The 57,023-nt window shown below is 69.1% G+C and carries 54 protein-coding genes, 1 tRNA gene and 1 pseudogene (2 of these 56 only partly in view); 26 read left to right on the forward strand and 30 right to left on the reverse strand.

Annotated features, from left to right (window positions below; translation table 11 throughout):
• Together greA and M8859_RS18875 are read right to left on the reverse strand one after the other, a co-directional pair.
• Positions 1-70, reverse strand: the start of a protein-coding gene (greA, locus tag M8859_RS18870) for a transcription elongation factor GreA (RefSeq protein ID WP_040869622.1). 425 nt of this gene lie to the left of the window's left edge; 70 of the gene's 495 nt are visible here — the first part of the coding sequence; its start codon is at positions 68-70; its stop codon lies off the left edge, out of view.
• A gap of 297 nt (positions 71-367) precedes the next feature.
• A complete protein-coding gene (locus M8859_RS18875) occupies positions 368-838 on the reverse strand; it encodes a DUF4307 domain-containing protein (RefSeq protein ID WP_159927651.1) in 471 nt (156 codons plus the stop codon).
• A gap of 102 nt (positions 839-940) precedes the next feature.
• Here M8859_RS18875 and mca point away from each other — a divergent pair, with 102 nt between their 5' ends.
• From mca to M8859_RS18890, 3 genes are all read left to right on the forward strand, one after another.
• A complete protein-coding gene (gene mca, locus M8859_RS18880; RefSeq protein ID WP_223520780.1) occupies positions 941-1,825 on the forward strand; it encodes a mycothiol conjugate amidase Mca in 885 nt (294 codons plus the stop codon).
• Positions 1,822-2,100 carry a hypothetical protein gene (locus M8859_RS18885; protein WP_159927649.1) on the forward strand — a complete coding sequence of 93 codons (279 nt, stop codon included), beginning with the start codon at positions 1,822-1,824 and terminating at the stop codon, positions 2,098-2,100. Before mca ends, M8859_RS18885 begins: the two co-directional genes overlap by 4 nt.
• A 158-nt stretch (positions 2,101-2,258) precedes the next feature.
• Positions 2,259-3,569, forward strand: coding sequence for an FAD-binding oxidoreductase (locus M8859_RS18890; RefSeq protein WP_249644615.1), 1,311 nt, complete (start codon positions 2,259-2,261; stop codon positions 3,567-3,569).
• 61 nt (positions 3,570-3,630) lie between these two features.
• On the opposite strand, the gene M8859_RS18895 is transcribed toward M8859_RS18890, so the two are convergent.
• Both M8859_RS18895 and M8859_RS18900 read right to left on the reverse strand, forming a co-directional pair.
• Positions 3,631-5,232 carry a TROVE domain-containing protein gene (locus M8859_RS18895; protein WP_195070967.1) on the reverse strand — a complete coding sequence of 534 codons (1,602 nt, stop codon included), beginning with the start codon at positions 5,230-5,232 and terminating at the stop codon, positions 3,631-3,633.
• A 666-nt stretch (positions 5,233-5,898) separates the two neighbouring features.
• Positions 5,899-5,967: transfer RNA gene (locus M8859_RS18900), tRNA-OTHER, on the reverse strand.
• Between the two features lie 175 nt (positions 5,968-6,142).
• Between M8859_RS18900 and M8859_RS18905 the strand changes: the two genes are divergently transcribed.
• Positions 6,143-6,718, forward strand: a complete 576-nt coding sequence (locus tag M8859_RS18905; RefSeq protein WP_159927643.1) for a TIGR03086 family metal-binding protein — start codon at positions 6,143-6,145, stop codon at positions 6,716-6,718.
• 318 nt (positions 6,719-7,036) lie between these two features.
• Here M8859_RS18905 and M8859_RS18910 read toward each other — a convergent pair whose 3' ends face one another.
• Positions 7,037-7,777, reverse strand: coding sequence for a hypothetical protein (locus M8859_RS18910; protein ID WP_249644616.1), 741 nt, complete (start codon positions 7,775-7,777; stop codon positions 7,037-7,039).
• 485 nt (positions 7,778-8,262) lie between these two features.
• Positions 8,263-8,565, reverse strand: coding sequence for a hypothetical protein (locus M8859_RS18915; RefSeq protein WP_159927639.1), 303 nt, complete (start codon positions 8,563-8,565; stop codon positions 8,263-8,265).
• Between the two features lie 383 nt (positions 8,566-8,948).
• On the opposite strand from M8859_RS18915, the gene M8859_RS18920 reads away from it, so the two are divergent.
• On the forward strand, positions 8,949-11,000 hold the full coding sequence (locus tag M8859_RS18920) for a thioredoxin domain-containing protein (RefSeq protein WP_249644617.1): 2,052 nt from the start codon (positions 8,949-8,951) through the stop codon (positions 10,998-11,000).
• 126 nt (positions 11,001-11,126) lie between these two features.
• Here M8859_RS18920 and M8859_RS18925 read toward each other — a convergent pair whose 3' ends face one another.
• Both M8859_RS18925 and trhA read right to left on the reverse strand, forming a co-directional pair.
• Positions 11,127-12,746 carry an adenylate/guanylate cyclase domain-containing protein gene (locus M8859_RS18925; RefSeq protein ID WP_159927635.1) on the reverse strand — a complete coding sequence of 540 codons (1,620 nt, stop codon included), beginning with the start codon at positions 12,744-12,746 and terminating at the stop codon, positions 11,127-11,129.
• 315 nt (positions 12,747-13,061) lie between these two features.
• A complete protein-coding gene (gene trhA / locus M8859_RS18930; protein WP_372492919.1) occupies positions 13,062-13,859 on the reverse strand; it encodes a PAQR family membrane homeostasis protein TrhA in 798 nt (265 codons plus the stop codon).
• Between the two features lie 112 nt (positions 13,860-13,971).
• Between trhA and M8859_RS18935 the strand changes: the two genes are divergently transcribed.
• Together M8859_RS18935 and M8859_RS18940 are read left to right on the forward strand one after the other, a co-directional pair.
• Positions 13,972-14,751: an isoprenyl transferase gene (locus M8859_RS18935; RefSeq protein WP_159927633.1), complete on the forward strand. Its 780-nt coding sequence runs from the start codon at positions 13,972-13,974 to the stop codon at positions 14,749-14,751.
• Positions 14,752-14,811: 60 nt separating this feature from the next.
• Positions 14,812-15,420: a hypothetical protein gene (locus tag M8859_RS18940; RefSeq protein ID WP_249644618.1), complete on the forward strand. Its 609-nt coding sequence runs from the start codon at positions 14,812-14,814 to the stop codon at positions 15,418-15,420.
• A 6-nt stretch (positions 15,421-15,426) separates the two neighbouring features.
• Here the strand turns inward: M8859_RS18940 and coaA are convergent, their stop codons facing one another.
• A complete protein-coding gene (gene coaA, locus M8859_RS18945; RefSeq protein WP_159927631.1) occupies positions 15,427-16,359 on the reverse strand; it encodes a type I pantothenate kinase in 933 nt (310 codons plus the stop codon).
• A gap of 181 nt (positions 16,360-16,540) precedes the next feature.
• On the opposite strand from coaA, the gene M8859_RS18950 reads away from it, so the two are divergent.
• A complete protein-coding gene (locus M8859_RS18950) occupies positions 16,541-17,740 on the forward strand; it encodes a DUF885 domain-containing protein (RefSeq protein WP_159927629.1) in 1,200 nt (399 codons plus the stop codon).
• Positions 17,741-18,242: 502 nt separating this feature from the next.
• Here M8859_RS18950 and M8859_RS18955 read toward each other — a convergent pair.
• The gene (locus M8859_RS18955) at positions 18,243-18,701 is read right to left on the reverse strand and encodes a PaaI family thioesterase (RefSeq protein ID WP_321209833.1); all 459 of its coding nucleotides are present in this window, start codon (positions 18,699-18,701) and stop codon (positions 18,243-18,245) included.
• A gap of 93 nt (positions 18,702-18,794) precedes the next feature.
• Between M8859_RS18955 and M8859_RS18960 the strand changes: the two genes are divergently transcribed.
• Positions 18,795-19,373 carry a TetR/AcrR family transcriptional regulator gene (locus tag M8859_RS18960; RefSeq protein ID WP_159927627.1) on the forward strand — a complete coding sequence of 193 codons (579 nt, stop codon included), beginning with the start codon at positions 18,795-18,797 and terminating at the stop codon, positions 19,371-19,373.
• 122 nt (positions 19,374-19,495) lie between these two features.
• Complete coding sequence (glyA, locus tag M8859_RS18965) at positions 19,496-20,791, forward strand: serine hydroxymethyltransferase (RefSeq protein WP_159927625.1); 1,296 nt, start codon at positions 19,496-19,498, stop codon at positions 20,789-20,791.
• 96 nt (positions 20,792-20,887) lie between these two features.
• On the opposite strand, the gene M8859_RS18970 is transcribed toward glyA, so the two are convergent.
• From M8859_RS18970 to M8859_RS18990, 5 genes are all read right to left on the reverse strand, one after another.
• Positions 20,888-21,628: an ESX secretion-associated protein EspG gene (locus M8859_RS18970; RefSeq protein WP_195070970.1), complete on the reverse strand. Its 741-nt coding sequence runs from the start codon at positions 21,626-21,628 to the stop codon at positions 20,888-20,890.
• A complete protein-coding gene (locus tag M8859_RS18975; RefSeq protein ID WP_195070971.1) occupies positions 21,625-22,812 on the reverse strand; it encodes a hypothetical protein in 1,188 nt (395 codons plus the stop codon). The genes M8859_RS18970 and M8859_RS18975 overlap by 4 nt, the downstream gene beginning before the upstream one ends.
• A gap of 18 nt (positions 22,813-22,830) precedes the next feature.
• A complete protein-coding gene (locus M8859_RS18980) occupies positions 22,831-23,421 on the reverse strand; it encodes a DUF3558 domain-containing protein (RefSeq protein ID WP_308221211.1) in 591 nt (196 codons plus the stop codon).
• The gene (locus M8859_RS18985) at positions 23,418-23,804 is read right to left on the reverse strand and encodes a hypothetical protein (RefSeq protein ID WP_159927619.1); all 387 of its coding nucleotides are present in this window, start codon (positions 23,802-23,804) and stop codon (positions 23,418-23,420) included. The genes M8859_RS18980 and M8859_RS18985 overlap by 4 nt, the downstream gene beginning before the upstream one ends.
• A gap of 202 nt (positions 23,805-24,006) precedes the next feature.
• A complete protein-coding gene (locus M8859_RS18990; protein ID WP_195070974.1) occupies positions 24,007-25,203 on the reverse strand; it encodes an FAD-dependent monooxygenase in 1,197 nt (398 codons plus the stop codon).
• Between the two features lie 113 nt (positions 25,204-25,316).
• Here M8859_RS18990 and M8859_RS18995 point away from each other — a divergent pair, with 113 nt between their 5' ends.
• Complete coding sequence (locus M8859_RS18995; RefSeq protein ID WP_159927615.1) at positions 25,317-26,033, forward strand: TetR/AcrR family transcriptional regulator; 717 nt, start codon at positions 25,317-25,319, stop codon at positions 26,031-26,033.
• 23 nt (positions 26,034-26,056) lie between these two features.
• On the forward strand, positions 26,057-26,479 hold the full coding sequence (locus M8859_RS19000; protein ID WP_195070975.1) for a limonene-1,2-epoxide hydrolase family protein: 423 nt from the start codon (positions 26,057-26,059) through the stop codon (positions 26,477-26,479).
• 7 nt (positions 26,480-26,486) lie between these two features.
• Here M8859_RS19000 and M8859_RS19005 read toward each other — a convergent pair whose 3' ends face one another.
• The gene (locus M8859_RS19005; RefSeq protein ID WP_159927611.1) at positions 26,487-26,759 is read right to left on the reverse strand and encodes a hypothetical protein; all 273 of its coding nucleotides are present in this window, start codon (positions 26,757-26,759) and stop codon (positions 26,487-26,489) included.
• Positions 26,760-26,909: 150 nt separating this feature from the next.
• Here M8859_RS19005 and M8859_RS37670 point away from each other — a divergent pair.
• The 4 genes and pseudogenes from M8859_RS37670 to M8859_RS19020 all read left to right on the forward strand — a co-directional run.
• Positions 26,910-27,293: pseudogene (locus M8859_RS37670) on the forward strand (DUF488 domain-containing protein); the annotation flags it as partial.
• A gap of 185 nt (positions 27,294-27,478) precedes the next feature.
• The gene (gene phoH2, locus M8859_RS19010) at positions 27,479-28,864 is read left to right on the forward strand and encodes an RNA 5'-3' helicase PhoH2 (RefSeq protein WP_249644619.1); all 1,386 of its coding nucleotides are present in this window, start codon (positions 27,479-27,481) and stop codon (positions 28,862-28,864) included.
• Positions 28,865-29,049: 185 nt separating this feature from the next.
• On the forward strand, positions 29,050-29,637 hold the full coding sequence (locus M8859_RS19015) for an LGFP repeat-containing protein (protein ID WP_159927605.1): 588 nt from the start codon (positions 29,050-29,052) through the stop codon (positions 29,635-29,637).
• 102 nt (positions 29,638-29,739) lie between these two features.
• Positions 29,740-30,597, forward strand: coding sequence for an acyl-ACP desaturase (locus M8859_RS19020; protein WP_159927603.1), 858 nt, complete (start codon positions 29,740-29,742; stop codon positions 30,595-30,597).
• 96 nt (positions 30,598-30,693) lie between these two features.
• Here M8859_RS19020 and M8859_RS19025 read toward each other — a convergent pair whose 3' ends face one another.
• Together M8859_RS19025 and glpX are read right to left on the reverse strand one after the other, a co-directional pair.
• On the reverse strand, positions 30,694-32,103 hold the full coding sequence (locus M8859_RS19025; protein ID WP_159927601.1) for a class II fumarate hydratase: 1,410 nt from the start codon (positions 32,101-32,103) through the stop codon (positions 30,694-30,696).
• Positions 32,104-32,277: 174 nt separating this feature from the next.
• Complete coding sequence (gene glpX, locus M8859_RS19030) at positions 32,278-33,321, reverse strand: class II fructose-bisphosphatase (RefSeq protein WP_195070977.1); 1,044 nt, start codon at positions 33,319-33,321, stop codon at positions 32,278-32,280.
• A 129-nt stretch (positions 33,322-33,450) separates the two neighbouring features.
• Here glpX and M8859_RS19035 point away from each other — a divergent pair, with 129 nt between their 5' ends.
• Entirely contained in the window at positions 33,451-34,017 is a 567-nt protein-coding gene (locus M8859_RS19035; RefSeq protein ID WP_159927597.1) for a DUF4245 domain-containing protein, read from the forward strand.
• Positions 34,018-34,216: 199 nt separating this feature from the next.
• Complete coding sequence (locus tag M8859_RS19040) at positions 34,217-34,720, forward strand: GNAT family N-acetyltransferase (protein WP_159927595.1); 504 nt, start codon at positions 34,217-34,219, stop codon at positions 34,718-34,720.
• 15 nt (positions 34,721-34,735) lie between these two features.
• Here the strand turns inward: M8859_RS19040 and M8859_RS19045 are convergent, their stop codons facing one another.
• From M8859_RS19045 to M8859_RS19060, 4 genes are all read right to left on the reverse strand, one after another.
• A complete protein-coding gene (locus tag M8859_RS19045; RefSeq protein WP_159927593.1) occupies positions 34,736-35,080 on the reverse strand; it encodes a VOC family protein in 345 nt (114 codons plus the stop codon).
• Positions 35,077-35,352 carry an exodeoxyribonuclease VII small subunit gene (locus M8859_RS19050; RefSeq protein WP_159927591.1) on the reverse strand — a complete coding sequence of 92 codons (276 nt, stop codon included), beginning with the start codon at positions 35,350-35,352 and terminating at the stop codon, positions 35,077-35,079. The genes M8859_RS19045 and M8859_RS19050 overlap by 4 nt, the downstream gene beginning before the upstream one ends.
• Before the next feature lie 2 nt (positions 35,353-35,354).
• The gene (gene xseA, locus M8859_RS19055) at positions 35,355-36,578 is read right to left on the reverse strand and encodes an exodeoxyribonuclease VII large subunit (protein WP_249644640.1); all 1,224 of its coding nucleotides are present in this window, start codon (positions 36,576-36,578) and stop codon (positions 35,355-35,357) included.
• Positions 36,579-36,673: 95 nt separating this feature from the next.
• A complete protein-coding gene (locus tag M8859_RS19060) occupies positions 36,674-37,333 on the reverse strand; it encodes a lipid droplet-associated protein (protein ID WP_249644620.1) in 660 nt (219 codons plus the stop codon).
• 297 nt (positions 37,334-37,630) lie between these two features.
• Here M8859_RS19060 and M8859_RS19065 point away from each other — a divergent pair, with 297 nt between their 5' ends.
• Positions 37,631-38,641, forward strand: coding sequence for a 4-hydroxy-3-methylbut-2-enyl diphosphate reductase (locus tag M8859_RS19065; protein ID WP_159927585.1), 1,011 nt, complete (start codon positions 37,631-37,633; stop codon positions 38,639-38,641).
• Between the two features lie 356 nt (positions 38,642-38,997).
• Here the strand turns inward: M8859_RS19065 and M8859_RS19070 are convergent, their stop codons facing one another.
• Positions 38,998-40,215, reverse strand: coding sequence for a DUF6542 domain-containing protein (locus M8859_RS19070; protein WP_223520829.1), 1,218 nt, complete (start codon positions 40,213-40,215; stop codon positions 38,998-39,000).
• Between the two features lie 465 nt (positions 40,216-40,680).
• Here M8859_RS19070 and M8859_RS19075 point away from each other — a divergent pair, with 465 nt between their 5' ends.
• Positions 40,681-41,856: an exonuclease SbcCD subunit D gene (locus M8859_RS19075; RefSeq protein WP_195070979.1), complete on the forward strand. Its 1,176-nt coding sequence runs from the start codon at positions 40,681-40,683 to the stop codon at positions 41,854-41,856.
• A gap of 34 nt (positions 41,857-41,890) precedes the next feature.
• Positions 41,891-45,073: an AAA family ATPase gene (locus tag M8859_RS19080; protein ID WP_249644621.1), complete on the forward strand. Its 3,183-nt coding sequence runs from the start codon at positions 41,891-41,893 to the stop codon at positions 45,071-45,073.
• Between the two features lie 151 nt (positions 45,074-45,224).
• Here the strand turns inward: M8859_RS19080 and M8859_RS19085 are convergent, their stop codons facing one another.
• The 5 genes from M8859_RS19085 to M8859_RS19105 all read right to left on the reverse strand — a co-directional run bounded on the left by M8859_RS19085 (position 45,225) and on the right by M8859_RS19105 (position 50,760).
• Entirely contained in the window at positions 45,225-45,809 is a 585-nt protein-coding gene (locus M8859_RS19085) for a short chain dehydrogenase (RefSeq protein WP_249644622.1), read from the reverse strand.
• A gap of 92 nt (positions 45,810-45,901) precedes the next feature.
• Entirely contained in the window at positions 45,902-46,453 is a 552-nt protein-coding gene (locus tag M8859_RS19090; protein ID WP_195070982.1) for a methylated-DNA--[protein]-cysteine S-methyltransferase, read from the reverse strand.
• Positions 46,450-48,081, reverse strand: a complete 1,632-nt coding sequence (locus M8859_RS19095; protein WP_195070983.1) for a DNA-3-methyladenine glycosylase 2 family protein — start codon at positions 48,079-48,081, stop codon at positions 46,450-46,452. The genes M8859_RS19090 and M8859_RS19095 overlap by 4 nt, the downstream gene beginning before the upstream one ends.
• 163 nt (positions 48,082-48,244) lie before the next feature.
• Positions 48,245-48,448: a YbdD/YjiX family protein gene (locus tag M8859_RS19100; RefSeq protein WP_249644641.1), complete on the reverse strand. Its 204-nt coding sequence runs from the start codon at positions 48,446-48,448 to the stop codon at positions 48,245-48,247.
• Positions 48,449-48,501: 53 nt separating this feature from the next.
• Positions 48,502-50,760: a carbon starvation CstA family protein gene (locus M8859_RS19105; RefSeq protein WP_249644623.1), complete on the reverse strand. Its 2,259-nt coding sequence runs from the start codon at positions 50,758-50,760 to the stop codon at positions 48,502-48,504.
• Between the two features lie 203 nt (positions 50,761-50,963).
• Here M8859_RS19105 and M8859_RS19110 point away from each other — a divergent pair, with 203 nt between their 5' ends.
• From M8859_RS19110 to M8859_RS19120, 3 genes are read left to right on the forward strand one after another with little or no spacing between them, the layout of a single operon-like run.
• A complete protein-coding gene (locus M8859_RS19110; protein WP_195070985.1) occupies positions 50,964-52,277 on the forward strand; it encodes an ABC transporter substrate-binding protein in 1,314 nt (437 codons plus the stop codon).
• A 56-nt stretch (positions 52,278-52,333) separates the two neighbouring features.
• Positions 52,334-53,209: a carbohydrate ABC transporter permease gene (locus M8859_RS19115; RefSeq protein ID WP_236565596.1), complete on the forward strand. Its 876-nt coding sequence runs from the start codon at positions 52,334-52,336 to the stop codon at positions 53,207-53,209.
• A gap of 50 nt (positions 53,210-53,259) precedes the next feature.
• Positions 53,260-54,114, forward strand: a complete 855-nt coding sequence (locus M8859_RS19120; protein WP_159927707.1) for a carbohydrate ABC transporter permease — start codon at positions 53,260-53,262, stop codon at positions 54,112-54,114.
• 61 nt (positions 54,115-54,175) lie between these two features.
• Here M8859_RS19120 and M8859_RS19125 read toward each other — a convergent pair whose 3' ends face one another.
• Positions 54,176-54,592, reverse strand: coding sequence for a VOC family protein (locus tag M8859_RS19125; RefSeq protein WP_159927565.1), 417 nt, complete (start codon positions 54,590-54,592; stop codon positions 54,176-54,178).
• Positions 54,593-54,602: 10 nt separating this feature from the next.
• Positions 54,603-55,439 (reverse strand): AraC family transcriptional regulator, encoded by an 837-nt coding sequence (locus tag M8859_RS19130; RefSeq protein ID WP_159927563.1) that lies wholly within the window; start codon positions 55,437-55,439, stop codon positions 54,603-54,605.
• Between the two features lie 171 nt (positions 55,440-55,610).
• Between M8859_RS19130 and M8859_RS19135 the strand changes: the two genes are divergently transcribed.
• Positions 55,611-56,534 carry a quinone oxidoreductase family protein gene (locus M8859_RS19135; protein WP_249644624.1) on the forward strand — a complete coding sequence of 308 codons (924 nt, stop codon included), beginning with the start codon at positions 55,611-55,613 and terminating at the stop codon, positions 56,532-56,534.
• 253 nt (positions 56,535-56,787) lie between these two features.
• Positions 56,788-57,023 carry the 5' portion of a redox-regulated ATPase YchF gene (gene ychF, locus M8859_RS19140; RefSeq protein ID WP_159927559.1) on the forward strand. The gene runs 844 nt beyond the window's last position, so 236 of the gene's 1,080 nt are visible here — the first part of the coding sequence; it begins with the start codon at positions 56,788-56,790; its stop codon lies beyond the right edge, outside the window.

Genomic DNA, 57,023 nt, shown 5'->3' on the forward strand with positions numbered 1-57,023 from the left:
GCGCGTCGAGTTCGCTCTTGAGCCTGTCGTGCGACTCCGGGGTCAGCCAGGTCACTTGCGTCTCAGTCATCTCGATCACTCCCTAGTAGTTGTTCCCGGCAGGCCGGGATTCCCTGAGCACCGGCGTGTACCCACCCGGAAGAGGGCACGCACCAGTCGACGGCTAGAGCGATCCTGGGAAGTTCATCGAACCCCGACAGGCCCTGGTCGCGGGCATGCTCACAAGCCCGAACCGTCAGCGCTGGCCGCCAATGCAGCAAACACGGCTCCGAGCCCCGGAACCGTGTATCACGCCATTTTAGCATGATTCACAAATGTGCAGGTCGGAGTTGATTTCGTGGGCACGTCGCCGGTCGACGCGCGGAAATCAGCCAGCCCGCAGATAGCCGGGCACCTGATCGCTGCACGCGTACACACTGCCCGACGCCGGTCGCGCCGACGAGCGCACCACGGTGGTCAGCTCGACGGTGCCGCTGCCCGACGGCTCGATCAGCACTTCACGGCGGCCGAGTTCGGAGCCGTCGCGCGCCATCGCGCGGACGAAACACACCACCGGCCGCTCGGGGTCGGCGCGGGTGACCTTGAGCCGGATGGTCATGGTCGAGTCGTCGACGACGACGTAGCCGAGCTGCTCGGCCTCGATGTCGTCCGGCCCGTACTTCTGATACCCGAGGTAGGCGACGCCCAGCCCGGCGAGCACCACGACCACGCCGAGCGCCAGCGCGACCCAGCGGCGCGGCTTGCGGGGCCGGATGCCGTACCGGTCGGCCGGGGGTCGGCTCGGGGACGCCGCCGCGGCCTTCGCGTCACCGCCGGTTTCCGGCGCGGGCTGGCTCATGGTGGTCGCTCCCGGGGGGTACGTCGGAACAAATGTGGGTCGAATGGAACTATAGGTAACGAAGCCCCGACAGCCGCGACCGAGAGCGACGGTGAACGAGACGTGAGTGGCCTTCGCCTCATGGCGGTGCATGCCCACCCAGACGACGAATCCAGCAAGGGTGCCGCGACGACCGCCCGCTACGCAGACGAGGGACACGACGTCCTCGTCGTGACGCTGACCGGCGGAGAGCGCGGAAGCATCCTGAACCCGGCCATGGACACCCCGGGCGTTCTGGAGCGGATCCACGAGATCCGCCGCGAGGAGATGGCCGCCGCTGCCCGCGCGCTCGGTGTTCGCCAGCACTGGCTCGGATTCGTCGACTCGGGGCTGCCGGAGGGCGACCCGTTGCCGCCGCTGCCCGAGGGCTGCTTCGCGCTGGTTTCGCTGGAGGAGGCCACCGAGGCCCTGGTGCGCGTGGTGCGCGAGTTCAAGCCGCACGTGATGACCACCTACGACGAGACCGGCGGCTACCCGCATCCCGACCACATCCGCTGCCACGAGGTGTCGATGGCGGCGTTCGAGGCGGCGGGCGACCCGGAGCGCTTCCCCGACGCGGGAGAGCCGTGGACGCCGCTCAAGCTGTACTACGACCACGGGTTCAGCATGCGGCGGATGGAGGTGTTCTCCGCGGAGTACGAGCGGCTCGGGGAACCGTTCCCGCTCCAGGAGTGGCTGGACCGGATGCGCCAGTACACCGCGGAGCGCGGTGACATGATGTCCCGGATCACCACCCAGATCGAGTGCTCCAAGTACTTCCCGCAACGCGACGACGCCTTGCGCGCGCACGCGACGCAGATCGACCCGAACGGCGCCTTCTTCGCCATTCCGCTGGAGATGCAGCAGCGGCTGTGGCCGACCGAGGAGTTCGAGCTGGCCAAGACCCGGGTGCGCACCGAGCTGCCGGAGACCGACCTGTTCGCAGGCATCGAGGACGAGCGGTCGTGACACTGGTCCTGCTCGCCCAGACACCCGGGACGCCGACCGGCCCCGAGTTCGGCAAGGCGTCACCGCTCGGTCTCGTCATCGTCCTGCTGCTGCTCGCGGGCACCTTCCTGCTGATCCGGTCGATGAACCGGCACATCAAGGGCCTGCCCGCCACGTTCGAGCCCGAGCACCCCGAACCGGACCAGGAGGCCGACGAGGGGACCGAGCACGGCATCACCCGGCGTGCCGAGGAGTCGAAAGGCGCTGACTCCGAAGGGCGCGCCGAATCGACTTGACCGGGGCCTCGCCCCGCTGACCTGCGTGTTGTTACCTTTCCGCGCTCTCTTTCGTCAATGAGGTAGTCGCGGCACGATCCACTGCCCGTCCCTGTGACGGCGACCCCGGATTCGTTGCCCGCGTCTCCTTTCGAACACTGAGAGTCGAGGACAGAGCGATGACATTCGACGAACTGCGGGCCGAGCTGCCCGGCCGTGTGCTGGTGGCCGGTGACGAGAGCTTCGAGACCGCGGCCCGGCCGTGGACGACGACGGTCGAGCAACCGGTGGCCGCCGTGGTGCGGGCAAACGATGCCGACGACGTCGCGACCGTGCTCCGGTACGCCGGCCGCGCGGGCGTGCCGGTGGTCACCCAGCCGACCGGCCACGGCGCCTCCGGTGGGGTACCGGAGGCGATTCTGCTGCGCACCGGACAGTTGGACGGCATCGAGATCGACGCCGAGCGGCGGGTGGCGCGCGTCGGCGCGGGGACGCCGTGGGGCCGGGTGCAGGCTGCCGCCGCCAGGCACGGGTTGACCGGCCTGGCGGGCAGCAACCCGGTCGTCGGCGTGACCGGCTACACCCTCGGCGGCGGCATGAGCTGGTTCGGCCGCAAACACGGCTGGGCCAGCGACGCCGTGCGCGCGTTCGAGGTCGTCGACGCCGCGGGCGCCCGGCGACGGGTCACGGCGGAGGACGATCCGGACCTGTTCTGGGCGCTGCGCGGCGGCGGAGGCGACTTCGCCGTGGTGACCGCGCTCGAGTTCGACCTGTTCCCCGCACGGGAGCTGTTCGGCGGCCGCGTGCTCTGGCCGGAAACGCGGATACGCGAGGTCTTCGACGTCTTCCGGGAGATCACCGCCGCCGCGCCGGAGGAGCTGACCGTGTGGTTCCAGCGCCTCCAGATCCCGGACGCACCGCCCATGGTCGGTGTGGACGCCGTCTACCTGGGCGACCCGGATCGAGGACGCGCCGCGCTCGCGCGGCTGGACGCCATCGGGAATCCGATCCTGGACAAGCGCGGCGTGTTCGGGGCCGCCGACATCGGTGCCGTCACCGCCGAACCCACGAACCCGAGCCCGTCGCTCTCCCGGGCAGAGCAGCTCACCGATCTCGGCGACGCCGTGGTCAAGACTCTGATCGATGAACCGGTCGCCCCGCTGGCCAACGTGCAGATCCGTCACCTGGGCGGCGCCTTCGCCGAAGGCAGGCCGGACAGTGGCGTACGCGGCCCGATCGCCGAGCCCTACCTGCTCTACTGCCTGGGGCTGGGGCTGCCGCATCTCGCCGAGGCGGTCAAGGCCCGGCGCATCGCCATCGTGGACGCGGTGAGCGGGCAGATCAGCGGCCGTAAGCCGTACACGTTCCTGACGCCGGACGAATCCGCCGCCGCCGCTTTCGATTCGGCGACGCTGGCCCGGCTGCGCGAGATCAAGCGCGCCCGGGACCCGCACGGCGTCATCCGGGCCAACTACCCGGTGCTCGATTGAACCGGCAAGGCGACCCGCGGCAACGGGGCCGAGACCGGTGTGGTCTCGGCCCCGCCGCCGTTCAGAACGGCCAGTCGGCGTCGCGGCCCGCCTCCAGCAGCGGGATCATCCGGAACGCCGCGTCGGTCAAGCCCCCGAAGGTGTGCCGGTCCGGGGTGCCGCCGGGGGCATGCCCGTACCGGTATCCCGCCAGGTTCCAGGTGTAGAGCGGCACCCGGGCGGGCAGCGCACGGCCGACGTCGCCGTCGTGCGCCTGCTCGTCGGTCAGGATGACGACCCGGTCGTGACCCGCGTAGTGCTCACGCACCGCCCCGGCCGTGTCGGTACCCCAGCCGAGGAAGTAACCCTCCTCGCGCCAGCGCCGTACCGCACCCAGCACCGGCTCGGCGCGCCGCTGCGGGAACACCCGGCTGCCGGGCTGGGTGCGGCCCTGCCACGTGCCGCCGCTCGAGTAGGACACCACGTCGGCCCGAGCGCAGCGCCGGGCCAGCGCGAGGGCGAACAGCGCGGCGGCGTCCCAGCGCGCCAGCGAGCCGTCCTTGGCGAATCCCGCCTGCATCGAGCCCGAGGTGTCCACCAGCACCAGCGTCCGCCCGGACAGCGCGGGCACGGCGGCCAGCGAATGACCGAGCGCCTGCTCGAGCGCGTGACCCCAGCGCAGCGACGGCGCGGCCCGGTACGCCGACAGGAACCGCATCGGCAGCTGCCGCGAACGGGCCACATGTCCGGGATCGGCGAGTTCGGCGGCCACGTCCGCGGCCACGGCGTCGCTCACCCCGGCCTGGTCGAAGTTGCGCAGATTGCGCAGCTTGGCCATGTAACCCATGGTCGGAACGAGTGCCTCCCACACCGTCGCGTCCATCGGGCCCTGGAGCCAGCCCGCTACCGCCTCCCAGGTCATGCCCGCCGCGCGCAGCGTGGCACGAGCCTGCTCGGGGTCGTCGAACAGCGCGCGGCGCTGCTCGACCGGGCGGGCCATCAGCTCCGCACGGGCCCGCAGCACCGCCAGGGCGGTGGGCGGTTCGGTCTCGCGGCCGTACCGCCGATCCAGTGCGTGTGCGAACAAAGCGCCCTGCCACGACTTGCCGTCCGCGGGAGCGGGATGGGTCAACTGGAGCACGTCGGCGAACCGGAAGGAGCGCGCGGCGCTGTCCCACTTGAGCAGGGCGCGCTCGTCGTACAGCCGCCGGACGGCGTCGGCGACGCCGCGCTTGACCGGCTTGGGCACGGCCCGCCCATGTGTCGCGATCCAGTAGGCGAGCAGTTCCCCCGGCTCGTCGGCGCGCTGCAACACCGAGTCGATCACCTGCCGCGACATCCCCGCCGCGTCCGTGTCCAGGCGCGCCTTGGCGAACTCGGCGGCGCCGACGATCGCGGCGCTGCGCATGTTCGCCTCGGTGCGCAACCAGCGCAGGAAGCGGGCGGTCCACTCGGGGGCGGTGATCGTCGCCTGGTGCACCAGCGCGGCGTAGCGATCGTCGCGCTCACCGGCGGACTCGTAGAAGGTGTGCTCACCGACCATGTTCGTGACGGCCAGCAGGAACAGCTCGCTCTGCGGCGTGCGGGTGTATCCCGCGCCACCCTCGAAGGTGCGGCCGGTCGGACGGGTCTCGCTGGTGACCGGTGAGGTCGCGCCGGGGCGCGCGCGGTTGAACTTGCTCATGGATTTCCCCAGATGTACGTCGGGGACAGGCGCGGTGTCCGGCCCGAGGTCGAAATCTGCCGCGGCGCTGTACCGGTCGACGCAGGCATGGTGTGGCCTGCTCGCGGAACCAGCCGTGTAGCCGCACCGGGCCGGTGCGTGCGATGCCCCCCGAGATCGATGATTTGCCTGCGGAATTCCCGAAATGGCGTGGTCGAGAAGTAGCCGCCGACTTCGCACCGGGAGGTGCGATGGAGTTGTGGCGCGCCCGGTGGTTCCCGGGTGCACCGAAACTGTAGCGAGACGAATTCGATTGCCGCACCCCATTTTTTGCGAGCACGATGTCCGAGGAAAAGCGGCGACGGCCTGCTCGCCGTATCGAGCGACCGAAATGGTTTCGGCAGGAGTTGAACCCGAAGTAGCCGTTGCCTGCGCACCGGACATGCGCCGTGCGTCACTGCGAGGAGCCGGCCCGAGGTCGAGTCGACCACGAAATATGCCCTTCGTGCTTGCCGATTACACTACTGCCTCCTGGCAGTCCGGATTCGAACCGGAACTTCCTGGCCCCGAAGTAGCCGCGGTACGCGCACCGGGCGGGCTCGCACGCGAATGAATCACGTTGCGCACCCGAGATAGAGGTCGGCGACGGAACGTACCGCTCTGCCGATTGAGCTACCGGACCGTGTGTGGTCCGGGCGGGACTCGAACCCGCAACCTGTCCATTAGAAGTGGAAGTAGCCGTTGCCTGCGCACCGGGTGCACCGCTCACTGTAGTGGCTGCGGCGAGACTCGCGCATCCGATTATTCCGCGGCGATGGCGGGAAGCACACCGCTGGCAACTATTTCGGCACAAAATGGTGTTCGCATTGTCGCGCGCCGGTCGGAGTCCTGTGTTACCAATTCAGCCAAACCGCACGACCGAAGGATGCTCATGGACAATGTGATCGGACAGATCGACCGCGCACTGGACGCGACCGGAGCGATCGTCGCCGCCGTGGAGGGTGCGGGTCTGGCCGCGCCGACGCCGTGCCGGGATTGGGACGTCCGTGCCGTCCTCAACCACACCGTGGGGGGTATGCACATCTTCGCGGCCGCTCTGAGCGGCACGAACGCAGGCGCCGAACACGCATCCGACTGGCTCGGCGGGGATCCGCAGGGCGCGTACGCCGCGGCCGCGGAAGTGGACCGCGCCGCATGGCACCGGCCGGACGCGCTGGACGGCACGGTGGGCGTCGCACTCGGGGAACTGCCCGGCCCCGCGGCGGCACTGGTGCATCTCACCGAGATTCTCGTCCACGGAGTCGACATCGCGGTGGCCATCGACCGGCCGGATCTGGCCGACGACGAGCTGTGTGGCGAACTGCTCGCCACCATGCAAGCCATGGGCGGCATCGACTCCTTCCGCGCGCCGGGCGTCTTCGGGCCCGAGGTCGTCGTCGCAGACGATGAGCCGGCACACCGCCGGTTGCTGGCGTACGTGGGGCGTGAGGTGCTTACGCGGACATAGTCCATCCGGCGAGTCGGCAAAGTATCGCGCGGAATTCGGCCGCCTCCGCACGGCATGTTGAGCGCCCGAGGTCTGGGCGGCGACGGAATACCGGCTCGAGCGAATCGAGCCCTACGGGTCTGGAGACCCTGCCTTGGACAGCTCTGCCGATTGAGCTACCGGATCGCTTGCGATCCGGACGGGATTCGAACCCGCAACCCGTCCATCGAATACGGAAGTAGCCGTTGCCTGCGCACCGGGCGCGGGTAGGACTGTAGCCGGTCGGCTCGGAAGGGCGCAGCTCATTTTCGCCGCGCCGTGTACCGGCCGGCGCGATCCCTACAGCCGAGCCAGGTCCTGCAATGCGTCGAGACCGGGCAGCTCCTGCGCGGGCACTCGGACGCCGATCACTCCCGACAGGCGATCCTCGGGCATCTGCCGGCATCGATCGAGTGCCTCGAGCCGTGCCAGCCCCTCCTCGTAGGCACGGCTGAGCCACAGATGCCACAGACCGGCAGCGATCTCGCCGGTGCGGCCGGAGGAGATCCGCGGTAGATAGTCGGCGGCGTCGTCGGCAATGGACGCCCAGAGATATCCGATGACTGCGCCGTCCTTGCTGACAGGAAAGAATCGGACGGCGGCATTCGTGTCTGTCGGATACCGCGGCAGCGGGCTACTGATCAGTGGCCCCCAGCCCTGCGAGCGGTCGGCAGGGGTGCCGTCCGGGAACATGCCGTCCTGAATCAGCGGGTTCGGCGGCGGTGGGCCACCCGGGTTCACGATTTCGTAGAGCTCGGCGAGGGTGGCGGCGTGCTGTTCGACGGAATCCGCTGAAATCGCGCCGCCTTGTGGATGTTCCGGTGCGCCGATCCACTGCCGGACGGCTGCTTGTGCTAAAACGCCTCGCTCGTAGGCGAGCGCCAGTCGCTCCGCCCACACGTCCGCGCTCCACAACGACGGATCGGCGAAAGGGGCAGAGAGCCCTTCGCCGGAACCGGGCCGCAGTTTCCGGACGAAACTCGCCGCGTTGCTCGCGGTGGACGCCCACAGGTATCCCAGTAATTCTCCGCGTAGCGTCACCGGCAGGTAGAAGACCGCCTGCCGTGTCCACCGTCGTATCGGCCCCCTCGGTGGGGCCGGAGCGAAGCCTCCGGGAGCGCCGGGCGGTGCATAGAATTCTCGGTGGCTGCCCTGAAGCGGGCTGCGGGGCTGTCGCAGTGTCGGTGCGAGGGGTGTCGATCGAATGGTAATAAGTTCGCAGCTCGCCGGGCGCGAGATCGTTCTCGGGCGTATCGGGTCCGAATCCCTCGTTGAATTTCGGATTGCTGTCGACAATTCTTTCTTCCCGTGGAAGGGCATCCCGGGCTCGCACTTCCTCGGCGACTCGCCGGTCGATCTCGTAGAGCTCTTCGAGCGAGATCCCATGCGGGCGGCGAGCTTCTTGTCGATCTCCCGCTGCTCCTCAGGATTCGGGGACTGTCAGAAAGGTGGTTTCGACATTTCCTTGCTCCGATGGTTTCCGGACGCTTCTCGGCGGTAGACGGTCACTCGAGGCGTCGAACGAATCATTCGTCACCGGCCGCCGAGCGCCGACGCGCGGTCTCCTTGGCCTCCCGAACGTAGAGATCGTCGTCCCAGGAGATGTCGTCGTGCTCCGGCGGATCTCCTTTCCAAGAGAAGAACCACTCGATCCATTCCTCGCTCGGCAGCTCACTGGCCGCCGCGCCGGCTACCGCCAGACGGCGCGAGAACTCCTCGGCCGCCGCGCGATCCACCACTTCGAAACGGTCCCAGGTCTGATGATCCGCCGTGAATCGCACAACCCGGCCGGGATCGTACTGCCATGCCTGGAGCGCCTGATTCCACACGAGCGCATCGTCGGACTCGTCGGTGGTGACGAAGATGGTGAACGGCCAGACCTATCTGCCGCTCCTGGTCGATCGCCTCCTGGGTGGATTCGGACGGCACACCCATCCGTGTTCGGACGGGATCGTCTCGAACCGCTGGCCCGGGGAAATCTGAATCGGTGAGCCTCGAACGCCGCGCGGGTCGCCATCTCGGCCGTGACCAACTCCGGCGTACGGATCAGCATTCCACCGCCACTGTTCCCGCGGCGGCGGTGTGCGTCGGGCTCGACCGGCCCTCAGCGTCGGCGCGACGAAGTCCTCTCCCGCGGCCTCGGCGGCTTTCGGAGTCGAGACCCCGGCCCGTGCTGCCCGCGTGGCGCGAGGAAGGGCCGTACGGTGGAGCCATGAACAGGCTCGGAAAGGCGACGTCTCCGTACCTGCGCCAGCATGCGGGCAATCCGGTGCACTGGCGGGAGTGGGATGCCGAGGCACTGGCCGAAGCGCGTGAACGGGACGTGCCCATCCTGCTCTCGGTCGGATACGCGTCCTGTCACTGGTGCCACGTGATGGCGCACGAGTCGTTCGAGGACGCGGCCACCGCCGAGCAGATGAACGCGCACTTCGTCTGCGTGAAGGTCGACCGGGAGGAGCGGCCCGACCTGGACGCGGTCTACATGAACGCCACGGTGGCGATGACGGGTCAGGGCGGCTGGCCGATGACCTGCTTCCTGACCCCGGACGGCGAACCGTTCTACTGCGGCACCTACTACCCGAAGCTTCCGCGCGGCGGTATGCCGTCGTTCACACAGTTGCTCACCGCGATCACCGAGACCTGGCGCACCCGGCGTGACGAGGTGAACCAGGCGTCCGCGCAAGTGTCGGCGGCGCTGCGCGAGCAGACGGCGGGCCTGCCCGACACGGATCTGACGATCACGCCGGAGCTGCTCGCCCATGCCGTCGCCGCGGTGCTGCGCGATGAGGACCACGAGCACGGCGGGTTCGGCGGCGCCCCCAAATTCCCGCCGTCGGCGCTGCTGGAGGGCCTGTTGCGGCACTGGGAGCGGACCGGTGACCCGGCGGTGTTCGACGTGGTCTCCCGAACCGCGGAGGCGATGGCGCGCGGCGGCATCTACGACCAGCTGCGCGGGGGCTTCGCGCGGTATTCGGTCGACGCCGCGTGGGTGGTGCCGCATTTCGAGAAGATGTTGTACGACAACGCGCAGCTGCTGCGGGCCTACGCGCACTTGGCCCGGCGCACCACATCGGTGCTCCCGGAATCGTTGTCGGAGCGGGTCACCCGGGAAACCGTACGATTCCTGCTCGACGACCTGGGGACCGCACAGGGCGGCTTCGCATCGGCTTTGGACGCCGACACTCATCTGGAACCCGGCAAACCCGGTGTAGAAGGCGCGACGTACGTCTGGACGCCCGCGGAACTGGCCGGCGCGCTCGGTTCGATCGACGGGGGCTGGGCGGCCGAATTCTTCGGCGTCAGCACCGCCGGGAACTTCGAGCAGGGCACCTCGGTGCTGACCAGGTACACCGAGCCCACCACTGCCGAGGAAGGTGCGCGCCTGGAACGCGTGCGAGCGGCGTTGATCGCCGCCCGCGACCGCCGACCGCAGCCGGACCGGGACGACAAAGTGGTGTCCGCCTGGAACGGCATGGCGATCACCGCGCTGGCCGAGGCCGCGGCCGCGCTGGACGAGCCGGAGTGGACCGCCGCGGCCATTCGGTGCGCCCGCTTCCTGCTGGCCGAACACGTGGTGGACGGACGGCTGCGCCGCGCCTCGCTCGGCGGCGTCGCCGGCGCCGCGCCCGCGATACTGGAGGATCACGCCTGGCTGGTCACCGGACTGCTCGCGCTGCACCAGGTCACCGGTGAACTCGGCTGGCTGGAAGACGCCCAGCGCCTGCTGGACACCGGGATCGAGCACTTCGCCGATCCGGACCGGCCGGGCAGCTGGTTCGACACCGCCGACGACGCCGAAACCCTCGTCACCCGTCCGCGCGACCCGATCGACGGCGCGACCCCCGCGGGCACCTCCGCGCTCGCCGAAGCCCTGCTCACCGCGGCGGCTACGAGCGACCCCGAACGGGCCGCCCGCTACCGGGAACTCGCCGACCTGACCCTCGAACGCGGCGCGATCGTGCTGGCACGCGCGCCCCGATCGGCGGGACAGTGGCTCGCGGTCGCCGAGGCGGCCTTGCGCGGTCCGCTCCAGGTCGCCATCGCCACCGAGTCGGTCTCCCGCCCGACCGAATTGCTCGCCACGGCACGGCAGGCTGCCCCCGGCGGCGCGGTCGTCCTCGCCGCCGCCCCGAACGCCGTCCCCCTTCTGGCGGACCGGCCTTTGGTCGGCAATGCCGCCGCGGCCTACGTCTGCCGCGGCTCCGTCTGCGACCTTCCGGTCTCCACCGCGGACCAGCTCCGCACGGCTCTGCAGCGGAACTAGCGGAGACGGGCGGGTCTGTCGCGGTCGGGCTTCCCGTCGACCGCGGTCGACCGGCCGGACGCCTACCGGTCGCGCGATGACCGCCGCGTCGTCGCAGCAGCCGTGCGGCTACCGCTGTCGGAGCCGTCAGCGCCGAGGTCGGGCATCGATCTCGGTGTCGGGCGCCGGTGCGGCAGTGTGAATTTCGATCACCGGGTTGGTGTCGGGCGGCAGGTCGCCGCTGTCGAGCTGATCGGTGCCGTTCGCGGCGGGGTCGGGGTGGGCGTCGGAGGTGTCGATGTCGGTCCAGCAGGTCGTCGGCTCTTTCATGCCGCGCAGCACGATGGTGTCGTAGAAGGTCCATTGCGCGCGTTCGTGTTCGGCGGCCGCGTCGATCACCGCTTGGCTCACCAGCACGCGCCGCGGCACTTCCTTGGCCGCCGTGGTGAGCCGAGCCGCCTCGTTGACGGCGTCGCCGATGACCGTGAACTCGAGCCGGGTGTCGGAACCGACGTCGCCCGCGAAGACCGGTCCGCGCGCCACGCCGATCCCGATGTCGAGCTCGCCCGTGGCGATGACCTCGTCCCGGATGCGGCGCGCCGCCCGCAGGGCCGGGGTCGCGTTGTCGCGCAAAGCGATCGGCGCTCCGAAGACGCACAGCGCCGCGTCGCCCTCGAACTTGTTGACCAGGCCGTTGTTCTCCTCGGTCGCGGCGACGACGATCGCGAGCAATCGGTTGAGCTTGTCCACGAACTCCTGCGGCGGCAGCCCGGTGGACAACTCCACCGAGCCGGTCACGTCGACGAACAGCGCCGCCACCTCACGCACGTCACCGGTGAGGTCCGCTCCGCGGGCGAGCGCGCGCTCGGCGACCTCCGTCCCGACATGCCTGCCGAACACTTCCCGCATCCGCTCCCGCTCGCGCAGGTTCGCGGCCAGCTCGTTGACCGAATGCTCCAGCCTGCCGATCTCGCTGGTGCTGCCGATCGGCACCCGGGCGCCGAGGTCGCCTTGGGCGATGCGATCCAGCGCGCGGCGCAGTGTGCGCATCGGCGCGGCGACGGAGCGGGCGAGGAAGGCGGTGGCCAGTGCGCCGACGCCGATGCCGACCGCGGAGAGGTAGATCCCGGTGCGAACCCGGTCGGGTGCGGCCGCGGCCGGGTCGGCCAGTACGACGATCAGCATGAGCAGCGGAAGCGCCGCCGCCACCGCCCAGGTCAGCACGACCCGCACCAGCACCGAGGAACTCCAGTGCATCGTCCAGCCGAGCACCCTGGCCACCACCGGAATGGTGGGCCGGATCAACCGGTCCACGATCAAGAAGGTGACCGCCGCCGACTCGAAGGCGCCGATCGTGAACAGCGCCGCTGTCACGCCGGGGTCGTTGTCCGGGCTCAGATGCGCGAAGACGGCGGTCGCCACGATCACGCCGGGGATCCACAGCGCGAGCGCGCGCACGCTGATCACGACGGGCAGGTGCAGCAGGCGTCGCGCCTCCGCCTCGGTCGGCTTGCGCGCGTCATCGAGCCAGCCGAAGTACACCTTCCGGTCGCGCACCGCGAGCACGATGCCGGCCAGGAACCCCACCGCCGGGTAGATGCCGACGAAGGCGAGCGCCCGCGGCCAATCCGTGCCCAACCTGCCCAGAAAGCCGTTGAGCGCGAGCTGGGTGACGATCACCGCGAGGCCACAGAGATTCGCCGTGGTGACCAACACGGCCAGACCTGCCCGTGCTTTGAGCGCCCAGACGACGAGCTTGGAGATCATGAGGTTCGCGACCCCGATGGACGACGCGCGCCGACGCCGAGCGCAGGCACCGAGCGCGGCAGACTCCGCGCGGCTGCCGGACGTGGCAGGGCGATGCCGCGCAAGGCGGCGACGAAGAACACGAACGAGCAGCATAGAACCAGGACACTCGGCACAGGCGGTTTCCCGGTGGTCTCGCCCGGCTGGTCGGGTGACCGATCCGCACCGCCGTCCACAGGCGCCCTCGGCGGCTCACTATCCGGCCCCGATCCGAGCGCATGCCATCCCATCGCGCGCGCCGCCCCTCTCGTCCGACCTCCCCTCGACTCTATGCGCTCAGCGCAAGACGACGAGCCAGACCGCCGCGTAGTGGGTCAGTGCCGCGAGCACCGTGGCCGCGTGGAAGAACTCGTGGTGGCCGAAGACGGCCGGCCACGGGTTCGGCCATTTGGTGGCGTAGAGGATCGCTCCGCCGCTGTAGATCAGACCTCCGATCAGCAGCAGGATCAGCGGCGCGATGCCGATCTGGTTGTTCAGCTGCCCGGCCACCGGCACGATGGCCCAGCCCAGCAGCAGATACAACGGAACGCCGACCCAGCGGGGCGCGGTCGGCCACAGCAGTTTCAGCGCCACACCGGCCAACGCCCCCGCCCACACAACGGCCAGCAGCGTCTGCCCCGTACTTCCGGGCAGGCCGAGCAGGGCGAAGGGGGTATAGCTGCCCGCGATGAACAGGAAGATCATCGAGTGGTCCGCTCGCTTCATCCGGATGCGGGCGCGAACGGTCGGCCAGGTCACCCGGTGGTAGATCGCGCTGATGCCGAACAGCCCGCACACGGTGAGCCCGTAGACCAGCGTCGACCAACCCGCGGTCGCCGACACCGTGGCGGAGTGGGCGATCAGCACGACGGCCGCGATCGCGGCGACGGCCACCGCCCAGGTGTGGATCCAGCCCCGCATACGCGGTTTGACCAGCGCCTCGGCGAGCGCTTCGCCCGCGGAACCTGGGGCCGGTGTGACCGGTGCCGTGTCGGCGGAGCCGACGGATTCGGACACGAGTACCTCCTGATGGGTGCGACCGGACGACGTCGGTGCGTGGCCCCGCGCCGGGCCGGGTGACGATGAGGCGGCCACCCACTGAACCTGCCAGTAACCTACGCAACCGTAACTTGCGAGCTTATGGCCACTGTACCGGCGTATCGCGGTCGATGCCGGGATCGTGTCACCGAGGCGTAGGGTTGCCCGCGTGGAACTTCCGAGTCAGGTGCGGGGTCTGCCGTATCGCATCTACGAGGCCCGGCTGTCCAGGCAGCTGGCCGGCAAAGAGCATCCCCGGCACGTCGCGGTGATGTGTGACGGCAATCGCCGGTGGGCCCGGGAGAACGGTTTCACCGATGTCAGCCACGGCCATCGGGTCGGCGCGCTGAAGATCGCCGAGCTGGTCGGCTGGTGCGCGGCCGCGGGCATCGAGATGGTGACCGTCTACCTGCTGTCCACCGAGAACCTGCAGCGCGATCCGGACGAACTGGAGACGCTGTTCGAGGTGATCACCGACGTGGTCGAGGAGCTGTCGGCGCCGGAACAGGACTGGAGTGTGCGCATCGTCGGCTCGCTCGAGGGCTTCCCCGAGTTGATCGCCAAGCGGCTGCGCACCGCGGCCGAGCGCACCGACGGCCGCAACGGTGTGCACGTCAACGTCGCGGTCGGCTACGGCGGCAGACAGGAGATCACCGACGCGGTGCGCTCGCTGGTCCGCCAAGAGATCGCCGCGGGCGAAACGGGCGAGGACCTGGTCCAGTCGATCACGGTGAACGCGATCGGCCAGCACCTCTACACCTCCGGTCAGCCGGACCCCGACCTGGTTATTCGCACCTCCGGCGAGCAGCGGCTGTCCGGGTTCCTGCTGTGGCAGAGCGCATACTCGGAGATCTGGTTCACCGAGGCGTACTGGCCGGAGTTCCGTCGGGTGGATTTCCTGCGGGCGCTGCGCGACTATGCCGCGCGCCATCGCCGTTTCGGCGTCTGATTCGATCTTGGAGGGTGAATCGGGCTAAACGGTCGCCCTTCTCGCGTACCGTGCGGTCTCATGAGCTCCTTCGACCACCGGACCGCCGGAGCCGCCGGAGCCGTGCAGCACGGGCCGGGCGACTCGATCAGCTATGCGGAGTTCGGTAGGCGCTTCCTGGAGTACGCCGCCTCCGAGGAGCGCATCGCCGGCGGTTTCGACCAGTTGACCGGCACCGCCTTCGATCTGGGGCCGATCGGGGTCGGGCCGGCCCGGCTGGCCAAGGTGACCGCCCGGGTCCACCTCGGCCAGGCACGGCTGCGCCGCCACGACGACGAGACGATCAGTTTCGAGATGATCATCCCGCTGGACATCGACCTGCTGCTGGACCTGGCGCTCGACCGGCACCGATTCCACGTCGAGGGAACCGTGCACCTGCACCTGACGGTGCGTACGGCCGCGCCCCTGCGCGTGGTGATCGATATCGCCGAGCCGCTGCCGGGTGACGTGCGCGTCGATGTCGCCGCCGCCACCAAGCGCGCGCAGCTGCTGCGCACCCTCGCCGGCGTCGATCACGAGATCAGGCGTTTCGTCGCCCGCTATATCTCCACCGAAATCCGTAAACCGCACATAGCCGCGGTTCGTGATATCGATGTGGCCCGGCGGCTCGATGAGGCGTGGAAATTGTAAGCGGAATCACAATTTCCGCAGCCGCAACCGGTTGATGGTGTGATCGGCGTCCTTGCGAAGCACCAGGGTCGCCCGCGGCCGGGTGGGCAGAATGTTCTCCACCAGATTCGGGCGGTTGGTGTTGTTCCAGATCTCCTGCGCGGTGGCGGTCGCCTGCTCGTCGGTGAATCGGGAGTAGTGGTGGAAATGCGCGTTCGGATCGGCGAAGGCGGTGTTGCGCAGCGTGAGAAACCGTTGTACGTACCACTTCTCGATGTCCTCGATGCGCGCGTCGACATAGATCGAGAAGTCGAACAGGTCCGACACCATCAGCCGTGGACCGGTCTGCAGCACGTTCAAGCCCTCCACGATCAGAATGTCGGGCTGGCGCACGCAATGCAGCTTGCCCGGCACGATGTCGTAGGAGATGTGCGAATACACCGGGGCGCAGACTTCGGCCGATCCGGATTTCACCTCGGTGACGAATCGCAGCAGCTTGCGGCGGTCGTAACTCTCCGGGAAACCCTTGCGGTGCATGATGCCGCGCCGGGTGAGTTCCGCGGTGGGATAGAGAAATCCGTCGGTGGTGACGAGGTCGACCCGAGGGTGATGATCCCAGCGGGCCAGCAGCGCCTGGAGTACGCGCGCGGTGGTGGACTTGCCGACCGCGACGCTGCCCGCGACGCCGATCACGAATGGTACCTGCTGGTCGGGGTGGGTTTCGCCGAGAAAGGTAGCGGTCGCGGCGAACAGTCGCTGGCGCGCGGCGACTTGCAGATGGATGAGACGAGCGAGCGGAAGATAGACCTCCGCGACTTCCTCGAGATCGATCTGTTCCCCGAGGCCGCGCAGCCCGATCAGTTCTTCCTCGGTGAGCACCAAAGGAGTCGACTTACGCAGGGTTCGCCACTGTTTCCGGTCGAATTCCACGTATGGACTCGGCTCGCTCATTCGTGCCACTTACCCGACACTCCGTTTCGGCAAACACGCACAGTTACCGTGCGGATCCGGTGAGATTCGGTCTAGCTGTCGCCGCATAGCCGAATTCTGCTCCGCGTCAACATCGTGGGATGACCGGGGTGCCGGTACCGGTCGGTAACCGACTCGATGACGCAGGTGTGAGCCGCTAATGTCGGCTGGCATGGAAGCGCATCCGCTCGTGACCGAATACCTGCGGCTCGGCCTCGCCTTCGATCGGCTGGAGGAGGGGTTCGTCGACGCCTACACCGGCGATCCGGCCCTGCGCCGGGAAGTTGAGAACGCGCCCGCGCCGCAGCCGCGTGAGCTGGCTCGTCGGGCCGCGGAGTTGCGCGCCGCGGTGCCGGAGGCCGGGTTGGCGTCGCAGCGCGCGGAATTCCTCGACGTGCACCTGCGAGCACTGGAGTGTTCCGGACGGAAGTTCGCCGGAGACGACATCGGCTTCGTCGAGGAGGTCCGCGCCTATTTCGACGTCGACATCGCGCCCGGCGACGTGGACGACTACCGCGACGCGCACCGGCAGATGGACGAGGTGCTCGCCGGGGACGGTCCGCTGGCCGAACGGATGGCCGCGCATCGCAAGGCCGACGAGATCCCGCCGGAGCGCCTGCCGGTCTGCGTGGAGGCGTTCTCCAGCGCGCTGCGCGAGCTGGTGCGCGCCCGCTACCCGCTGCCCGACCACGAACACGTCACCTATGAGGTCGTCGGGGACAAGCCCTGGTCCGGCTTCAACTATTACCTGGGCAACTACCACTCCAGGGTCGCGATCAACTCCGACCTGAAGCAGCACATGGCGCACCTGCCGCAGCTGATCGCGCACGAGTCCTATCCGGGCCATCACACCGAGCACTGCCGTAAGGAGGCCGGGCTGGTCGCCGCCGGGCAGGCCGAGCAGACGCTGTTCCTGGTGAACACGCCGCAGTGCCTGATGGCCGAGGGGCTCGCCGATCTGGCGCTGCGTTCGATCGTCGGGCCGGGATGGGGCAAGTGGGCGCAGGAGATCTACGCGGATCTCGGATTGCGCTTCGACGGCGAACGAGCCGAACGGCTTTCGAACGCCTCGGCCAAGTTGCTGGGCGTGCGGCAGGACGCCGCGCTGCTGCTGCACGACCGAGGGCGCACCCACGACGAGGTGGCGGAGTTCTTGCAGACCTGGAGCCTCACGACGCCGGAGCGGGCGCGCCAGTCGCTGCGATTCCTGTCCTCGCCGCTGTGGCGGGCGTACATCTCGACCTATGTCGAGGGGTATCGACTGCTGGGCGGATGGCTCGATCGCGCGGCCGACGCCGACGATCGGGCGGATCGATTCCGCAGGCTGCTCGACGAGCCGCTGACGCCGGGCGCGGTGCGCGCCGCGGCGTGAGCGCGACGGCAGCCGGGTGCGGCACGCCCTACTGGATCACCGCGCACCCCTGCCCGCCCGCGGAGATGCTGCACAGCAGCAGTGAGAGGGTGCGCAGCAGCGCCTCGACCGGGGAGTTGGGTACCGAGACCAAGCCGACCATGTTCGTTCCTTCGTCAGGTGATCGTGAACTGTCACCAGGGAAACCGGTCGGCGGGCCACTTCTCGTTACCGCTTGTAGAGCCCCATGAATCAGGGTCACGCCGTCCGGGCGCACTTCCGGAGGGCGCGGTCGGGCCTCGTGCGCGGGCTCAGGTCCGCGAAGGTGAAGGACGCCGTGATCGGGTCGCTCCCTGTGGCTTTTTCATTCGTTTGGTGACAGTGGCGGCAACGCGCCCTGTCGCGAAGGTGCGCGAGCGGGCCATCGCGTCGTCCTCGGGCACGAACGCGGCCGCCCCGGTGCGCCAAGGGCTGCCCTGCCGCGGCCGCACGTGTGGGTCGGCGGCGACAGTACTTCCTCAATTCACTGCTGCGCGCGGAAGATGACGCACGTGGTGGTGGCGTGCGCGACCAACCGGCCCTTCTCGTCGACCACCCGTCCCTCGGCGGTCGCGGTGGTGCGCCCGACGTGGATCGTGGTGCCGGTGGCGGTGAGGCGTTGCCCATCGGTGGGCACCGCCCGGATGTAGTTGATCTTCAGCTCCAGCGTCGTGTACCCGACGCCCGGCTCCAGCGTGGTGTGCACCGCGCAGCCCATCACCGAGTCGAGCAAGGTGGCGCAGATGCCGCCGTGCGTGGTGCCGAGCGGGTTGGCGAAGTCGGGCCGGGTGCGCAGCGCGAAAACCACCTTGCCGTGCTCGAGTTCATCGACCTCCATGCCGAGCATGTCCCCGATGAAGGGCGGGCGATCCGCCCTGGTCATGGCGGTGCGCAGCAGTTCGAGACCGGACAGCTGAGCCAGGTCGACCGTGGCTTCGGACATCAATCCCATCCTTTCGATGAACCGATCGGTCCACATCTGAGATGATTGGAGCATGGACCGATCGGTTCACGCAACCGTGGGCAAGGAGCTCGCATGACCGCAGGGCCGCGCACCAGGCTGATCGAAAGCACCATCGAACTGGTGCGGGAGCAGGGCGTGCACGCCGCCGGACTGGCCACTCTGCTCGAACGCGGGAACGTTTCGCGCAACTCGCTCTACCAGCACTTCCCGGCGGGCAAGAGCGAGTTGGTCGAGACCGCCACCCGGGTGGCGGGCGCCCGGATCGGTGAGGTGATCGACAAGGTCACCGCCGCGCCGCCCCGGGGCTGGTTCGATGCGCTGCTCGGCTGGTGGGTCACCGCGCTGGAGAAGACCGGCTATCGCGCCGGGTGCCCGGTCCTCGGGGCGGCGCTGGCCGAGTCCGAGCCCCGGGTGCAGGCCGCCGCGGGCGAGGTCTTCGGCGCCTGGCACGACCGGCTCGGCGCGGCGCTCGTCGCCGCGGGGATGTCGGCCGAGGAAGCGCGCTCGTTCGGCAGCTTCGCGTTGAGCGCGATGGAGGGCGCCATCGTCCAGGCGCGCGCCATGAAGTCCACTCGGCCCCTGGAAGACGCGCAGCGACATCTCACGGTGCTGTTGGAGAGCTACCTCCCCGAGGACGGCGCGTCCCGCTGAGCGTCCGACCGTGCCTCGCGGGCGTGTCGCGCGTCACGACGGGCGGCACGAAGCGCCCATGGTGACCGAGCGGGATGAACCCCCTGCTCGAGGGCGGGCCTCCCGGCCCATAGACTGAGGCCGTGACGCAGACGACCGCCTCTGTCAATTCCCAGTCTCTCGGTGAGCTCGATCCGGAGCTCGCTGCCGCGATGGCAGGCGAGCTCGCCCGCGAACGCGACACGCTCGAGATGATCGCCTCCGAGAACTTCGTGCCGCGCGCGGTGCTGCAGGCGCAGGGCAGCGTGCTCACCAACAAATACGCCGAGGGCTACCCGGGGCGGCGCTACTACGGCGGCTGCGAGCACGTCGACGTGGTGGAGACCTTGGCGCGCGACCGTGCCAAGGAGCTGTTCGGCGCGGAGTTCGCCAACGTGCAGCCGCATTCCGGCGCGCAGGCGAACGCCGCGGTGCTGATGTCGTTGATGAACCCGGGCGACAAGCTGCTCGGCCTCGACCTCGCGCACGGCGGTCACCTCACCCACGGCATGCGCCTGAACTTCTCCGGCAAGCTCTACGAAGTGCACTCCTACGGCGTGAGCAAGGAAGACCACCGCGTCGACATGGACGAGGTGCGCGAGATCGCCTTGCAGGCGCGTCCGAAGGTGATCGTGGCGGGCTGGTCGGCCTACCCGCGCCATCAGGACTTCGCGGCCTTCCGCTCGATCGCCGACGAGGTCGGCGCCTACCTGTGGGTGGACATGGCCCACTTCGCCGGTCTGGTCGCCGCCGGTCTGCACCCCTCGCCGGTGCCGTACGCCGACGTGGTGTCCTCGACCGTGCACAAGACCCTCGGCGGTCCGCGCTCCGGCCTGATCCTGGCCAAGCAGGAGTACGCCAAGAAGCTGAACAGCGCGGTCTTCCCCGGCCAGCAGGGCGGGCCGCTCATGCACGCCATCGCCGCCAAGGCCGTCGCCTTCAAGATCGCCGCGGGCGAGGAGTTCAAGAACCGCCAGGAGCGCACCCTGTCCGGCGCGAAGATCCTGGCCGAGCGGCTCACCGCCGCCGACGTCAAGGACAAGGGCGTCAGTGTGCTCACCGGCGGCACCGACGTGCACTTGGTGCTGGTCGACCTGCGCAACTCCGAACTCGACGGCCAGCAGGGCGAGGACCTGCTGCACGAGATCGGCATCACGGTCAACCGCAACGCCGTCCCGTTCGACCCGCGTCCCCCGATGGTCACCTCCGGCCTGCGCATCGGTACCGCCGCCCTGGCCACCCGCGGCTTCGGCGACACCGAATTCACCGAGGTCGCCGACATCATCGCCGGCGCGTTGGCCGGTAACGCCGACCTGGACTCGCTGCGCGCCCGGGTGAGCAAGCTGGCCAGGGACATTCCGCTGTACGACGGCCTGGAGGACTGGCGTCTGCTCGGCTGACCACGCGACCTGCTTCGCGCCTCCGAGCTGCTCGTCGAAGGTGCGAAGCAGGAACCGCAATTGCCTCAACCTACGAGCAGACGCGGCGATCCGGAACTACCGGTCCATGCGCGCTTTGGCCCGCACGATCGATTCGTCCAAGTAGCGAGCGATATCGGCGCTGGTACCGGGGCGGATCATCAGAGCGCGGTTGGCGGGCACCTCGCAGTAACGGCCGTCGGGCGTGTCGATCCAGCGTAGGCGGCCGGTGCGCATCGGTTCGGCGTTGCGCGGACCGAGCAGCACGGCAGCGGTACCGCGGGTGGTGCACTTCTGCCGCCAGAAACGCCGATAGCGTTCTTTGGCCTGGCTGGCGGGCGCGTTGCCGAACAAGTCGGTGCGATCGTCGTTGAGATCATCGAGCAGGAAGCTCTTCTCACCGACCGTTCCGGCCGGGGTGTCCGGCAGCAGTCGCACCAGTTCGGTGGCGAGCTGGTCGATTCGGCAGCGGCGCAACTTGATCCGCCCGCCGTCCGGCGCAGGCGATTGCACGGCGAGCACACCCGAGCCGGTGCGCGTGCCGCAGGCGACGGCGCGCAGTTCGACGCCTTCGCGCGTGTTGTCGTAGCCGAACAGTTCGATACGCCAGTCGGGGCCGGCCAGCGTGGTGATCGCGCTGCGCAGCGGCAGCCGTTCGTCACGTCCCAGCTCGGCACGGAACTGCCGCTGATACGCCTGGTACTCGCGCAGGCCGGGGAACCGGCTGGTGAACCGGAACGGGAAGGGCATCCGGTCGAGGCCGGTCCCGAACCATGCCGCGGCGAACTGCTCGGCCGACAGTGACCACTGCGCCGTCATTTCTCCCCCAGCGCGGGCGGCACGGTCGGTTTCACCTCGCCGAGCAACTCTTTCGCGTGCTCTTCGGTGCGCAGATACTTCGGCGACTTGTGCTCGTCGTCGTCCGTGCGCCTACCGCGCAGCCCCGGCGGGATCATCCCCGAATAGCCCGGGGCGCCCGGCGTGCCAGGGCGTCCCGGCGTGGTGGAGGGCGCGTTCGCCGCCGCCAGGGCGGTGGGTTGGGCGGGCCGTGACGTGCCCGATCCCGCTTCACTGCCCGCGGCGCTCGGAGTTCCGGCCGCACCGGGCATGCCGGGCCTGGTCGGTGTGCCGTTCGGCCTGCCATCGAACGACGTCGCCGTGACGGCGGCGGGTGCGGTCGGCAGCGGCGTGGTGGACGCGAACGGCGCGACCGGGGTCGATGTCGGCGTCCTCGTGGTGGATGCCGGAGTGGTGGTGGTCGCGTCCTGGGACTGCGAGACAGCCTGCGCCGTCGTCGTTTCCGGAGTGGCCTCCGTCGACGCCGTCCGATCGTCGGGCACGCCGTCCTCCTCCACGCCGCTGGGGGAGGGGGTGTCCGCGGAAGCGGGCTCGCCGCCGGAGGAGGACGTGTCGGTGGGCCGGGTGTCGCCCACCGGCTGCGAACCGACGTTCGTGCCCACCGCCGTGCCGGTGCCGGTCTCGACATCCGTCGGTGTGGTGGCGGCGGGGCTGACCGGAGGCGGCAGCGTGGGGATGGCGGGCGCCGTGGCCCCGTACGGCTGGATGTACTGGGTGTTCATCTCGTCGCGGGCCTGCTCTTCCCGCGTGTTGCGTTGTTCCGGATCGGCCGGGCCACCCGACGAATCCACCAGATCGGGCACCGACACCTTGAACTTGGCCGCCGCGTCCGCCGCCGACGACAGCGGCACACTCTGCGCGCTCAACGCCTCGCCGAATTCACCGACCCGCGCCGCGTACTCCCGCATGCCGCGGACCGCACTGTCGGCAGCCGCGCCCTCCCAGTGGTGTTCCACCGCCTTCTTGATCGCGTTCTCGAACTGCTGCCCCGCGTTCGTGACCGCCGCGGCGATGGCCGACCACGCGGCGAACGCACTGTCGAGCGCGGCCGGATTCATCGTGTCGGCCGCCTGCTTGATCTCCGCGTGCGAGAAACTCTGCGCGTTCTCCGGATCGGTGATCGCGCGGCCGTCGGTCTGTCTCATGCTCGCTTCCCCCGGTGTTCAGCTGCCCGCGGGCAGCAGCGGTGCGACTGCTCGGGCGATATCGGTGGCGTTGTCACACGGCGATAGTTTGCGTGGGTGCTTGCCGCTCGGATCATCGACGAGGATGTACAGCGAGCCGTTGTACAACTCCACATTGACCGTGCAGCCACCCGGAACGTCGGGACGAGCTTCGTACCGCAGCGCATCCCGACTGCCGACCGGGATACCCGTGGCCGCAGGGAATTTCTCTTTCACCTGATCGAGCGTCCCGTTGGTCGTCTGGATCGTGAAGCTGTATCCAGCGCGCGCGACATACCGGCAGCCCTTCCAACTGATTCCGCCCGTGCTGTTCTGCTTCGGTGCGGGTGGCAGCGCGTCCCACTGGTGTTCGGCCAAAAACTGTGCTGTGAGGGCATTACAGGGATCGAATGTCGTCGCTGGTCCCGCAGCCGAGTTCGGTCCGGAGCCGGTGGCATCCGGTCGTGCCGTAGCTGTCGCGGATCGTGTCGGTGCAGTCTCGGCACCGCATCCGGTGACCAGTACCGCCAGCATCGCGACGGCTACGAGACTCGCTTTCAGCCAACCGCTTACGTGCGCACTGCCGGTCATACGCGGAGTTCCCGCATCTTGGCCGCGAACTCGGCGTCGGTGCGCTGGTAGGTGTCGCTGATGGCCTTGAACATGGCTCGTATTTCCTCGGCGACGGTGATGTAGTCGCTCAACGTGTCGTAGGCGTTGTTCGGGCCGCCGAAGGCTTTCTCCCGGAACAACCGGACCAGTTCTACCGCCGACGAAAGGCGTGGATTGTCCTCGCCCAACCCCCACTGCGTCTTCTCGCCGAGATCGCGAGCGTCCGCGCGGGCGCCGGTGAGCTGGTCGATCAACTCCTGGCACGCCTGGTCGATCTCCACGAACCCCTGCGGGTCCATCCGCACCTGCAATGCCCCGGTCTTCGCAGCCTCGATGTGCCCGGGAAACGGGCTGTCCGCCATCGTCGCCCCTTCCGTCAGTGCCGTCTGACCTTATAGACGCGCCACATCTCGCTCCGGTTCCATCGAAACACAGCCGACCTCGCGGGTGCGCCCCGTCGCGCCACTCGTCGCCGCCGGCATAACCGTCGCGAGCTGGGCTGTTGTGCCGAAACGCGCGTGGGTGCGACGAATCCGATTCCCTGTCAAGGCTGCTGACGGACGGTCAGCGCGCGCCCGCCGCCCCGAGCAGGGCGGGGTAGTCCTTCAAATCGATGTCGTTCGCTGCGTTGTCACCGTATTTCATCATCAGCGTGAACAGCCGGGAACCGAGGAACCGGTTCCGCATCCTGATGCCACGCGCGGTTTTCGGCGCCAGGAAACGACCGGCGTTGCTGTTGCCCGCGATCTTCGCGTAGCGCTTCATGATCTCGTCGTAGCGGGCGAAGGCCACGGTGTGATCGCCGTCGGCGCAGGCCAATTCCCCCGCGATGACGTACGCGCCGACCACGGCGAGTCCGGTGCCGAATCCGCCGAGCGTGTTGCCGTACGCGGAGTCGCCGACCAAGGCGACCCGCCCCTTGGTGTAACCGTCGGCCATGCGGACCTGACCGAGCGAATCCAGGTAGACATCATCGAATTCGGTCATGTCGGCGAGCATCCGCGGCACTTCCCACCCGATCCCGACGTAGGTCCGCGCGAGGATACGTCGCTGGGCCGCGCTGTCGTCCCTGGCGTAGTCGAGCACGGGGGAGGCGAACATGTACATCTGCTGTGCCTTCGGGCCGCCGCTGATCGCGAGTCGTCCGGGAGCGTTGTGGGCGTGGGCGACCGCCCGTTCGCGAGGGCCTGTCGCCTCGCCGCTCCACGGGCTCGCACCCGCGACGGCGTAGTAGTAGCCCAGGTGTTTCACGAAGTCCCGCTCGGGCCCGAAAGCCAGCCTGCGTACCCGCGAATGGATGCCGTCGGCGCCGAAGACGAGGTCGAAGGTGCGGGCGGGCGCGCGCTCGAATTCGACGTGCACGCCGGTGGCGGTCTCGGTGAGGGCGGTGATCGAATCGCCGAACAGGTATTCGCAGCGGTCGGCGGTGCGGCGGTAGATGATCTCGGAGAGGTCTCCGCGCAGGATCTCGACGTCGCCGCCGGTGAAGTCTCCCGACAGGACCGCCAGTCGTGAGCCCTGCTCGTCGACGAAGACCATGTCGGTGGTGCCGGTCCTGCGCCGCTCGACGTCGTCGAGGATGCCCATCCGCGTCAGCACGGTGCGGTGTGTACTGCCCTTGAAATCGACGGCCTGACCGCCGGGCCGCAGCGCCGGGGCGCGCTCGACCACCGTGACCGCGAAGCCGTAACGGTACAGCCAGTAGGCCAGCGACGGTCCGGCGATGCTCGCGCCGGAGACGAGAACGGTGGTGTTGCGCATGGGGTCTCCTGTCCCGAAATCTGCGTCCATCGGAAACTGTATCCGATGGACGCAGATTAGCGTATGGTAGACACAGTTACGCGGCAAGACGTTTTTCCGGAAGGATCTCGGGCATGCCGACACCAACCGCACTCGAACTGCTCTGGGGGACCGGTCAGCGCCCTAAGCGCGGTCCGAAACCCGCGCTGTCGCTGGAGCGGATCGTCGGGGAGGCCATAGCGCTGGCCGACGCCGAAGGGCTGGCGAGCCTGTCCATGCAGCGGCTGGCCGAGCGTCTGGGCTTCACGAAGATGTCGCTGTACCGCTACGTGCCGGGCAAGGCCGAACTGGTCGCGCTGATGCTGGACACGGCGCTCGGCGCGCCCCCGGAGATGAGCGCGGGCGCGGAGGCGCCGCAGGACGCGTGGCGCGACCTGCTCGGCGAGTGGTGCGAGACGATCTACGAACGTCTCCGTGCCCACCCCTGGTCGCTGGAGGTGTCGGTGGGCGCGCGGCCGGTCGGCCCGAACGAAATGGCCTGGATGGAATCCGCGCTCGCCGCGCTCGCCGGAACCGGGCTCACCACCGCGGAACGCCTGGACACCATCGTCCTGCTCATCGGCCACGCCCGCAGCCTCGCGCAGCAGCAGCGAGTGATGGACGCCGACGCGTTCGAGAAACAGATCGCAGGGCAGTTCGCCGAGATGATGGCCGCCGCGGCCGATCGTTACCCGGCCGCCGCCGCCGCGTTCGCCGAGCAGGGCGTGGTCGCGGGCGGGGAGGGCGCGCTGCGATTCGGCATCGGGCGAATTCTCGACGGACTGGCCGTGCTCATCGCGAGCCGCCGGTGACCGGCGCGGCCTACGCTCGGACCATGAGCGACGAACTCGACCTGAAACAGGACTCGATCACCACCGTGCGGGAGTTCTTCGCCGCGCTGGAGCTGGGCGCCGCCGAGGAGGCGATCGACCTGCTGCACCCGGACATCGTCTGGAAGAACACCTCGCTGCCCGATGTCACGGGCGTCCGCCGGGTGGGTGGCGTGCTGCGCGGCCTGCGCCGTGACTGGCTCGGCTTCGGGGTGGATCTGCACCACATCGCCGCCGACGGCGACATCGTGCTCACCGACCGCACCGACTACCTGCGCTTCGGGCCGGTGCGCGTCGGCTTCTGGGTGACGGGCACGTTCGAACTGCGCGACGGCCGAATCATCCTGTGGCACGACCACTTCAGCTGGGAGAACTTCCTGCGCGGCACGGCCGTCGGCCTCTGGCGCGCCGCACTGACCCGCGGCTGACCCGGTGTCAGGAGTGCTGGACCAAGTAGTCGAGGTAGACCGGCCGCAACACCTCGGCGACCGCGCCGTCGCCGGCGTGGACGTAGTCGTCGAGCATGGGCAGCACGTACTTGATGTCCGCCTCGCTCTCGCCGACATTGCCCGCGGCGGCTTCCGCGGCCGGGATCGACGTGAGCAGCCGCCACAGGAACTTCACGTCACCGCGTCGCACGGCCAGCTTCATCGCCCGGTCGTGCAACTCCTTCGACGACAGCTTCTCCAAATCCTCGTTACCGGACATACCAGCGACTCTATCCGTCGAATCGGGCCACAGCGACCGTGTGGCGAAACCCGGAGCCGCTCGAAGGCCGTGCTGCGACAACTGCCATGCCATCGCAACCACCGCCCGGCCTCCGGGGTGAAACGTATCTGACGATCCGACCCGGACGACGGCACCCGGATGCCGGTCGATCGGCTCGGGCCGAAGGATGTCACCGAAGCCGTGCCGCGGGTCGATCGCTGGCCCGAGGCGCTCGCCCCGTCGACCGAGTTGCGGCGCTGGTTCCACGCCGACCGGGACGCGCGCGGCCCGCAATTCGCCCATCGATACCGCGCCGAACTGGCAGCGCTGGAGGTTCAGCAAGATTTGCGGGAATTACGCGCTCTGGCCGCCGAAGGTCCGGTCACATTGCTGACAGCCGTACAGGATCCGGTGCACAGCCATGTTCCGGGGTTGCTCGACCTGCTGGGTCGAGTGCCCGCGACGTGCTGGTTTACGACAAATTCACGGACACGCCTTTCAGTCCCTGAGCGCGGACATGGGGATCGGAGGTAGCGTCGGGTGTGCGGGCCGCGGCGGTGTGGCTCGTACGGGAGGTCCTGGCCGTGACTGAGCTACTCAGTACGAGGGGGCCGGTACCCGGCCCTCGTGGCACCTGACGGCAACGTCGGGTCCATCAGGACGGACCGGTCCAGCGAGATCGTTCGTGCGACTGCCGCACGGACACAGAGGAGCCCACCGTGACTGCTGCACGCTCCGTTTCCGCTCCCTCGGCGAACTCCAGCTCCGCGAAAGGCGGAGCCGCCGCGAAGGGGGCCCGCCCCTCGCAATTACTCGGCAAAACCTTCGTCATCGACACGTCCGTCCTGCTGTCGGATCCCTGGTCCTTCACGCGGTTCGGCGAACATGACGTGGTGTTACCCCTGGTGGTCATCAGTGAACTCGAAGCCAAAAGGCACCATCACGAGCTGGGCTGGTTCGCGCGAGAAGCGCTGCGCAACCTGGACGATCTGCGCCTGCAGTACGGCAGGCTGGATCAGCAGGTGCCGATCGGCGCCGAGGGCGGAACGTTGCAGGTGGAACTGAACCACACCGATCCCGCGGTCCTTCCGGTCGGCTTCCGCACCGACACCAACGACTCCCGAATCCTGGCATGTGCGCTCAACCTCGCGGCCGAGGGCCGCGACGTGGTGTTGGTGTCCAAGGACATTCCGCTGCGGGTCAAGGCCAGTGCGGTGGGCTTGCAAGCCGACGAGTACCACGCCCAGGACGTGGTGACCTCCGGCTGGTCCGGCATGGTGGAGCTCGATGTCAGCATCGCGCACATCGATCGGCTCTACGCGGAGTCGGTGATCGATCTGGACGAGGCGCGAGAGCTGCCCTGCCATACCGGTATTCGGTTGCTCGGAGTCAGCTCCAGCGCACTCGGCCGGGTGACCCCGGACAAGCGGGTGCAACTGGTCCGTGAACGCGAGGCATTCGGGCTGCACGGCCGTTCCGCCGAGCAGCGCATCGCGCTCGATCTGCTGCTGGACGAGAGCGTCGGCATCGTCTCCCTCGGTGGCAGGGCGGGTACCGGCAAGTCGGCGCTGGCGTTGACCGCGGGCCTGGAGGCGGTGCTGGAACGGCGGACGCAGCGCAAGGTGGTGGTCTTCCGTCCGCTGTACGCGGTCGGCGGTCAGGATCTCGGCTACCTGCCCGGCACCGAGAGCGAGAAGATGGGTCCCTGGGCGCAGGCGGTCTTCGACACCCTCGACGGGCTGGCCAGCCGGGAGGTGATGGAGGAGGTGCTCAGCCGCGACATGCTGGAGGTGTTGCCGCTGACCCACATTCGCGGGCGGTCGCTGCACGACTCCTTCGTGATCGTGGACGAAGCCCAGTCGCTGGAGCGCAATGTGCTGCTCACGGTGCTCAGCAGGCTGGGAACCGGCTCACGGGTGGTGCTCACCCACGACGTGGCCCAGCGGGACAATCTGCGCGTCGGAAGGCACGACGGTGTCGCGGCGGTGGTCGAGAAACTCAAAGGCCACCCGTTGTTCGCGCACATCACGCTGACCCGTAGCGAGCGCTCGCCGATCGCGGCGTTGGTCACCGAGATGCTGGAGGAATACGGCCCCAACGCCTGATCCCCCAGCGCCGTTCGGCGGTGTGTTTCACAGCACATCCGGCGGGTATCATCCGCCGCGATAGCTGTTCGGTATGACCCGGTGACCCTCGTCGATCACCGGGTCATTGCCTGACAATCGGCCGAGGCTACGCGCGATGTCACGGAGTCCGTGGTGTGCCGGTAGCCCACAGCGAGAGGATGGACATGCACCACTTCGCTCGACGAACGGCTGGATTCACCGCAGTGCTCGCCGCCGCTGGGCTGGCCTTGGCCGGGTGCGGCGACGATGACGACTCCGACCCCGGCGCCACCATGACCGGCATGATGACGAGCATCATGACCACGATCGCGAGCCCGACCACCACCGCGGCCGACGACGACACCACCACCACCGAGGGCGGCGCCACGGGCACGACGGCCCCGGCGGCCGGGGGGACCAGGATCCCCACGCCGGGCGGCGAGATCGCCGTCGACGGCGACATCTACGAGAAATACATGGAACTCGGCGGCCCGACCGGCACGCTCGGCCTCCCGAGGGAAGCGGAGGAGAAAGGCCCCGACGACGGCGAGTACCAGGACTTCGCCGGCGGCACGATCTACGAGGCAAAAGACGGCGAACCGCACGTCGTCTGGGGCGAGATCCGCAAGGCGTGGGAAGAGAACGGCGGCGCGCAGGGGCCCCTCGGCTACCCGGTCAGCGACGAGAAGGACATCCCCGGTGGCAAGCAGAGCGATTTCACCGGCGGCACCATCACCTGGGTGAACGGTACTATCACCGTCACGCCGAAGTAACGACCAGGTATTCGGCGTCCGGGGCCGCCCGCGTGGCCCCGGTAGCCTGCCCATTCCACCCATCCGCCCCCGCTTCGCGGGCCAAGCCGCTAGGTTATCTCGGTGCAAACTCTCCTGACCGATCGCGAACTGCTCGAATCGCTCGCGGTGGACGTAGAACTGCTGCTGCGCAAGCACGTCGATGTCGCCGACGGGTGGCAGCCACACGACCTCGTGCCGTGGGACGACGGGCGCAACTTCGCCTTCCTCGGCGGTACCGACTGGACGCCGGACCAGTCCGAACTCGGTGAAACCGCCAAACTGGCGTTGACCGTCTCGGTGCTGATCGCCGACAACCTGCCCTCGTATCACCGCGAGATCGGCAAGTACCTGCGCACCGGCGCGTGGTGGCGCTGGGTCGGCCGCTGGACGGCCGAGGAGAACCGCCACGAGATCACGATCCGCAACTACCTCATGGTCACCAGGGCCGTCGACCCGGTGGAACTGGAGCGGTTGCGGATGGAGCACATGACCAAGGGCTTCCGCCGCCCGGCGATGCACCTGCTCGATGTGCTGGCCAACTGCGCGTTCGAGGAGTCCGCCAGCGCCGTGCGGCACCGCAACATCGCGGCGCTCGGCGAGAACCCCCTGGTCACCGCCATCGCCGAGCGCATCGCGCTGGACGACGAACTGCAGTCGGTGTTCTTCGCCGACCTGATCTCCGCCGCTCTCGATCTGGTGCCGGACCAGGCCGTGCGGGCCATCGCCGACCGGATCGCCGGTTTCGAGGTCCCGACAGTGACGCTTTCCGACGGCCGCGACAGCGACGAGGTGCTGGCCGAGGCGGGCGTCTACGACCGCGCCAAGGAGGGAGAGCTGGTCTTCGCTCCGTTGCTGCGTCGTTGGAACATCTTCACGCGCACGGATTTCGGTCCGGATGGCGAACTGGCGCGCGACGAGCTCTCGCACCTGCGGGACTGAACCGCCGCCTCCGGATCACGGTCCGGCGAACGCCACCTCGGTAGCCCGACGGCTACGGAGGTGGCGTTCGTTCTGTCGCGGCTCGGTCGGCCCTCGTCAGTCCTGTTCCTTCACCTTCGCCATGGCGAGCACGTCGAGGCGGCGGTCGAGCTCCTCCTCGGTCAGTTTCTCGTTCAGCAGACCGCGATCGATGACGGTCTGGCGAATGGTCTTCTTCTCCTTCAACGCTTCCTTCGCGACCGCGGCCGCCTCCTCGTAGCCGATGGCCGAATTCAGCGGTGTCACGATCGAGGGGGAGGACTCGGCAAGTGTGCGCAGGTGCTCGACGTTGGCGACCAGGCCGCGCACGCACTTGTCGGCGAACAGACGAGAGACGTTGGCCAGCAGGCGGATCGACTCCAGCAAGTTGCGCGCCATCACCGGGATGTAAACGTTCAATTCGAAAGCGCCGTTCGCGCCGGCGAAGGCCACCGCGGCGTCGTTGCCGAGCACCTGCGCGCCGACCTGGGTGACCGCTTCGGGCAGTACCGGATTCACCTTGCCGGGCATGATCGAGCTGCCCGGCTGCAGATCCGGCAGCTGGATCTCGGCCAGACCTGTCAGCGGGCCCGAGCCCATCCAGCGAATGTCGTTGGCGATCTTGGTCAGGCTCACCGCGATCGTGCGGAGCGCGCCGGAGGCCTCCACCAGACCGTCGCGCGCGGCCTGCGCCTCGAAGTGGTCCTCGGCCTCACGCAACGCGTCGATGCCGGTCGCGCGCACCAGCTCGGCGACGACCTTCGCGCCGAAACCCTCCGGCGCGTTCAGCCCGGTGCCGACCGCCGTTCCGCCGATCGGCAGTTCGCCGAGCCGCGGCAGTGTCGCCATGATGCGGTCGATGCCCGCCGCGACCTGACGGGTGTAGCCGCCGAACTCCTGGCCGAGGGTCACCGGGACGGCGTCCATGAGATGGGTGCGGCCGGACTTCACTACCGTGCGCCATTCGGTCGACTTGTCCAGCAGCGCCAGCCGCAGATGCTCCAGCGCGGGAACCAGATCGGTGATGACCGCTTCGGTCGCGGCGAGATGCGTTGCCGTGGGAAAGGTGTCGTTTGACGACTGCGACATGTTCACGTCGTCGTTCGGATGGACCGTGACGCCCTTCGCTTCGGCCAGCGAGGCGATCACCTCGTTGGCGTTCATGTTCGAGCTGGTGCCGGAACCGGTTTGGAAGACGTCGATCGGGAACTGATCGTCGTGCTTGCCTTCCGCGATCTCGTTCGCCGCGGCGACGATGGCATCGGCCTTCTCCGGATCGAGCAGACCCAGGTCGCGGTTCACCGTGGCACACGCGGCCTTCAGCAGGCCGAGCGCGCGAATCTGCGCGCGCTCCAAGCCGCGTCCGCTGATCGGGAAGTTCTCCACGGCCCGCTGGGTCTGCGCCCGCCACAGAGCGTCCACCGGAACCCGGACCTCGCCCATGGTGTCGTGCTCGATGCGGTACTGCGTCTCCGTCTCCTCGGTCATGCTTTCGACCCTATGCCGCGGCCGCTTCCCGTGGGGCTGCCACGCCTGAGGTCATTCGCACACGCCGACACGCCGCACCCGGGAATACGAAACGACAAGACGGGTGCCCTCGCCCCTGCCCTGAGAAGTACCTCATGTGCCGCGAACACGCCGCGACGAAGTCGCGGCCAGAAGTCACGGCAGCGGCGGGACCGCGTGTTCGTCGCCGATGAAGTCGACCGAGGAGTATTCGCGCAGCTTGGTCAGGCGGTGGTAGGCGTCGATCATGCGGACCGTGCCGGACTTCGAGCGCATGACGATCGAGTGGGTCGACGCGCCGCCGCCGTAGTAGCGCACGCCGCGCAGCAGGTCGCCGTCGGTGACGCCGGTGGCGCAGAAGAAGACGTTGTCACCGGAGACCAGGTCTTCGGTGGTCAGGACGCGGTCGAGGTCATGGCCCGCGTCGATCGCCTTCTGCCGTTCCTCGTTGTCCTTCGGCGCGAGCATGCCCTGTAGTTCGCCGCCCATACAGCGCATCGCGGCGGCGGCGATGATGCCCTCGGGGGTGCCGCCGATGCCGACCAGGATGTCGGTGCCGGAGTCGGGGCGGGCCGCGGCGATCGCGCCCGCGACGTCGCCGTCGGAGATCAGGCGGATGCGGGCGCCCGCGTCGCGCACCTGCTGGATCAGTTCGGCGTGCCGGGGACGGTCCAGGATGCAGACGGTCAGGTCGGACTTCGACAAGTTCTTGGCCTTGGCGACCCGGCTGATGTTCTCGCCGATGGGGGCCGAGATATCGATCACGTCGGCGGCGTCGGGGCCGACGGCGATCTTGTGCATGTAGAACACCGCGGAGGGGTCGAACATGGCGCCGCGCTCGGCGACGGCCAGCACCGAGATCGCGCCGGGCACGCCCTTGGACATCAGCGTGGTGCCGTCGATCGGGTCGACCGCGAAGTCCACTTCAGGACCGGTGCCGTCGCCCACGGCCTCGCCGTTGTACAGCATGGGCGCTTCGTCCTTCTCGCCCTCGCCGATGACGACGATGCCGCGCATGGACACCGAGCTGACCAGCTGCCGCATGGCGTCGACGGCGGCTCCGTCGCCCCCCTCCTTGTCGCCGCGTCCGACCCACCGGCCCGCGGCCATCGCCCCGGCCTCGGTCACGCGGACCAGCTCGAGTGCGAGGTTGCGGTCGGGCGCCTCGCGGCGGCTAGGTGTGGGAGAAGTTGCCGTCATTGCGGGGTGCCTCCTGTGCGTCGGTACGTACCGGTCGATTGTCTCATTCGGTCTGGCACGGGCGTACACCCCTGCTGCGCGGGTCGGGGTGGGCGGGGCGGCATCGCCGCGCGAGTGGATACTGGGAGCGTGTCGTACCAAAAGCCGCGCATCTTGAACGACTACCGGGATCTGTTCTGGTCGTTGATCCCGTTGGTGCTGATCGCGCTGGTGTTCGCGGGCCTGGCCAGCCAGTGCAGTTTCGCCGCGAACGGTCCGACGCAGGGGCAGATCCCCCATTTCGACGTCGAAGCGGCGCTCACCGCCGACGCTCGTTCCTTGCCGTTCCCGATCCGGAACCCCGCTCTGCCCGCTGATTGGACGCCCAATTCCGGCAGCCGTGAATCCATCGGCGGCACCGGCGGCGGATCGGTCAGCACGGTCGGCTACATCACGCCGCAGGGCACCTACATGCGATTCACCCAGAGCAACGCGACCGAGGAGGCGCTGGCCCGGTTCGTGCTCGGGTCCCGGTATGCCAGCGGCGCCGAGCAGGTGGGGGCGCAGAAGTGGATCGTCTACGCCGAGCAGGGGTCGGAGACGGCGTGGATCACCGACCTCGGCCAGTCCCGCGTACTGATCACCGGTGCGGGCGACCAGGCGGCGTTCACCACGCTCGCCCAGGCGATCACGGCGGCGCAGCCGCTGCAACGCTGACCCGCCCCTTGCTGTCGGCCGCGCGCGACCGCTAGGGTTTGCCGCGGTACGAGGCACGTGCCGAACCGGATCTCGGAGGTCGATGAATATGGCTGTCAACAGCCGTTCTTCGCATGCCCTTCGCCGGTTCGCGCGCCACTGATTCTCCGCATACACCTCGACGCGGACCGGTCTTTTCTTCGATGACCAGGAGTGTCACGTGTCTGCTCTCATTTCCCCCGACCTGCGCACCGAACGCCTGATCCTGCGGTCGTGGACCGCCGACGAGGCCGCCGCCGTGCTCGACGACCGGCGTCGGCCCGCGTGGTCGGCGGACTTTCCCGCCGAAGGAGATCGCGTCATCGCGGAGTTGTTCGCCGCGAACCCGGACTGGCTCGGCCCGTTCGGCCACCGCCTGATCGTCGAGCGATCGAGTGGACTCGTCGTCGGATCGATCGGGCTTTTCTGGCCGCCCTCCGACGGAGAGCTGGAGATCGGGTACGGCGTCGTCGCCTCGCGTCGCGCTCGTGGCTACGCCACCGAGGCCACTGTCGCCTTGACGGCGCACGCGTTCACCGCGCCCGGCGTCCGCGTGGTGCGCGCCGATGCGGAACTGTCCAATCCGTCGTCGGTGCGTGTGCTGGAGAAGGCCGGATTCCAGCGGCTGAGCAGCGCGGGCGGCGTCGCGCGATTCCGCGCCGTGGCCGCGCCGCGCCAGGAATGACCGAGCGGGCTGTCGTCAGCGGTGGCTCACCACGTTGACGACGGTTCCGCTCGGGTCACGGACGAAGAAGCGGCGCACGCCCCAGGGCTCGTCGCGCAAGGGATAGACGACGTCGGCGCCCGCGGCGGTCACCGCCGCGTGTACGGCGTCGACGTCGTCTACCTCCACACTCATGTCGGGCTGGAGCTGTCCGGCTTCCGGGCCGACGAGCAGCACCTGGGCGGTCGGGTTGGACGGGGAGGCCATAGTCACGACCCAGCCGAGGTCCATCGCCTCGCGGAAGCCGAGCAGCCGGTAGAACTCGCGACTGGCGGCCAGGTCGGTGGTGCGGACGTCCGGCGTGGCGCGGCGGATGGTCATTCCCGCTGTTCCAGGTCGGTGCGGTGCAGTGCGTCCTCGACGCGCTTGCGCGCCCCTGCCAGATGTTCTTCGCAGCGGTTGGCCAGCGCCTCACCGCGTTCCCACAGTGCGAGGGACTCGTCGAGGTCGAGGCCGCCTTGTTCGAGGATCTTGACGACGTTGACCAGTTCGTCGCGCGCGCGTTCGTAGCCGAAACCGGCGATCTCGGCCGAATCGTCGGCCGGGTCGGCTCCCGCCCCGTTCTTCCCCGCGGACTTGCCGGATTCGGCCAAGGTCAGTTCCTCCCGGTGTCGGTGTGCTTCGCGCCGAGCGCCTGAGTGCCGAGCGCGGCGGCCGTGACGGCGCCGTCGGCGACCCGGATGCGCAGCTGGCTGCCGGCCGGCGCGTCCTCGATCGAGCGCACCACCTCCCGTTCCCGGCCGGTGACGCGCTGTACGACAGCGTAACCACGGGCCAGTGTGGCGGCCGGGCCCACGGCGGTGAGTTTCTCGCGCAGATGCCGGGTGGCCGTGGATTCGGTTCGGAGGACTTGCTCGATGAAGCGGCGCGCGGCGGCGCGCAGGCGTTCGACCTCTTCCTGGCGGCGATCGATCTCGCGCAGCGGGTCGGCCAGCACGGGCCGCGACCGCAGCTGGGCCAGCGCCCTGGTCTCCCGGTCGACCCAGCCGCGCAGCGCGGCGGCGCTGCGTTCCCGCAGCTCACGGATGCAGGCCAGTTCGGCGGCGGCGTCGGGGACGATCCGCTTGGCGGCATCGGTGGGGGTCGCCGCGCGCAGGTCCGCGACCAGGTCGCTGAGGGGGTTGTCCGGTTCGTGGCCGATCGCGCTGACGATCGGCGTGGTCGCGGCCACGATCGCGCGGCACAGCGCCTCGTCGGAGAAGGGCAGCAGGTCTTCCACGCTGCCGCCGCCGCGCGCGAGGACGATCACCTCGACAGCCGGGTGACGATCGAGCTCGGCCAGCGCCGTGAGCATCTGCGGCACCGCCGTCGGCCCCTGCACGGCTGTGTTGCGGATTTCGAAACGCACCGCGGGCCAGCGATTGCGGGCGACGCTCAGCACGTCGCGCTCCGCGGCGCTGGCGCGGCCGGTGATCAAGCCGATCGTTCCGGGCAGGAAGGGGATCGGGCGTTTGAGCCGGGGATCGAACAGGCCCTCGGCCGCCAGCAGCGCCTTCAACCGTTCGATGCGGGCCAGGAGTTCGCCGATGCCGACCGGCCGGATCTCCAGCACGCGCAACGAGATCGTGCCGCGCCCGGTGAAGAACGAGAGCTTGCCGTAGACGACCACCCGGCTGCCCTCTTGCAAGGGAACGGGGGAGCTGCGGATGAGGTCCGGGTCGCAGGTCACCGACAGCGACATGTCGGCCGATGGGTCGCGCAGCACCAGGAACGCGGTGCGGGTGCCCGGACGGAGATTGATCTGGGTGATCTGACCCTCTACCCAGATGCTGCCGAGCCGGTCGATCCACTGGGCGACCTTCATGGACACCGAGCGCACCGGCCAGGGGTGCGCGGCGGAATTGGCCGGCGCGGCGGCGGAGTGGCCGGAGGTTTCCCGGCCGGCCGTCGGCGACGAAGGTGTCCGGGGTTCGGTCACTGGGCCTGCACGGTGGCGATCCGGTTCGTCAGCATGGTCACGAACGGCGCCCTGGCCCGGGTGTGCTGCTCGTACTCCAGCAGCGCGGTGAGGTCTTCGACTGTCAGCAGGCGCAGCCGGGCACGCAGCTGGGCCAGGGTCATGGTGGCGTAGTCGTAGCGGATGGCGGCTTCCGGTTCGGTGATCCGGGGCGCTTCCGCGACCGGGTCGAGCTCCGATTCCGGATCGGTCGGCTCCGGTTCTTCGGCCGGTTGTTCGGCGATCGTCGGCGCGGCGGCGTGGCCGTTGGTCTCGCCCGCGCGGGCGTCGTCCGCTGGGAAGGATTCGGGCGAGCGGAACGGCTCCGGATCGTCGGCGGTGTAGAGATCGAATCGACTGCTGCGAAGCGGAGCGGGGCTCGGCTCGTCGGCGAGGTCCTCCTCGAAGGTGGCCCACTCCGGCTGCTCGACCGGGCGGTTGGCCAAACGGTCGAATACCGCGTCGCCTTTCAGGGCCAGACTGGTCACGAACTGCTGGACGTGCATAGTCGTCTGCAGCATCTGACTTATGGCCGTGATCGGGAGATTCATTGCCGCCGTGGGTAACCGGCGGGATTCCTCGAGGGCGTATACGGCGGCCCCGGCGGCGACCCGGGCCAGAAAGGGTGGTCGAAACATGGTCCTAGCCTGCCCGAAATGGTGTGCTATGCAAAGGAGGGGTGGGCGCGGTTCGGATATTCGCCCGCAACGGCGCGCGGCCGATCGGCGGGAATTGCGCGACGCTGTGCTCATAAAGCGGAGAATAAACCCAGGTCTCGGCGGGAGTGTCCGCCGAGAGTCACCGCGGCTTGTCGCCGGCTCCGCTGTGACGGCCTTGCGCCGCAGTTCGCGACCCGTCCTCCGCGGATCCCGGCGGGAATGTGACGGACAACTCCCGGACGTGGCAGGGTCCCGGGCCGCACGTATCCTGTGGGCATGTCTTCGGCCATTCCCTTGAACGTCGGAATCGCCCGCTCGGCAGGCGCCGCAAACGCCGTTGCCGACGGCGGGAAACGCGTGCTGCTCGCGGAACCGCGGGGGTACTGCGCCGGCGTGGACCGCGCGGTCGAAACCGTCGAGAAAGCGCTGGACAAACACGGCGCGCCCATCTACGTGCGCAAGGAGATCGTGCACAACCGGCACGTCGTGGAGACGCTGCGCGAACGCGGCGTGGTCTTCGTCGACGAGACCGACGAGGTCCCCGAGGGCGCGGTCGTCGTGTTCTCCGCGCACGGCGTGTCGCCCGCGGTGCACGCCTCGGCCGCCGAGCGCAATCTGCACACCATCGACGCCACCTGCCCGCTGGTGACCAAGGTCCACCAGGAGGCCAAGCGGTTCGCCCGCGACGACTACGACATCCTCCTGATCGGTCACGAGGGTCACGAGGAGGTCGAGGGCACCGCCGGTGAGGCGCCCGAGCACGTCCAGCTGGTCGACGGTCCCGACGCGGTGGACAACGTCAGCGTGCGCGACGAGTCGAAGGTGATCTGGCTCTCGCAGACCACGCTGAGCGTGGACGAGACGATGGAGACGGTGCAGCGGCTGCGCAAGCGCTTCCCCGGCCTGCAGGACCCGCCGAGCGACGACATCTGCTACGCCACGCAGAACCGCCAGGTGGCGGTGAAGGCGATGGCGCCGGAATGCGACCTGGTGATCGTGGTCGGCTCGCGCAACTCGTCGAACTCGGTGCGATTGGTCGAGGTGGCCCTCGGCGCGGGCGCCAAAGCGGCGTATCTGGTGGACTTCGCTCGCGAGGTCGACCCGGCCTGGCTCGAAGGTGTCCGCACGATCGGCATCACCTCGGGTGCCTCGGTCCCCGACATCCTGGTCCGCGGCGTCCTGGACATGCTGGCCGAGCACGGCTACGGCGACGTCCAGCCGGTCACCACGGCCAACGAAACCCTCGTCTTCGCGCTGCCCCGGGAACTGCGCGACGCCCGTCGCTGACGGACGCCGAGCCCGCTCAGATCGCGAGAATGTACGGGATGGGCGTCCCACTCGACGCGCGAGTCGCGTGGTCACCACAACGCTGATCGCCCTCGCGGACCGCGAGGGAAAACCTTCGCGGGAATCGCTCGAATCGTCCGCTGACCACGGCACAGCGTTATGCGCGCCATTTCCGGGTGGTTGCCGACATTCCCGTGCGGCTCGGTACACCGGCGAAGGCTGAGCCTTCGCGCCGAATCGCATCGCCGTATCTCAGTGCGGTGGCCACCGATCCGGTCGGCATGTTGCTGGCATCCGGCACTCGGAGTTCGCCGCGGAGACCGACTTCGGGAAACCGGCTGAGCGGCGAACTCGTTCTACAGATTCTCCGGCCTGCGCCGTTCCGTGCGGCCCGAGTCGCGGTAGCGCACATTGGGCTGAGGATGCGGCGGCACTTCGCGACGGCGGCCCGCACCGCGCGGTGGTTCGCCTTCCGGACGGGGCATTGCCGCGGTGGGGCGGGTGGCGCCCCGGGCAGGAGCCCGGCCTTCGCGCGGACGAGACGGTGCGACGCGCGGCGGGGTGTCGGCGACCTGCGCCGCAGGCCGGCGCGCCGGCCGCGGGGCGGGCTCGTCCGACTCGTCCACCTCGAGTTCGTCGGGCTCCTTTTTCGGGCGGCGGGCTTTGCGGCGCGCCGGGTCCGAGACGCCGCCGGAGGAACGGGCGGGTCTGCTCTTCTTCGCCGACGACTTGCCCCAGCTCTCGCCGCGGCGGGCCGAGAGCGGCCGTGCGTCCTGCTCCTCGCGGCGATGCAAGTAGATCCGGGCGCCGCCGATCAGCAGGACGACGACCGTGGCGAGCATCATCGTCGGAAAACGGTTCACCAGCGGGATCGCCAAATTGAGCAGGATGTCCTTCAAAGAGGTCGATCCACGGCCGGTGAGATGCTGATAGGCCAGCGGGACGGCGACGAAGAGCAGCAGTGGCGGCAGCACCATCGTGCTGAACAAGCCGCGGTAGCGCACGGCGGCGACGGCCGCCACACACCCCAGCACGTACAGCGCGGCGAACGTGCCGGTCAGCTCGGCGCTGCCGCCGCTGGCATCGATCAGAAACCCCAGAAACGTGCAGGCAACCGCGATCAGGATCGCCGCGCCGACCGGGATTCCCGGCACCGACGGCAGGATCGAGCGTTGCGGCGCGGGCACCCGGGATCGCACACGTTCGGAAGCAGCCACGATATGCACACTAGTTGCCGCCGCGCTCGGCGGCGTGGCGGCACGGCCATTGTCCCGGTTACTCGACCGCCTCGGCGAAGCCCACGCGCGCGGCCGGGAATCCACGCGCGCGATCGCGTGCACGCCCTGGTCGGCTATTTCCAGATCGTCCAGGGGTTGGTCGGCATGCGCGCAGGTGTTCGGCGTACCTGGTGAGCTGCTCGGCTCGTACGTCGGGGTCCACGGCGCCGCAGGCGTCCAGGTAGGAGGCGAACGGCGCCCGAGCTGGATCTCGCCCCACCGCCCCGGTCCTGGGGCGCACGCAGCCCGGACCAGCTGACCGATCTGCTCGGTGAGCAGGTGGGAGATGCGCTGCATGCTCGCGACTGTCGCAGCAACCGTTCGTTGTCCGCGGCCGCCGCGAGCTGTGTATCCGCCACCGCGGCGCGATGCCCGGCCCGCGCGGCACGGCTCATCCGGCCGAGGCCGCAACCCGCGGCGAACACCGGCGTCGGTGCGACGAGCATCGGGGCGGTCATGGCGCAGATAGTGCCGTAGGTCACCGACAAGAACGAGCACGGAGCGACTATTCGGCATCGCGTCGGCAACAGGCTTGCCGGCGCGCCGCCGTCCGGTCCGCACACCGTGCGGGATGCCGACAGCCGGAAGCTCCCGCGTCGGAATGCACGGGAGGCAAAGGCATGTGCGGCGATCGGCCTCGTGGCGCATTCCGCCCCTGATCCGAAGCCGGTGGCGGACACGCCGGGCCTCGGCTGGGCAAAACCGGACACAGCGGGCGTGGCGATTGGAGTCTGTCGGTGCCTTGGCCTACGGTTTCGCGGCATGCGGATGCTGCACACCTCGGACTGGCACATCGGGCGCACGTTCCACGGGGTCGATCTGCTTGCCGACCAGGCTCGTTCACTGACCGCCATCGCGGAATTGGTGGCCGAGGAGTCGGTCGAGGTGGTGGTCCTGCCCGGCGACGTGTACGACCGGTCGATTCCGAGCGCCGACGCGATCGCGGTGTGCAACCAGGGATTCGAGGCCATTCGGGCGGCGGGTGCGCAGATCGTGGCCACCTCGGGCAACCACGATTCCCCCGCCCGGCTGGGGGCGGGCGCGAGTTTCGCCGCGGCGGGCGGGTTGCATCTGCGTACCACGGTCGCGGACGCCGATCGCCCCGTCCTGCTGGAGGACGAGCACGGGCCGGTGGCGTTCTATGGCATCCCGTACCTGGAACCGGAGATCACCCGCGCCGAACTCGATGTGCCGCAAGCTCGCTCGCACGCCGAGATCCTGGACGCGGCGATGGCCCGGGTGCGTGCCGACATCGAACGGCGACCTGGTGCGCGAACGGTCGTGCTCGCGCACGCCTTCGTGGTCGGCGGGGAGGCCACCGGCTCGGAGCGCTCGATCTCGGTCGGCGGCGTGGAGACGGTGCCGCTGGCCGCCTTCGACGGCATCGACTACGTGGCCCTCGGCCACCTGCATTCGCCGCAGACGCTGGCGGAGTCGGTCCGCTACTCCGGCTCGCCGTTGCCGTACTCGTTCGGCGAGAACGCGCATCGCAAAGCGGTGTGGATCGTCGAGCTGGACGCGGCCGGCCTCCAGGCGGTGCGCCGCCGGGACCTGCCGACGGTCCGCGGCCTGAGCAAGCTGACCGGCACCCTGGACGAGTTGCTGTTCGGCGCGCAGCACACCGCGGCCGAACAGCATTACGTGTCCGCCGTGCTCACCGACGCCGCCCGCCCGGTCGACGCCATGCGCAAGCTGCGCGAACGGTTCCCTTACGCGGTGCACGTCGAATGGGCTCGGCCCGAGGGGAACCCGGAACTGCGCTACCGTGAGCGGGTGCACGGCCGACGCGACATCGAAGTAGCCCGGAGCTTCCTCTCCGACGTCCGCGGTACGCCCAGCTCGGGCGAGATGACCTGGCTGGAGCGGGCGTTGTCGGCCGCCGTCGCGGAGCCGGAGCAGGCGGCGACGGTGCGCGCCGCCGAGGAACTGTCCGCATGAGCGCGCTGCCGAGGCCGGGCGCGGGCGCGGCGGCATGAGACTGCACAAGCTCCAGATGACCGCGTTCGGCCCGTTCGCCGACACCACGGTCGTCGACTTCGACGCGCTCGGCGCCGACGGATTGTTCTTGCTGCACGGCCAGACCGGAGCGGGCAAGACCACGGTGCTGGACGCGATCGCGTTCGCGCTCTACGGCAGAGTTCCCGGCGCGCGCGGGGAGAGCAAGCGCCTGCACTCCGATCACGCCCCGGAGCAGACGCCACCGCAGGTGGTGCTGGAGGCGACCCTGGGCGGGCGGCGGCTACGTCTCACCCGCAGCCCCGAGTTCCAGCGTCCCAAGCGAGACGGCACCGGCCTGCGCACCATCAACGCGAAGGCGACACTGACCTGGCTGGACGGCACTGGGGAAAACCTCTCTCGGATACCCGATATCGGCGACGAGGTATTGCGCCTGCTCGGTATGAGTGCCGACCAGTTCTTCCAAGTGGTGCTGTTGCCACAAGGCGATTTCGCCCGCTTCTTGCGGGCGGACAACGAAGATCGGGAGAAACTGCTCGAAAAGCTCTTCGACACCAAGCGTTTCGGCACTGCGGAGCAGTGGCTCGCCGAGAAACGCCGTGCCGCCGAGGCGGATCTGGATGCTCGTACCGACGGTGTCAAGCGACTGATCACCCAGGTCGGCATGGCCGCCGGGGTGCTGGATTCGGTCGGTCCGGCGGAGTGCGTCGGTTGGTCGCAGGATCTGCTGTCGGCCGCACGCGCCGATCTGGCTGCTGCCGTCACGGAACTCGAACGTTGCCAGCAGGACGCGACGAGAGCGCGGGCGCAGGCCGAACAGCATCGTAGGCTGCACGAGTTGCGCCGCCGCACGGCCGCGGCGCGGGCACAGCTGGACGACTACGCCGCGGGCGCCGAGCGGCGGGCCGCGTTGCACGCCGAACTCGAAGCGGCCCGCCGCGCCGAGCCGGTCGCCGTCGCGATCGACGAAGCGCGTTCGGCGGTGCGCGTCCAGCGGCAGCGCGAGAGCGAAGAGCGCGAATCGGCCCGACGACTGGCGGCCCGGCTCCTGGAACCGGCGGGCGTCGACCTCGGTGGCGCCGAACTGGTCGATTCCGACGGCGAGCAGGTGCGCGAGGACGCCGACATCGACGCGGCGATCCAGCGTTGGAGCGGGCAGATCGGCGCACTGGACGAAGTGCGGGCCGACGCCGAGGCCGCCACGCGGCTCGGCGGCGAACTCGACGCTCTGCGCGCCGAGGACGCGACGCTGGCCCGGCGCGTCGCCGAACTCGCCGCGCGGCGCGAGCTGTTGCCGGCCGCGCTCACCGCGGCCGAGACAAGGCTGCGCGAAGCCACCGAAGCGGTCGCGGCGCTGCCCGGGATCACCACGGAAACCGAGCGGCTGCAGGCCGCCGCCACGGCCGCGGTGGATCTGGCCGCTCGCCGCACCGCGCTCGATCACGCCCGCGTCGAGTTCGACGCCGCCCGCACCGCGCACCTCGATGCGAAGGAATTCGTACTGGATCTGCGCGAGCGCAGGCTGAGCGGGATGGCCGCCGAACTGGCGGGCGCGCTGGTCGACGGAAGTCCGTGCGCGGTTTGCGGTTCCGCGGAGCATCCGGCACCCGCCCGGCCCACTGATGCCGCGGTGTCCAAAGACGAGGAGGAGGCCGCCGTGGCGGCCGAGCGCGCCGCGGAGGACACCCGCGACCGCGCGCTGGCCCGCATCGCCGGGCTCGAGCGTGAGATCGAAGCGCTCGTCGCTCGCGGCGGCGACACCGACCGCGTCGAACTCGCCGCGGCTCTGCGCGCCGCGACCGACCGCTACGAGGACACGTCCGAACTGGCCGCCAACGCCGACGGACTGGAAGCCGAACTCGCCCGGTTGCGCGAAGACTTGGCCCGCCTGCACGACGAGCTGAGCGCATCCGAAGCCCGTCGCAGCGCGGTGGCCGCCACCGTCGTCTCCGCCGAGGCACGGCTCGCCGAGTTCTCCGAACGGCTGCGCACCGCGGCCGGCGCCGACGAGACGATCGAGCGTCGCCGGTCCCGCCTCGCCGCCCTCGTCGCCGAGGCGACCGCCCTGCGCGCTGCCCGGTCCGAAGCGGTCGCCGCGCGTGAGCAGGTGTCGCTGATCACCGACCGGGTCGAAAACCTCGCTCGCGCCGCTGGATTCATTTCAGAAGGAGGGTTCGGCGACGCGTCGTCCGCCGCGACCGAAGTTGCGACCCCACCCAGCGCCGATTCGGTTCCGTCCTCGGAAGCCACTGCTTCCGTATCCGCTGGTGCGGTCGAACCGGTGCGTCGCGGCGCCGACGGTCATCTCACCGCCCGAGACGACGTCGCGCTCTTGACCGCCTACGCGAAGGTCGTCGCCGCCGCGTCCCGCGGCCCGCAGCGGCAGGCCGAGATCGAAGCCGAACTCGTGGCGGCCGACCGCGCCCGCGCCGCGGCGGAAGCCGTCTTGGCCGAACCGGAGATCCAGGCGGCGGCCGAGCAAGAGCCCGGCGACTTGGCCGAGCTCGACGCACTGGTGACCGCCGCGCAGACCGCTCTCAACGCGGCGGTGGCCGCCCACGCGGAAGCGAGCAGGCGGGCAAGCCAGCTGGAGGACCTCGGTGGACAGCTCTGGGCCGCTGTGGATCGGATCGCCCCGGCGCAACGAGCGTTCGAGGAGCTGGACGGGCTCGCCGACGTCGTCGCCGGGCGCGGTGCGAACAACCGCCGCATGTCCCTGCACTCGTATGTCCTGGCCGCCCGCCTGGAAGAGGTGGCACAGGCCGGTTCGCTGCGATTGCGCAGAATGTCCGGCGGCCGGTACGAATTCGTCCACTCGGACAAGGCCGGGCCGCGCGGTCGCCGAGGCGGGCTCGGCCTCGACATCCGGGACGACTACACCGGAGCCATCCGCCCGGCCAAGACGCTCTCCGGCGGCGAGACCTTCATGGCCTCACTGTCGTTGGCGCTAGGGCTGGCCGACACCGTGGCGGCCGAATCCGGCGGCCTGGTGCTGGACACACTCTTCATCGATGAGGGCTTCGGCGGCTTGGACGCCGACACCCTGGACGCTGTGATGGGTGTGCTGGACGAACTCCGCACAGGCGGCCGGGTGGTGGGCGTGGTCAGCCACGTGGACGAGATGCGCCAACGCATTCCCAGCCGCCTGCATGTCCTGCGTGGCCGCACCGGATCCCACCTCCAGGCAACCATCGCCTGATCGCGCCGCGCGGTGACCGCACCCGCATCGCCGGCTTGTTCATGCTGATGGCGGGCCGGAGCACACCCGGACCTGCTCGACAAGGTTCCTCTGCCTCGCACCGACGCCGACGGCTCGGTATCGTCCCGGCCGAAAATGCCCGGCTGCTCGATCATCTGTGCGGGCGGAACGTCTTGCCCTGAGCGCTTCCTTCGACAGCTTGCACATACGAGCGGGCCACCACATTGACCGGAGTTCCGGCGGCGGGATCGAGACCCATGGACTCGAGTGTCTCCGCCACCCAGCCCGGCCCGACCGCGTTGACCCGCAGACCGCGCGGCATCTCGATCACGGCATGTTCGACGAATGCCTCCAACCCGGCATTGACCAGCGCACCGAACGAACCGCCCACCATCGGACGTGCGAACACGCCACTGGTCAAGGTGATCGAACCTCCATCCCGAAGGTGTTGGATCGCGCGCCGGACCAGGTGCAGTTGCCCGAACAGCTTGCCTTGCAGGCCGCGGATGAAATCGTCGTCGGAGTCCAACGCGGTCAGTTTGCCGCTGGCGGCGGTGACCACTACGGCATCGACATCACGGACCGTCTCGAAGAGCGCGTCGATCGAGGCGGGGTCGTCCAGGTCGACCTGAACCGGGCCGCGCCGAGATGCCCGCACCACCTCGTGATTCGGCTCCAACGCCGCGACGACCGCCGAGCCGATGGTGCCACTCGCGCCGACAACAATGATCTTCAACGCAGTCTCCTCGAGCTTCCACGGCGGAACCGACAGGGTCTCCAACCGACGCTTCGAGCCGATGATTCCCAGGAGCAAGCCGCGCTGTGGATTCAGCGGATGCACCCCTCATGGTCGAGCAACCAACGCTTGATCGGCAATCCCCACCGGAAGCCGCCGAGTGCGCCGCCGATGCGGAGGATCCGGTGGCAGGGCACGAAGAGGGCGGCGGCATTTCGGGCGCACGCGTTGGCCGCGGCGCGGGTGGCGTCGGGGCGGCCGGAGCGGGCGGCGAATTCGGTGTAGGTGAGGGGGCTGCCCGCCGGGACGGTGCGAAGCACCTCCCACGCGTGTAGCAGGAACTCCCCGGACCGCTGGCGAACGGGAACCGGGTCGATCGCCCGGAGGTCGCCCTCGTGGTAGGCGGTGACGGCGCCGGTCACCTCGCCCAGCGAATCTCGTTGCCGCAGTCGGTCAGGGCGCAGGGCGGGGTGGATGAGGCCGCGCAGGTTCTCCGCGTCGGACGTCCAGCCGGAGGCCAAGACCGCGCCGTCGGAGCCGACGAGGGTGGTGAACGGGCCCAGCGGGGTCTGCGTGACCGCGAAATCCGCGGTGGTGGTGCGGGTACCAACGATCTCGGTGCGGAGGGCGATGCTGGCGTTCATGGTTCGACACTGCCTTTCGTGGTGGCGAGCGCTGGGGCTTGGGCGGGTGTGGCGCGGCTGGTCAGCGCCGCTTTCCACAAGTGCATGGACAGGTACGACCGCCATGGCGCCCAGCGCGCGGTGTCGGTCAGGTCGATGCCGAGCAGGGTCGCGCCGCGGCGGACCACCAGGTCGGTGCCGAGCAGGACATCCGGGTCGGCGAGCAGACGCATGGTCACGTAGTCGGCCGTCCACGGCCCCACGCCGTCCAGCGCGAGCAGGTCACGGCGCAGATCGGCCGCGGTGCGTCCCTGGTGCAGCAGCAGTTCACCCGAGGCCACTGCTTCGGCGGCCGCGATGATGGAACGGATCCGCCGCGCCGGTCCGGTCAAGATCTCGGCTCCGCGTTCGGCGATCACCTCCGGCGTCGGGAACAGCAGCGGGATCGGCCCGTCGACCCGCTCGCCGAGCGCCTCGACCAACCGGGCGGTGTGCGTCGCGGCGGCGGACACCGAGATCTGCTGCCCGATCATGGTGCGCAGCAGCAGTTCGGTTCCGTCCAGGCAGCCGGGCACCCGGATACCCGCGCTGAACGAGGGCCGTCCCGCGCCGAGCGGGTCCACCTCGGTCAGCGCATCGCCTTCGGGCGGCGACCCCGCCCCCGCGTCCGGCAGGTACTCGGTGCCGTTCTCCGGCAGTCGTTCGGAGGAAGGGCCGCCTGCCGCGGGTCCGGCGCCGAGCGCTTCATCGATCCCGACCGGATCGGCGTCCAGATCCAGCAGGTGCCGCAGCCGGGTCACCGTCGGCGCGAGGTCGCGCATGTCGTGCAGGGACAGCTCCGCCCGCACGTGGTCGCGCTGGAAGCTCAGCCGCGCGGTGGCGTGCCCGTGTGGCGTGCGCAGGTTCCTGGTGTAGGTGCGGTTGTCCCACAGTTCCATGCCCGGTACGACGTGGGCGGACAGGAACCACTCCAGCCATGCCCGGTCGAGCGGCTCCCGGTAGGGCAGCCGCAATGTGAGCGAGCCGCTGCCGGTCGGCGCCGGACGCGCGGGGACGCCGGTTTTCGCGCGTTGCGCCTCCAGCCGCATGGTGGTGGGACTGACCGCGAACACCTCGCGGACCGTGTCGTTGAACTGGCGGATGGAGGTGAAGCCCGCCGCGAACGCGATGTCGGACATGGGCATCGCGGTGGTCTGGATCAGCAGCCGCGCGGTGTGCGCCCGGTGCGCCCTGGCCAGCGCCAACGGCCCCGCGCCCAGCTCGGTGGTCAGCACCCGGGTGAGCTGGCGCTGGGAATAGCCGAGCGTGGCGGCCAGCCCGGGCACTCCGGCCCGCTCGACCACGCCGTCACCGATCAGCCGCATCGCGCGCGCGGCCAGATCCGCCCTCGTGTTCCACAGCGGCGAGCCCGGCGCGGCGTCCGGCAGGCAGCGGCGGCAGGCGCGAAAACCCGCCTGCTGCGCCGCGGCGGCGGTCGGCAGGAACGACACGTTCGCCCGCTTCGGCGTGATCGCCGGACACGAAGGGCGGCAATAGATTCCGGTGGTTCGCACCGCCGTGAAGAATTGCCCGTCGAATCGCGAGTCCCGGGTCGACACCGCCCGGTAGCAACGTTCGAAATCCAATGCCGTGATCGTCACGCACACCACAATGGCAGCTGCGACGAACCCGTGCTAGCGGAAATCGGCCAGCACCACCCGGGGTCGTCGCTACCTCGCACAACGGGTCATGACATCGCACAACGCTTGCCTGGTCGCCGGTTGGGGCAACTACCGAATCGACGTGTGGCGGCGCGCACCGAAATTCTGCCGCTCAGCAGCAGCGATTGGCCGGATTGTGATCCGCTTCCGCATGCCGCTGCCGCCAGTACTCCCGCTCGGTCGGGATCGCGCAGCCCGGATGCCTGCGCCGCAGGTGCGCGACGTAGCGCTGGTAGTCCTGCCCGCCGAGGATCGAGTTCCACCACCAGACGGCCGCTCGAACGCCGTGGCGGCAGGCGTGGGCCGCGGCGCGCAGCCGGGTGCCGACCGGTCGCACGGACCGGTCGGCACCCGAGGTCGCGGAGTCGCTCATTGCGCGTGGACGTGGGCCGCGCCGGGGGCGCGCACCTGTCCGGTCGCGATCAACTCGTCCCACTGCTTCTGGACTTCCTTCTCCGCCGCGGTGGCGACGAATCCGCTGGGCGCGAAGATCTTCGACGGCTCCTCCGGCGTCTCGGTGGTCGTCGTCTCGCCGGAGTGCCATGCGCGGTAGGCCACCACCGCTCCGACGATCGCCACGATCAACACCAGCACCGCGAACACGATCGACAACGTGCCCTGGATGAAGGTATTGCGCACGATCGCGTCCATATCGTCCTGGGTCTTCGCCGTCAGGCAGAGTTTGCCTGCCTCCTGGGCGGTCTCGCAGATGCTGTGCTGCTTCCAGTATCCGAGCTTCGGATCGTCGGAGAAGATCTTCTGCCACGACGCCGTCATGGTCACCACCAGATCCCAGGCCAGCGGAATGCACGGAATCCAGGCCCATTTGGCGAGGCCCTTCTTCACCACGATCACCAGCACCACGGTCAACGCCATGGCAGCGAGCAACTGGTTGGCGATGCCGAACAGCGGGAACAGCGTATTGATGCCGCCCAGCGGGTCGGTGACGCCCATCAGAAGGATCGAACCCCACGCGCCGACCACGATCGCCGAGCACAGCCACGCGCCCACCCGCCAGGACGGGTCACGGAATTTCTTCGCGGGCCCGCCGAAGTTGCCCAGCGCGTCGGAGAGCATGAACCGCGCCACGCGGGTGCCCGCGTCGATCGTGGTGAGGATGAACAGCGCCTCGAACATGATCGCGAAGTGATACCAGAACGACTTCATGCTCGCGCCGCCGAGGAACTGGTGGAACACCTCGGAGATGCCGACCGCCAGCGTCGGCGCGCCGCCGGTGCGGGAGATGATCGTCGATTCGCCGACGTCACTGGCCGCCTGGTTCAGTTCCTCCGGTGTCACCGGGGGACCGCTGAGCCCGAGACCGTTGGTGTAGGCCGCGGCCTTCTCCGCGGTTCCGCCGGTGAGGCCCAGCGGCGCGTTCATCGCGAAGTACAGGTGCTGGTCGATGATGGAGGCGGTGATGATGGCCATGACCGCGACGAACGACTCCATCAGCATGCCGCCGTAGCCGATCATCCGCGCGTGCGATTCCTTCTCCAGCAGCTTCGGCGTGGTGCCGGAGGAGACCAGCGCGTGGAAACCGCTCAGCGCGCCGCAGGCGATGGTGATGAACAGGAACGGGAACAGCGAGCCCGCGAAGGCCGGGCCGGTGCCGGTGGAGGCGAAACTCGACACCGCGGGCGCCTGCAGCACCGGCAGCGTGACCAGGATGCCGACCGCGAGCAGCACGATGGTGCCGACCTTCATGAACGTCGACAGGTAGTCGCGCGGCGCCAGCAGCAGCCACACCGGCAGCACCGAGGCGAAGAAGCCGTAGGCGATCAGCAGCCAGGAAATGGTCACCGGTGAGAGCGTGAACCAGTCCGCGCCCCAATCGGTTTCCGACACCCAGCCGCCGCTCACGATGGCCAGCAGCAGCAGGCCGAACCCGATCGCGGAGACCTCGCCGACCTTGCCGGGCCGCAGGAACCGCAGGTACACACCCATGAACAGCGCTATCGGAATGGTCATGCCGATCGAGAAGACGCCCCATGGGCTGTGCGCGAGCGCGTTGACGACCACCAGCGCGAGCACGGCCAGAAGGATCATCATGATCACCAGGACGCCGACGATGGCCGCCCAACCGCCGATCACGCCGAGTTCGTCCCGGGCCATCTGTCCGAGACTGCGACCGCGTCGCTTCATCGAGACCCACAGCACCAAGTAGTCCTGCACCGCACCGGCCAGCACCACGCCGACCACGATCCAGATGGTCCCGGGCAGGTAGCCCATCTGCGCGGCCAGCACCGGGCCGACCAGGGGACCAGCGCCCGCGATGGCGGCGAAATGGTGCCCGTAGAGCACCCGCCGGTCCATCGGCATGTAGTCCTTGCCGTTCTCCAGGATCTCGGCGGGCGTGGCCAGGTCGTCGCGCGGTTCGACGATCTTTCGTTCGATGAACCTGGCGTAGAACCGGTAGGCGATGACGTAGGTGGACACCGCTGCGATCACGATCCACACCGCGTTCACCGATTCGCCCCGCGATATGGCGAGCACCGCCCAGGCTATGGCGCCGAGTACGGCGATCCCGGCGAAGATCAATTTCTTGGCCGGGGTGATCGGGGACTTGTCGACCACGCCGACGGGCGGCAGATCGGGATCGGTCCGCAGATATTCGATTGTCGCCATCGGCCTACTCTCCTGTAAAACGCGCAGGATCTTGCTGAAACACGTGACAACGTATCCGATCGGTGCGCGCCGCCGTGCCGATTCCGGACGCCGGACGGGCACCGTGAAATATTGTTCATGTGTCGGCCGTCACCACGTGATTGCCGAACGTATGCTGCCATGCGGTTCGAGGAGTTCCACATCCGCCCCGGAGGAGGGCTGTGTTGCGTGCGAATCCCGTCGCCCGGGTCCGTCGCCGGACGGTGCTCGGGTCGGCGCTGGCCGCCGGGCTGCTGGCGAGTGGCGGTTGCGGTTCCGATGACGACGCGCTGACCTTCTTCTTCCAGGCCAGGCCGGAGGAGGCTCGGGTCCGGCTGAAGATCATCGACGAGTTCCGGAAACGGCACCCCGGCATCAGGATTCGCACCATCATGTCGGGACCGGACCCGCTGCAGCAGATGCTCACCTACTGCGCGGGCGGTAAGTGCCCGGACGTACTGATGGCCTGGGAACTGCTGTATTCCGGCCTGGCCCAGCGCGGCGTGCTGCTGGACCTGAACACGCTGCTCGACCGCGATCCGCGCTACGCCGCCCAGCTCCGCGCCGACAGCTACCCGGCGCTGTACGACACCTTCGCCTACGCCGGTGGGCAATACGCGCTGCCCGAGCAGTGGTCCGGGGTGTTCCTGTACTACAACCGGGAATTGTTCGAGCAGGCTGGGCTCACCGCGCCCGCGCGCTGGCGTGACGCCTGGTCGTTCGAGGAGTTCCTGGCCGCGGCCAAGGCGTTGACCGGGACGGATTCTTCCGGGCGGACCCGATGGGGCTTCGTCGACGCCTGGGTGCCGTACTTCTCGGCGGCTTGCTTCGGCATGAACAACGGCGCCGAATGGTTCTCCCCCCCGGTGAACCCCACCAGGACGAACCTCGGCGATCCACGCTTCGCCGAAGGATTCCAGTTCTACGCCGACCTCGCCGTACGCCACCGCGTGGCCCCGAAAGCCGCCGACACGCTCTCGGTTTCGGCCCCCGACCTGTTTCGTCGCGGACGGGCGGCGATGGCGCTGGGCGGGCACTGGCTGTATTCCGAATTCGCGGGGCACGACGATCTCGCCGTCGATGTCACGGTGCTGCCGGTCGGCCCGCACGGCGGACCCGGCGCGATCACCGACGTCGGCAGTACGGGCCTGGCCATCGCCGCGGACAGCCCGCGCATCGAACAAGCCTGGGAGTTCGTGAAATTCGCGACCGGGCCGGTCGGGCAGGCGATCATCGCCTCCTCCGGCCTGTTCGTCCCGGTCCTGGAATCTGCGATGCGCTCGCCGGGTTTCGCTGCCGCGCATCGGGAGATCCGCAATCTCGAAGTGTTCACCGACGGCCCGTCCAGCTCTCGTCCCCTGCCGGTGACTCCTGCCTGGGGCAAGGTCTCCGCCTTGCTCGAGCGCGGCTCCAATCGGGTGCTGCGCGGCGCCGCCACGGCCGCGTCCCTGGACGGACGCTTCGCCTCCGATGTCGACGCGCTGCTGGACACGCCATGAACCGGGCACGGCGGTCGCGAACCGCGAGCAAAGACCTGCGCGGCGTCGCTTCGCGCTTGGCGCGACAGCGGGAACGAGCGGGTTGGGCATTCGTCGCGCCCAATGTGGCGGCGGTCGCGATTTTCCTGTTGTTCCCGTTGGTATTTTCGCTCTATCTGAGTTTCCATTCGTGGGACTTGTTCGGCCCCATGCGTTTTGTCGGTCCGGACAACTACCGGCGGCTGTTCGCATCCGACCCGTTGTTTCTCATCGCGCTGCGCAATACGGCCGTTTTCACGGTGCTGACCTTGGCGCCCACGATAGCGATCGGACTAGCCGTCGCCGCCGCGTTGAATCGAAAGCTAGCCGGTATCGGTATATTTCGCACCATCGCGTTTCTGCCGCTGGTCGCGTCGGCGGTCGCCATGGCGGTGGTGTGGCGGTTCCTGTTCACCGACGACGGATTGCTCAATGTCGCGCTCGGCTGGATCGGCATCGACGCGGTGCCCTGGCTCACTCACCCCGACTGGGCGCTGGTCTCGCTCAGCATCGTCACAGTGTGGAAGAGCGTGCCGTTCGCGACGGTCATCCTGCTCGCCGCCATGCAGGGGGTGCCCGAGACGCTCTACGAGGCGGCGAAGATCGACGGGGCGGGCGCGCTGCGGCGGTTCTCCGCGATCACCCTGCCGCTGATCCGGGGGCCGCTGTCGTTCGTCTTCATCATCACGATCATCAACTCGGTGCAGGCCTTCGACCAGGCCTACGCGCTGACCGGCGGCAACGGCGGACCGGAGACGGGGACCTACCTGCTGGGGATCATGCTGTTCCAGAACGCGTTCGGCTTCTACGAGGTCGGGTACGCCTCCGCGCTGGCCTGGGTGATCTTCGCGCTGCTGTTCCTGCTGACGCTCGTGCAACTGCGGATGGCCCGGCGGGCGGAGGTGCAGCAGTGAACACCTACGAGGTCGTGCGACGCGCGCTGCCGGTCCGGCGCGATCGCGTGATCGTCGCGGCCGGCCGGGCCGACCGGGCGATCGTGCGGCGGGTGCTGCGCGGGACCGCGGCGTATGCGGTGCTGGTCGGCATCGCGTGGTGTGCGCTCCTGCCGATCCTGTGGGCGGTGTCCGGCTCGCTGAAACGCGACGGCGAGATCGCCGACGCCGCCTTCCTTCCGCAACGGCCGCAGTGGTCGAACTACGGAAAGGTCTTCGACCTGCTTCCGATGGGGCGGATGCTGCTCAACACCACGATCTACGCGCTGTGTGTCACGGCGGGGCAGGTCTTCTTCTGCTCGCTGGCCGGTTACGCCTTCGCGCGCTTGCGGTTTCGTGGGCGTGACATGTTGTTCCTCGCCTACTTGGCGACGCTGATGGTGCCGTTGACCGTGACCGTGATCCCACAGTTCCTGTTGATGCGGGCGTTCGGCTGGGTCGACACCCCCTGGGCGATGATCGTGCCCGGCCTATTCGGCAGCGCGTTCGGCACCTATCTGATGCGGCAGTTCTTCCGCACGCTGCCCGAGGAACTGGAGGAGGCCGCCATCCTCGACGGCTGCTCTACGTGGCAGGTCTACTGGCGGGTCCTGCTGCCGCACACCCGCCCCGCCTTGATGGTGCTGGCCGTGCTCACCTGGATCACCGTGTGGAACGACTTCCTCTGGCCGCTGGTCATGATCCAGCGCGAGGATGTCGCCACCGCGACACTGGGTCTGGTCCGGCTGCAAGGCCAGTACCACACCCAGTGGCCCATTCTGATGGCCGCCGCGGTAGTCATCCTGCTTCCGCTGCTGGTGATCTACGCGATCGCCCAGCGCGCGTTCATCCGCGGCATCGCGATGTCGGGGCTCGGCGGGCGCTGAGGGGTGCCGCGGGGCTCGGGCCAGCCCAGCGGCAGGTGACGGACGGGCGTTGCCGGTCGCGTCAGGCGCCCCAGTAGGTGCCGAAGCTCCACAGGTTGCCCTCTGGGTCGCGGACCGTGAAGCCGCGCGAGCCGTAGTCCTCGTCGCGCAGGCCACGGACCACCTCGGCGCCCGCGGCGGTGGCCCGGGCGAACAGGACGTCCGGTTCCTCGCAGACCAGGTACACCGAGTCGGTGCCGGTCGGGCGGCTGCCGAACGGTCCATCGTCCTTGCCCGCCGAGCCGAACATGATGCCGCCGCCCAGCGGCCAGCGCAGTTCGGCGTGCTCGACGATCGACGGGTCGTCGTCGCGGGCGTAGAGCGCGGCTTCCCGGAAGCCGAACGCCTCGACGAGGAAGGTGGCCATGGCGCGGGCATCGCGGAAGGTCAGCGTGGGCCAGACGGCGGTGCGGGTGCTGGTTTCTGTCGGATTCGTCATGCGCCCATCGTCATCCGGCGAACTCGTCGGTGGCTTGTACGGATGGAACCTCCTCGGCCAGCCAGCTCGTCGGGCTCGTGCCCGCCAGGTCGGCGAAGTCACGATCCAGATGGGCCTGGTCGTAGTACCCGCAGGCGGCGGCCACCTGGGCGATGGTGATGTACGAGGGTGTGTGCGCGAGAATCCGGCGCGCTCGTTCGAACCGGGTGATCCGCGCGGCGAGCTTCGGACTCAAGCCGAACTCGCGGTTGAACCGGCGCGTCAGGTGCTGCCTGCTCCATCCGATCTCCTCGGCCAGCGGACCGACCGCGACGCCTCCGCCCGAATCGACCACGGTGCGCCACGCCCAGGCCAGTTCGGGACCGACCGCGCGATCCGGGTCGGCGAGCGCCGAGAGCACCCGATCACAGGCGGAGAAGCGTTCCGGCCAGGTCGGCGCGTATTGCAACCGCTCCCACAGCTCCAAGCCGACGGGACCGACCACGTCGGAGAATTCGACCGTCGTATCCCACAGCGCCGCCGCGGGCAGCCCGAAAAGGGTGCGGCATCCCAGGGGCGTCAGCTCCACGGCCACACCTTCCTGGTGACCGTTGTGCGCGATCAGCGCCGTGCTCGCCTGCAAGCCGCTCAGCACACAGCGGTAGTCCTGCGGAGATTGTCGCGGATCGGTCTGCTCGACGACATCGATCGTCGGGCCGATCGCGACGATGAAAGTCATGTGCCGAGAGGGCAACCCGCGATGGATCGACGCGGTGAACCCGGACATGCGATACCCGATGTAGCGGTCGATGAACGCCGCGAGCACCGGTGCCGGACGCGCCGTCACCACCTCCGTGGTCGGCTCCATACGGGCCACGCTACGCCGGGGGACCGACATCGCAAGGTGAGCAGGGCTGACACGACATCTCTCCACCGATACCGGGCCACGGTGAGATGTACCACTACAGCGCGTAGTGGACTGTGGTAACCCGCTGCGCGCCGGTTACCGTTGCGCCTCCTAACGATTTCTGGAGGTGCGATGCGGCGGGTGCAGTACGAGCGCAGCGGTGGTCCCGAGGTGCTCGAGCTCGTCTCGGTCGAGGTCCCGACGCCAGGGCCGGGTGAGCTGCTGGTCCGCGTCGAGGCGGTCGGGGTGACCCTGCCGGTGGTGCGGAAGGTGCGTGAGCGGCGCGAACCCGTCGCGCTGGGCGGTGAGATCGCCGGTGAGGTGGTCGCGGTAGGCGAGGGCGTCGACCGGTACACGCCCGGCTATCGAGTGACCGGCCTGGTGTTCGGGCACGGCTATGCCGACTACGCCCTGCTTTCGGCGGCCATGGCCTCGCCGATTCCCGACGGAGCGTCGGCGGTCGACGCGGTCGCGCTGGTGCGCAGCGGTCTGGTCGCCCTCGGCGCGCTGGACGCCGCGTCTCCGCGGGAGGGCGAGTCCGCCCTGCTCACCGCCGCCGCGAGCGGCGTCGGCCACCTCGCGGTCCAACTCGCCCGGGTGCGCGGCGCGGTGCGGGTGGTCGGCGCGGTGTCGGATCTGGCGAAGGCGGAGTTCGTGCAGAAACTCGGAGCCGACGACGTCGTCGAGTACCGCCAGGAGTCCTGGGGCGCTCCGGCCGACTATGTGCTCGACGCGGTCGGCGGTGACCTGCTCCCGCCCGCCCTCGCCGCCCTGGCCTCGGGTGGACGGTTGGTCGCCTACAGCTCCGGCGGCGGCACCGTCCAGGCATACGACCTGCTCACCGGCGCGAAATCGGTGATCGGCTTCCAAATGGCCCGGATCGCCCAGGGACAACCCGAGCTGTACGAGCACTGGCGGCAGGAACTGTGGCAGTACTTCGCCTCCGGCCAACTACGCCCCGCCGTGCACGCCGAGTTCCCCCTCGAGCAAGCCGCAGCCGCCCACATCGTCATCGAGCAGCGCGCCAACCTCGGCAAAGTCGTCCTCATCCCGTGAGGCGCGACCGCGAGTGGCGCAACCGCGGCGAGCTTCGCTGTGCTGTGCCACTCGCGCTACCGGGGGCCGGTTGATCGCCGGTGGCGCGGGTCTGCTCGTCGGATCACCGTGTGTCGCGGGGTGCGTGATGAGGCGGTTTCGGTTCGAGTATTGCGGGTGTCCTATCCGCGAAGACGTCCGCGCTGGTGACGATGCCTGACTTCGGGCGGGCGCGGGGGAGCGGGGTCGGTGCGCCGCGTAGACTCTCTTCCTCGTGAGTCTCACCCTCGGAATCGTCGGCCTGCCCAACGTCGGAAAGTCGACGCTGTTCAACGCGTTGACCAAGAACGACGTGCTCGCCGCGAACTACCCGTTCGCGACCATCGAGCCCAACGTCGGCGTCGTCGCGCTGCCCGATCCGCGGCTGAACAAGCTGGCCGAGATCTTCTCCTCCGAGCGGATCGTGCCCGCCACCGTGTCGTTCGTCGACATCGCCGGCATCGTGAAGGG

Source organism: Nocardia sputi (assembly GCF_023501985.1).

Coding starts and splice junctions, on each gene's coding strand:
- M8859_RS18875 (WP_159927651.1), bottom strand. CDS start 838: ATGAGCCAGCCCGCGCCGGAAACCGGCGGTGACGCGAAGGCCGCGGCG.
- M8859_RS18890 (WP_249644615.1), top strand. CDS start 2,259: ATGACATTCGACGAACTGCGGGCCGAGCTGCCCGGCCGTGTGCTGGTG.
- M8859_RS18895 (WP_195070967.1), bottom strand. CDS start 5,232: ATGAGCAAGTTCAACCGCGCGCGCCCCGGCGCGACCTCACCGGTCACC.
- M8859_RS18905 (WP_159927643.1), top strand. CDS start 6,143: ATGGACAATGTGATCGGACAGATCGACCGCGCACTGGACGCGACCGGA.
- M8859_RS18920 (WP_249644617.1), top strand. CDS start 8,949: ATGAACAGGCTCGGAAAGGCGACGTCTCCGTACCTGCGCCAGCATGCG.
- M8859_RS18925 (WP_159927635.1), bottom strand. CDS start 12,746: ATGATCTCCAAGCTCGTCGTCTGGGCGCTCAAAGCACGGGCAGGTCTG.
- M8859_RS18940 (WP_249644618.1), top strand. CDS start 14,812: ATGAGCTCCTTCGACCACCGGACCGCCGGAGCCGCCGGAGCCGTGCAG.
- M8859_RS18950 (WP_159927629.1), top strand. CDS start 16,541: ATGGAAGCGCATCCGCTCGTGACCGAATACCTGCGGCTCGGCCTCGCC.
- M8859_RS18955 (WP_321209833.1), bottom strand. CDS start 18,701: ATGTCCGAAGCCACGGTCGACCTGGCTCAGCTGTCCGGTCTCGAACTG.
- M8859_RS18960 (WP_159927627.1), top strand. CDS start 18,795: ATGACCGCAGGGCCGCGCACCAGGCTGATCGAAAGCACCATCGAACTG.
- M8859_RS18970 (WP_195070970.1), bottom strand. CDS start 21,628: ATGACGGCGCAGTGGTCACTGTCGGCCGAGCAGTTCGCCGCGGCATGG.
- M8859_RS18975 (WP_195070971.1), bottom strand. CDS start 22,812: ATGAGACAGACCGACGGCCGCGCGATCACCGATCCGGAGAACGCGCAG.
- M8859_RS18980 (WP_308221211.1), bottom strand. CDS start 23,421: ATGACCGGCAGTGCGCACGTAAGCGGTTGGCTGAAAGCGAGTCTCGTA.
- M8859_RS18985 (WP_159927619.1), bottom strand. CDS start 23,804: ATGGCGGACAGCCCGTTTCCCGGGCACATCGAGGCTGCGAAGACCGGG.
- M8859_RS18990 (WP_195070974.1), bottom strand. CDS start 25,203: ATGCGCAACACCACCGTTCTCGTCTCCGGCGCGAGCATCGCCGGACCG.
- M8859_RS18995 (WP_159927615.1), top strand. CDS start 25,317: ATGCCGACACCAACCGCACTCGAACTGCTCTGGGGGACCGGTCAGCGC.
- M8859_RS19000 (WP_195070975.1), top strand. CDS start 26,057: ATGAGCGACGAACTCGACCTGAAACAGGACTCGATCACCACCGTGCGG.
- M8859_RS19005 (WP_159927611.1), bottom strand. CDS start 26,759: ATGTCCGGTAACGAGGATTTGGAGAAGCTGTCGTCGAAGGAGTTGCAC.
- M8859_RS19015 (WP_159927605.1), top strand. CDS start 29,050: ATGCACCACTTCGCTCGACGAACGGCTGGATTCACCGCAGTGCTCGCC.
- M8859_RS19025 (WP_159927601.1), bottom strand. CDS start 32,103: ATGACCGAGGAGACGGAGACGCAGTACCGCATCGAGCACGACACCATG.
- glpX (WP_195070977.1), bottom strand. CDS start 33,321: ATGACGGCAACTTCTCCCACACCTAGCCGCCGCGAGGCGCCCGACCGC.
- M8859_RS19045 (WP_159927593.1), bottom strand. CDS start 35,080: ATGACCATCCGCCGCGCCACGCCGGACGTCCGCACCACCGACCTGGCC.
- M8859_RS19060 (WP_249644620.1), bottom strand. CDS start 37,333: ATGTTTCGACCACCCTTTCTGGCCCGGGTCGCCGCCGGGGCCGCCGTA.
- M8859_RS19065 (WP_159927585.1), top strand. CDS start 37,631: ATGTCTTCGGCCATTCCCTTGAACGTCGGAATCGCCCGCTCGGCAGGC.
- M8859_RS19070 (WP_223520829.1), bottom strand. CDS start 40,215: ATGCAGCGCATCTCCCACCTGCTCACCGAGCAGATCGGTCAGCTGGTC.
- M8859_RS19075 (WP_195070979.1), top strand. CDS start 40,681: ATGCGGATGCTGCACACCTCGGACTGGCACATCGGGCGCACGTTCCAC.
- M8859_RS19080 (WP_249644621.1), top strand. CDS start 41,891: ATGAGACTGCACAAGCTCCAGATGACCGCGTTCGGCCCGTTCGCCGAC.
- M8859_RS19090 (WP_195070982.1), bottom strand. CDS start 46,453: ATGAACGCCAGCATCGCCCTCCGCACCGAGATCGTTGGTACCCGCACC.
- M8859_RS19105 (WP_249644623.1), bottom strand. CDS start 50,760: ATGGCGACAATCGAATATCTGCGGACCGATCCCGATCTGCCGCCCGTC.
- M8859_RS19125 (WP_159927565.1), bottom strand. CDS start 54,592: ATGACGAATCCGACAGAAACCAGCACCCGCACCGCCGTCTGGCCCACG.
- M8859_RS19130 (WP_159927563.1), bottom strand. CDS start 55,439: ATGGAGCCGACCACGGAGGTGGTGACGGCGCGTCCGGCACCGGTGCTC.
- M8859_RS19135 (WP_249644624.1), top strand. CDS start 55,611: ATGCGGCGGGTGCAGTACGAGCGCAGCGGTGGTCCCGAGGTGCTCGAG.